Genomic DNA, 55,838 nt, shown 5'->3' with positions numbered 1-55,838 from the left:
ACATCGATTGGGTGGCCGGGTTTTCGACCGGCTCGCCGAGGAGTTGCGCACCTCACTCGCGTACGCCCATCGGAAAGCGAACGAGGTCGACGCGGGAATCGTGATGATCGGCATTCTGCCGACGCTCGCACGCGACGACCTGATCTCCGCGAACCTCTCCGACGTGGAGCGCTACACCCTGCTCAACGACCAGATCGTGGCGGCACGCGGCGAGGACTTCGTCCTGGACATCGACGGCGTCGAACGGCTGAGCTGTACGTCGGCGTCCATCGCTCCGGAAGCCGCCTGCACCTCCGTGCAACTGCACCTCCAGGTCACGCCCGGCCGCTTCGCCGACGTGTGGAACGCCGCGCAGTCCATCGCCGCCGCACAGATCGCGGTCGGCGCCAACTCGCCGTTCCTGTTCGGCCGTGAGCTCTGGAGAGAGTCGCGGCCGCCGCTGTTCCTGCAGTCCACCGACACCCGTCCGCCCGAGCTGCAGGCCCAGGGCGTCCGCCCGCGCACCTGGTTCGGGGAGCGGTGGATCTCGTCTGCGTACGACCTCTTCGAGGAGAATCTGCGGTACTTCCCCGCGCTGCTGCCGATCTGCGACGACGAGGATCCGCTCCCCGTCCTGGACGACGGCGGCACACCCCGGCTCGGCGAGCTCGTGCTGCACAACGGCACCATTTACCGCTGGAACCGCCCCGTGTACGGCATCGACGACGGCGTCCCGCATCTGCGGGTCGAGAACCGCGTGCTGCCCGCCGGCCCCACCATCACGGACGTCATCGCCAACGCTGCCTTCTACTACGGACTCGTGCGCGCCCTCTCCGAGGAGGCCCGTCCCGTGTGGACTCGGCTGCCCTTCGAGGCCGCCGCCGCCAACTTCGACCACGCGTGCCGGTACGGCATCGACGCGCAACTGGAGTGGCCCCGACGCGGCCGGTACGGCGGGACGACTCGGGTGCCCGCGGTGCAACTGGTGCGGGACGAGCTGCTGCCGCTCGCGGCGGCGGGCCTGGAGGCGTGGGGCGTCGAGCCGGCCGACCGGGACCTCTACCTCGGCGTGATCGAGGAGCGGTGCAAACGGCGGATCAACGGGGCGGCCTGGCAGTCCCGAACGTTCCACCGGGCGCTGGACAAGGGTATGGAACGGGATGCCGCGCTGGCCGCCACGACCAAGCGTTACTGCGAGCTGATGCACCTCGGTGAGCCGGTGCACACCTGGCCGGTGGGGTTACCGGAGCCGGCGACCGCTGGGCTGATCACCTCTTGATCGCCTCTTGATCGCCTCTGGGTCAACTCTGCCGGGCCGCCTGCACGATGGCCTTGAGGATCACCGAGTGGATCTGGGCGGGGTCGCTGATCTGGTGCCCAGAGCCGCCCGTCGCCTTCGCGATCTGGTCGACCTCGTCCTTGTCGGCGTCCGGACCCACGGCGATCGCGATCAGCGGCACCGGGCGGTCCGGGTCGGTGAGCTTCCGGAGCTCGGTGATGAGGCGGGACCGCGAGATGCTGCCGGGGTCCTCGTTCACCCCGTCGGTCAGGATCACCAGTGCGTTGAACTTCCCCTTCCCGTACGAGGCGACGGCCTCCCGGTACGCCGCCAGCGTCGTGTCGTAGAGGCCGGTGGGGCCGCCGGGGACCGGTTCCAGGTCCCTGACAGCCGCCGACAGCTTGTCCCGCTGGGTGCCATCGCCCTTGCGGTCACCGAGCTGCTCGGTCGGCACGAGGACACGGTAGTCGCGGTTTCCGTCGAGCCTCGTGGAGAACTTCCACAGGCCTATCTCGTCGTCCGCGGTGAAGGTGGCCAAGGCCTGCACCAGTGATGCCTTGGTCACGTCCATCCGGGACCGGTCGGTGCCCGGCACCGGTTTCGCCATGGAGGCGGAGGCATCGACGACCGTGGTGATCCGGTCGCTCTGCACCGTGATCGTCCACAGGCCGAGGGCTTCCTGGACATCCTTCTCCCGGGCCGGCGCGGCCGCCGTCTCGCCGTACGGTTGCGGGGAACGGCCGCCCGCCTGGGTGACCAGCGCCTCCGGTGTCTCGTCCCACGCCGTGCGGAAGCCGTGTCCACCGAGGATCTCGCGTCCGTCGGCCTCGCCGAGCAGGGTCATGAAGCGCAGCGCTGCCCGGCTCTGGTCCGTGGTCAGCCTGTTCTCGTCGATGAGTGCGAACGGGTAGTCGAGCCGTGGCGAACCGTCCTCGGGATAGAAGAGGTCCAGGTCGTCGCCGCTGTCCGCCTCCGCGTTGTACGCGAACGCCGCCTGCTCGGAGAGGAACAGTGCCTGATTGCGCTGCGGGTCGCCCTGTTCGGTGTCGGACAGATCGCGGGGCAGGGTGGCCAGGAGCCGGCGGTCGGTCTCGGCCGTGCGCTGCGAGAGGGCCCTCGTCATCGCGGCCACCCGGGTGTCGCCGTCCTTCGCGCGCTCGGCGGCGTCGGTCAGACGGGTCAGGGCGAGCAGACCGGTCGCACTGCGCGCGGGGTCGCCCGCGCCGAGCCTCAGGCGATCGCTCGTCATCGCGGTGTCGGCCAGCTCGGTCCAGGTGTACGTCTTGCTCGGCCACCCCAGCGACTTCGCGGCCGAGGGGATCACGGCGACGCCGACCGGCGTGGAGGCGATGTTGCCCACCTGCGTCACCGGCTCGGCCCTGGCGTCCGCCGTTATCTGGTGCACCCACAGGTCGGAGTCGGGCACCCACACCTCGAAGTCGGTGCCGCTCGTCGCCTTCGACCGCAGGGCGTCCGCGACCTGGTACGCCTCACGCGCGGTCACGCGGACATCGAGGCAGCGGCCGTCGGATGTCACTTCGTGGCGGTGCGCGTGGTCGGCCGCGGACACGAGGGCCGGGGCGATGGCCGGGGCGGCCGCGATCCTGACCCGTACCTCGCCGCCCTGGCAGGAGGATCCGAAGGACAGCAGTCCGCCCTGGACGGCCGCCACCGTGCTCGCGGCCACCGCGAGCACGGTGGCCGTCACGATCGCCGCGTTGCGGCGCCGCGCGCGTGGACGGGGGGCGAGTGCACTCCGCCGAGGCCGGTCGGGCAAGCTGTGACGTCCCATGGCGGTGGTGCCCCTCCCTGGTTGAGCCTTGAGCCTTGAGATGGCCGTATGCCATGGCAGGAAAGGGAGGTACGCCGCGTACGGCGTCCGTCCCCACAACGGCCTGTCGCGCACGATCTTCGTAACTGCTTTCGAGACCCTAGCGGGGCGGAGATGGGAACGAGGCGGGATTACTCAACTGGAGGCAGGTGTGAAGGCGGAGGAGGGGCCGGTGGCTGATTCTTTTCCTACGGAGCAGTCGGCGCGGCGAATTTTCCGCGATGAGACGCTGCTCGTTCTGGGGCTTTCGCTCGGGGCGAGCGGCGTATCCGCGCTGATCAGCTTTGTGGGATCGGTCACGAAGCCCGGGGGTCTGAAGGATCAGGCGGCCACGCTGAACGCCTCGGAGGCACCGGGCCGTCCGTGGCTCGATCTGGCCTGGCAGCTGTTCGGGATCACGACGGCGCTGGTACCGGTCGCGCTCGTCGCGCACTTTCTGCTGCGTGAGGGGCGGGGGCTACGCACGCTCGGTTTCGACCGCACTCGCCCGGGGCTGGATCTGGGGCGCGGCGCGGTGATCGCCGCGGTGATCGGCAGTACGGGGATCGCCTTCTATCTGGCGGCCCGCGGACTCGGCTTCAACCTCACCGTCGTGCCGGAAGCGCTGCCCGACGTGTGGTGGAAGTACCCGGTGCTGATCCTCTCCGCCATCCAGAACGCCGTGCTGGAAGAAGTGATCGTCGTCGGGTATCTGCTGCGCCGCCTGGGCCAGTTGGGCTGGACGCCGGGCACCGCGCTGATGGCCAGCTCCGTGCTGCGCGGTTCGTACCACCTCTACCAGGGCATCGGCGGATTCATCGGCAACATGGCGATGGGCGTCGTCTTCGTCTTCCTGTACCGCCGGTGGGGCCGCGTCGGGCCCTTGGTGGTCGCCCACTCGCTGCTCGACATAGGTGCTTTCGTCGGGTACGCGCTGCTGGCGGGCAAGGTGGGGTGGCTGCCTACGGCGTGAGCTGACGGGAGGGGGCGTACGGCATTCTCGTACGCCCCCTCTGTGCTGTTCACGTGTGCGGTTCACGTGCGCTGCCCACGCGCGCGTTCACGCGTGCAGTTCGCCCTCGAGGACGGTGACCGCGTGGCCCGTGAGCAACGTGCGCTCGCCGCGGAAGCTGGTGTGGACACGACCCGAGCGGGGGGAAGCCTGTAGGCCGGTGAGGTCGGGGCGGCCGAGGCGCTCGGACCAGAAGGGGGCAAGGGCCGTGTGGGCGCTGCCGGTGACCGGGTCCTCGTCGATGCCCACGCCCGGGAAGAAGCAGCGCGACACGAAGTCGTAGCCCCGGGAGGGGTCCTCGGCACGGGCGGTGGCGATGATGCCGCGCTCGGAGTACCGGACGAGGGCCCTGTGGTCAGGGGTGAGGCCCAGGACGGTCTTCTCGTCGGCGAGTTCGATCAGCAGGTCGCCGACGTTCGGGCCGGTGTCATGGGTGGTGAGCGGCACGGCGCCCAGGGCCTCGGCCACCCCCTCCGGGGTCTCGACCCGAGTGAGCGGCGCGGTCGGGAAGTCCAGCGTGATGGACCCGTCGTCGTTCGCGACGGCGATGAGCACGCCACTCCTGGTCGCGAACCGGACGGGGCCGGTGGCGGCGCCCGTGGAGGCCAGCACGTGCGCGGTGGCGAGTGTCGCGTGGCCGCACATCGAGACCTCGGTGGCGGGGGTGAACCAGCGCAGCGCCCAGTCGGCCTCGCCGCCTTCCGGGAGGCGATGGGCGAACGCCGTCTCTGCGTGGTTCATCTCCAGGGCCACGTTCTGCAGCCAGTCGTCGTCGGGAAAGGCGTCGAGGAGGAGGACTCCGGCCGGATTGCCGGAGAAGGGGCGGTCGGTGAAGGCGTCGACGATTCGAATCCGCATGGTGCAGACGCTAGGCACTGACCGACCGCGCAGACCAAGGCCAATTCGAGGTGGGTGGCCCTGGGGGCGCGGCACGGGCTTTCCCGCCCTGCTCGTCGCTCACTGAGAGCACAGACCCGCAGATGGCCGCCGAGCGGGTGCATCAGTGGGCGCGCCAGCGTCCCGAGCCCGAGGAGTTTGAACAGCAGTCCACGAGCTCGCCGACTACCTGGGCCGGTCCCTGCAATATCTCCCAGCTCAGGGCAGGTGACACCGCCGTGTTGCGGCACCCGGAATCCGTCGCGTGCCGCCCGGCGGTCATGTGCGCTCCGTGCCTCGGATTACGGCAACGGGGCAGTGCGCATGGTGCAGCAGGGCCTGGCTTACCGAGCCGAGCAGTAGGCCTGTGAAGCCGCCGCGGCCGCGGGCACCGGCCACGACCAGCTGCGCGTCGCGGCTGGCCTCGATCAGAGCCGGGCGAACCCGGGAACGCACCAGACGGCGCTCTACGGCGATTCGGGGATGGCGCTCCTGCCACGGGGCCAGACTCTCGTCCAGCGACCGCTGTTCCTCGTCTCGGAGCCGCTCGATGTCCACCACCACGTTCAGAGGATCACCAGTACCCTCGTAGGCCCGCTCGCTCCACGTGTTCCACACGTGCAGCGCCACCAGGTCCACGCCGCGCAGCGACGCCTCGGCGAAAGCGAACTCGACGGCTCCCTCGCCCGCCGGTGCGCCGTCGACCGCCAGCAGTACAGGACCGCTCGGGTCCGGCCGGCCCCGCACCACCAGCACCGGGCAGCGGCCGTGCGCGGCCAGGTGCACGGCGGTGGAACCGAGCAGCAGGCTGCCGAAAGCGCCCAGCCCGCGGCTGCCGACCACGACGAGCGAGGCGGTCCGCGACTCGATCTCCAGCACCATCAGCGGCTCACCGACGGTGACCTCTCGCGTTGTCTCCACCTGCGGCACGGCTCTGCGGGCCCGCTGCTCGGCCTTGATCAGTGTGCCGTCCACCAGCTCACGCAGCCCCGCCACGGCCGGATTCCACGGGGCTCCGCCGGGCGGTACGTGCATCGACGGCCACCCGAAGGCGTGCACCAGCCGCAGCCCCACGCCGCGCAGGCCGGCCTCGTGTGCCGCGACCTCCACGGCGTCCAGGCTCGACGGCGAGCCGTCCACTCCCACAACGACCGGGTTCGCCATGGCACACCTCCTCCTCACCAGCTGCGGGCCGATCCGGCCTACCGCTCGGGCGGCTGGCGCCTTTTGCCCGCCTCCCTACTTCCACCCTCCACCAGCGTGCAACGCGCCGTATCCAGTGGACGGACGGCGGCGGGGAGACCTCCTGGAGGTGCCATGACTGGTGTGTACGGGCGTCGGCCGATCGTGGTGGGTGTCGGCCCCGATCCTTCGAAGCGGCCGCCGCCGGCCTGGGCCACCGACGAGGCGGGTCGGCGCGGCGCGCCGCTGCGGCTCGTCCACGCCGAGGGCGTGCCGACTCGCGGAGACGGGTCGGGGATGCGCGGCCGTCCTGGGAGGGGTGGACCGGGCGCTGCACGGCCTGGGTAATCAGTGCTCAAGGAGGCGGTCGCCTTCGTCGAGTCCCGGCAGCCGTTCCGCGAGCCATGTACGTGTGGCATCCGCCGCTCCTCGGTGTGCTGGACGAGGACGCTGCGGTGCGGGAGTGCAGCCGTGTGCTGTCCGAGACGGTCGCCGGCCGCACCACGACGCACCCTGAGGTGGAGCTCGGCCGTGGTGGTGCCGGCCGGCCCGTCACACGATGAGAAGGCGCCGCCGATTCGAGGGCGGCGAACCGGCGAAACGTCCGCCGAGTTCCCTGGAGTCCGTGATGGCAGCCACAACTCGCCGCCAGTGAGGCCGTCACCGCGCTCCCCGGCGAATGCCGTTCCTGGACGTGGCCCACACACTCACCCGGGAGCAAGTGAGCGCCGTACCGGTGGTCGACGCCGACGACCACGTGATCGGCGTCGTCTCGGAGTCGGATCTGCTGGCCAAGGGCTCCCCGTGACCGACCATCGCGGTCGGCTGGTCGGTGTGGTGAGCCGGCGCGATCAGGCCGGACCGCCCGTTCCGACCGAGGGACCGGCCGGCCCTTCGGGCTCCTGCCGGCTGGGCGGTCACTCGCGGTGCAGCACGACTTTGAGGGCACCTGTGGCGGTGCCGCGTGCGAATACCTCGTAGGCGTCCTCCATCCGGTCGAGGCCGAAGGTATGGGTGACCAGCTGGGAAACGGGCAGGCGTCCGTACCTCACCAGCTCCAGCAGCCACGGCGTGGAGGAGGTGTCCACCTGGCCGGTGCTGATCGTCACGTTCTTGCGCCACAGTGCTTCGAGATGAAGTGTGGCCGGCTTGCCGTGCGTGCCGATGTTGGCGATGTGTCCACCCGGACGTACGACCCGTGTGCACAGGGCGAAGCCCTCCGGGTCTCCGGCGGCCTCGATGACCACATCGGCGCCGGGTCCATCGGCGAGATCGGCGATCAGCCGTCCGGGCACTTCGGCGGAGTCGGCACCCAGTCGGTGGGCGGCTTCCAGTCGGGGGGAGGACAAGTCCACCGCGATGATTCTCCGCGGTGAGTAGATCCGGGCGATGATGACCGCGGCGAGTCCGACAGGACCGGCGCCCACGACCACGACGGTGTCTCCCGGGCCCACGTGTCCGTTCCGCACCCCGACCTCGTAGGCGGTGGGGAGGACTTCGGCGAGCAGGACGGAGTCCTCGAGCGCCAGAGCGCCGGGCCGTCGGCGCGTGGAGTAGTCGGCGAACGGAACCCGTACGAACTCGGCCTGTGTTCCGTTGATGAGGTTCCCGAGGATCCAGCCCCCGCCGCCCCCACACTGTCCGAACATGCTGTCCCGGCAGAACTGACAGCGGCCGCAGGCCGAGACGGACGACACGATCACCTGATCGCCGGGAGTGATGGAGTGGACCTCGCGGCCGACGTTCAGCACCTCTCCGACCGCCTCGTGGCCGAGGACTGTTCCCGGCTTCACCTCGGGCAGGTCTCCGCGCAGGATGTGCAGATCGGTGCCGCAGACGGTGGTGGCGTCGACGCGTACGACGGCGTCGGCAGGGTCCTCGATCGCCGGATCCGTGACCGTGTCCCAGGAAATCTGTCCGGGCCCGTGGTAGACGAGGGCTCGCATGGGCACCCACTCCCTGGCTGACTCGGCCGGCTCTCTCCACCGTCGCCCTGGAAGGACGTCCGGGCAACCGGGCCCATCAGTGCGTTGGACAGCTCAGGACCGTCGGGCTTCGTCGCTTGGTGTTCATGGCCGGATGGATGGAGATGGCGCTGCGCCGATCAGTGAGAGCCAGCCGGTCAGCCCGGCCGGGTCGGCGGTCCCGCACCGGAAGCCGACATGCCCGTCCGGGCGGACGGCCACCAGACCGCGACCGGGGCTGTTCGTCAGCCGTAGGACGGTGACCCGGGGACCGGGTACCGCGTCCGGCGGCGGGTCGGCGTCGCGCTGCAGCAGCAGGTGCACGCCCGGACGGGCCAGTAGTTGGTGCAGCCGCTCAGGAGGTCCTCCGACGCTGACAGTCGCGTCCGGCAGGCGGTCTCCTGGACGAGGAGCACCACGCAGGCGCGGTGTTCCCTCCACCGACAGGGGGCTGCGCCGGTAGTTCACCCGCAGCTGGGAGATGAGACGGATGGCCTCGGCGACCAGCCGTCGCCGGTCCAGGAGGGCGGGTATGGCCGGGGCTGCGCGCGGAGCGGCCACCGCGCGCAGCCATGAGGGGATCCGGCCGGTCGACGCCTCTGCCCAGAACGCCGTGTGCGTGAGGATCAGCCGTCGGTGGGCAGCCGGCCTGCGCTCCCTGTCGTAGGAGTCGAGCAGCACGTCGGCACCGAGCGCGTCCGCGGACTCCTCTCTGGAGCGGCCCGCCGCGAAGCCGATCTTCCAGCCGAGGTTCACCGCGTCCTGGATGCCGGCGTTCATGCCCTGGCCGGTTGCCGGTGAGTAGTTGTGGGCCGCGTCCCCGGCGAGGAAGAGCCGCCCCCGGCGGAACGGCCGGGCGAGGCTGCACTGCAGCGGTACGCGCGCGGACCACGCGAGACGCTCGATCCGTGCGTGAAGCCCGGCGTCGTTCAGGAGGCGCTGGAGCTCGGCTCGTGGGACGGCGGATCCGGGCTGGCCGAAGTTCTGCTCGGCATCGTCGGCGGACGCCCGCGTGGCCAGCAGCCGCCAGGTGGCCTGTTCTCCGAGCGGGAAGAGGAACAACAGCCCTTGGCGCCCCGCGAACACCTGGGCACCGGAAGAACTGGAGATGCCGCCGAGGTCGAGGTCGGCGAGGACCACCTCGGCGGCGTAGGGCCTGCCATGCCATCCGATGCCGGCACAGGTCCGCACGGTACTGGCCGGGCCGTCGCAGCCGACGACGAAGGGGCAGCGGATCTCCTCGATGCCGTGCCGCGATCGCAGCACGGCCCGCGCGTTGTGTCCGTCGTCGCGGGCCGTGATCAGTTCGATGCCCCGTTCCACCGTCACCCCGCGGTCGGCGAGCGCCTGCGTCAGCACTCTTTCGACGTCCATCTGCCGCAGGAGCGACAGATGTGGGAACGCGGTGTCGGGCAGCGCGAGGTCCGCGAGCCTGGTTTCGACGATGCGGGAGCCGAGACGAAGGCCGACTGTCGGGGCGGTGTCCGCCAACTCCAGCAGGGCGTCCGTGACGCCGAGTGGGCGCAGGACTTCCAGGGTGCGTGGGTGCAGGATGAGCGCGCGGGAGGGCCGGAACGGCTCGGGACGCCGCTCGGCGACCCGGATCCGTGCTCCGTGGTCATGGGCCTGTAGCGCCAGAGTGAGGCCGGTCGTACCGGCCCCGACGACCAGGATGTCCACCGCTGTCGTCACGTCACGTCCTGGCCTGTATGCGCCACCATGCTGCGGCATCGTGCGACGCATGGGCCTCGATCAGCCCGGGGTCTACGATCACGTCGTCACGGCGCACCCCGGGTACAACGGCATAGCGGATCGCACCAGGCACGCTCACCAGCGCCAGAACCCGCCACAGAGAACGCGCGTAACGTTCGGCGCGCTGCGGACCGTCCCACTCGTACACGCCGCGGTAGCGGTCGCGCTCGTCGTGGGCCAGCCACAGCTTCGAGGTGAAGCCGGGGAAGCCCGCGAACAGCGGGGTGTTCAGCAGGCTCTCCATGCGGAACAGCGCGTGCGCGGGCCCGCGTACCAGGCGCAGCCGGAACGTGACCACCAGCGTGCAGGGGTCCTTCGCCAAGCCGCTGCCGAGGCTGGTCTCCCGGTACACCCGGGCCGAGGTGCCGTCGGTGAAACGCAGCCGCATTCCCACGCGTTCTTTCGGCAGATGGATCCGGTGCCGCGCGAGCAGCGGGAAAGTGGTGAGGAAGCATGCCGCCACGGCCCGCCATGCCTCGCCATGGGCGAGCGGTTGCTGTTCACCCATAGTGGCCTCCTCCCGCAGAGCCGCAACGGGCGTACGATGCCCGGCTCCGCCGCGCTCGGGTTCCCCGTACAACCCACCATGAGGGACTGCGCCACATCTCGCGAAACCTGAAAGGCGCGGCCCGCCAACCAGCGGTGAACGCCCGGACACCTGCTGGCACGACCGCTCATCCAGGGGGTGGCGTTTGGATCACCCCGGGTCCGCGGCACCCCCTAGTCCGGCTCCATGTAGGGGCGGCGGAAGACCGGGGCCGGGCCGGTGCCCCACGGACGTACGGCTGCCAGCCCCCGAGCGACCGCGGATTCCAGCGGGCCGCTGGTGTCGACCGACAGGGCCTCGGGCCACGGCGCTTCCCTGGCCGCCATGGCGGTGGCGATGTCGAGGGCGGCGTCGGATACACCGGGGCCGCGCGCGCTCAGGCGGGCCGCTGACACCTCGCCCGGAACGTGGCAGTGCAGGGCCACCAGGTCGGCGCTGGTGCGTTCGGCCACGCGCAGTGCCGCTTCACGCTGTCCCGCATCGGACCAGGTGGCGTCCAGGACGACGGACTCGCCGGAGGACAGCAGGGCGGCCGCGCGGTCGAGCAGGGTGGCGTAGGTCCTGGCCGTCCACTCGGGTGTGTACAGGCCCTCGCCGTAGCCGGCTGCCGCGGACTGCTCCGCGGGGATGCCCGCCAGTTCCTTGCGGAGGCGGTCGCTGCTGAGCAGCGTGACGCCCAGCCGGTCGGCCAGTGCACCGGAGAGGGTGGACTTCCCGCTGCCCGGCAGTCCGCCGACGAGCGTCAGGCAGACGGCGGCGGTGCGCAGGTGGCGCAGCGTCGCCGAGACCAGCCGCCGCGACGCCGTATCCGCCCCCGGCGCGCCCTGTCGGGCCTGGATCACGGACACCTTGGCGCGGACGAACGCCCGGTAGGCGACGTAGTGATGCCACAAGGAAGGGGGTGCCGGGTCGCCGGAGTACTCGCTGTACTGGGCGAGGAAGTACGCCGCGGCGGCCGGGTTGCCGAGCTGTTCCAGGTCCATGGCGAGGAAGGCGGCGTCGTCGAGACCGTCGACATAGCGCAGGTGGTCGTCGAACTCCAGGCAGTCCAGGACACGAGGGCCGTCGTCGAGGCAGAAGACGTCCTCGGCGAGCAGGTCGCCGTGGCCGTCGACCATCCGCCTCTGTTCGATGCGGGAGTCGAACAACCGCTTGCGGCCGACGAGATAGCGGCGCACCAGCCGCTCCACCTCCGCCACCCCGTCGGGCACGAAGCCGTCGCCGGCCAGCGCGTGGACCTGCGCGAAGCTGGCCTCCCAACGTGATGACAGCGCGTCCCGCGTGCCTTGTTCGTCCACGTCGCGGCCGCGGGGCGCGTTCGCGTGCCAGGCGGCGAGGTGCCGGGCCACGGCCCGGAGGACATCGTCGACGGCCGCCCCTTCTCGTACCAGCCGGGAGAGGCGCCGGTCCGTCGGCATGCGGCGCATCACCACGATCGGTTCCGCTTCTGACGAATCGGGGCTGCGGATCTCGCCCAGGCCCAGGTAGACGTCGGGGGCGAAGCGGCTGTTGAGAGCGACTTCGCGTTCGCACGCGGCCCGGCGAGCCGTCACCGTGGTGTAGTCCAGGAACCCCAGATCCACCGGCTTCTTGAGCTTGTAGGCGCGGTCACCGGTGAAGAACACGATCGCGGTGTGGGTCTCGCACACCTCCGCGCGCGACAGCGGCTCGCCGTCATGCCGGCCACTGGACCGGAGCACGGACGCGTCGGCCCGGGGCACCGACCGGACCGATGTCCCGCGGACGTCAGGCTCAGCCATGAGGAACGACAGCGACGGGGCAGCGCTCGTGATGAATGGCGGCCTGCGCCACGGGACCCAGGTGCGGCGCCAGACCCGGACGGTGTTGGCGTCGGCCGACGACCAGCAGCGCGGCGCCTTCGGCGGCCTGGACGACTGCCTTGGCGGGGCTTGCGAGACGGATGCTGTCGGCCACCTCCACCTGCGGGAACTTCTCGCGCCACGGGCGGAGCGCCTTGCTCAGCCGCTGCTGCGCGTCCCTCGTCATCTCCTCGGTGACGTCATGATCCACACCCCAGGGGACGCGTGCATGGAGCGGAACGCTTCGGCCGTGGACGGCCAGGAGAGGAAAGCCTCTGGCCGCAGCGGTGTGGAAGGCGAAGTCGAGCAGGTCGTCGGGGGATCCGCGCAGCTTCAAAGCCACGACCACGCGGCTCGCGGGTGCCGGGGATGGCCCCTCCTCCCGGGATTCGGCGCGGACCAGTACGACGGGCCGCTCGGCCCGTGCCACGACGGGCATGCTGACGTCGCCCAGGAAGTAGCTCGCGACGGGCTCGAGCCCCCGCGAACCGAGCACGAGCATCTCGGACTCCGACGCCGCTTGGAGCAGGGCGTTCTGGACGTCGTCGGCGACCAGGTTCCCGATGACGGACAGGCCCGGGTGACGTGTTTGGAGCTCCGCCCGCGCGGTGTGGACGAGACGCTTCGCCCAGTAGTTCTGATCGACTTCCGGCGGGACGCGGGTCGGTTCCGGCACCAGCAGCGGCCATGCGTGCAGCAGGCGCAGGGTGAGCTTGCGCTTCTCCGCCTCGTCGGCGGCCCAGCGGGCAGCGGCAAGACTCTCGGGTGAGCCGTCGAGGCCCACGGTGAGGGCTGGTTGCATGGCGGCGGCCTCCGTCCCGTAAGAAGCTGGAAACGACGGTGGATGACGGTGAACGAGTCCGATGGCGTGGATGGTCCGGACGTCGCCGACATGCCGAGTGGTGCGTTCTCTCATTCGAGAAGTACCCCAATCCCCTCCTCAGCGCATGTGGACCAGTGGAGGAGAGGGCCGCAGGCGCGGAATCCGACACGAGAGGAGACAGGGGCGGTGACGATTCCCCTGGTGGTCGGCGTCGACGGGTCCGAGGCGAGCCTGGATGCGGTGCACTGGGCCGCCGACGAGGCGGTCCGACACGGCGTGCCGCTCCACCTCCTGCACGCGGCGGCTGGGGACCGCGAGGCGTCCGACGTGATCGGCGGGGCCTCGGAACGTGCCAGGCAAGGCGCTCCCACAGTGCCCCTGTCGAGCGAGGTGCTGCATGAGGAAGCGGCCTCCGCCCTGGTCGAAAAGGGGCGCAACGCCTTCGCGCTGGTGCTCGGGTCCAAGGGGCTCGGAGACCTCGCAGGGATGCTCCTGGGCTCGGTCAGCCTGGCCGTGGCCGCCCACGCCGACTGCCCGGTCGTCGTCGTGCGCGGTGGGGTGGAACACCGAGACAGCCGGTTCGGGAACATCGTCGTCGGTGTCGAGGACGGGGAGGGCAGCGGTACGGCCCTGCAGTTCGCGTTCCGCGAGGCCCATGTGCGGCGCTGCAGACTGGTGGCGGTACACGCCTGGAGTGCCACGATCGGGAGCCCCGCGCCTGCGGGCCTGTCCGGATTCGCCCTCCAAGCCGTGCGGCGCCCGCCGGCGCAAGTGCTCGCCGAGGCGCTGCGCGACCCTGCGGAGCGGCATCCGGACGTGCCGGTGAGAAGGGTGGTGGTGGAGGGCCCGGCACGACGGGCGCTCCTGGAAAGCGCGTCCAGCGCTGATCTGCTCGTCGTCGGGGCTCGCAGGAGGCATGGGCACATCGGTCTACAGCTGGGCCTGGTCAACCACGCGCTGCTGCATCACGCGCCGTGTCCGATCGCGGTCGTTCCGCAGATATGACCGGTGACGGGCGGGGTGGGCCGAATGCTGGTCAGCAGGGACCTTCGGCCCCGTGACCGGATCCTGCCGCCCTTGGAAGGTGGTGAGGAAGGCAGACGCGGTGGGGGACGCACCAGCGACAGCTGGAGGTCAGACCATGAGCACACAGGATTCTCCGCACGCGTCCGGTCCTCACCGACCACACCAGGAGCAACACCCGCCCAAGGGCGCGAACCCGCTGAGGCGTACGTCCGACCGTGTCGAAGCCTGGTGCTCCGGACTGCTGCTCCTGGTGCTCGCCCTCGGACTGCCGGTGGCTTCGGTGAGCGCGGGGCTGGCTGCCTACGCGTCCACGATGCGCACCGTCGAGGCCCAGTCCGCGGAACGGCACCTGACCACCGCACGGGTGACCTCGGCCCCCGAGGCAGCACCGGGCAGCGCCGCGGACGAGAAGCAGACGGTGCGGGTGAGCTGGACCGGGAAGGACGGCCGGCAGCGGACCGGAACCGCCCGCGTACCGCTGGACAAGATCGCGGGCCCGAGCGTGCGGATCTGGGTGGATGGGGATGGAACCGTTCAGAATCCGCCGATGTCCGCGAGCAACGCGACGGCCACCGGCTGGCTGACGGGCGTCCTGACAGCGGTTGGCTTGTGCGCCGGCTTCGTCGCTGGGCGAAAAGGTGTGCGTCTGGCGCTGAACCGCAGAAGGTACGCGCAGTGGGACGCCGAATGGGACCTGGTGGAGCCCCTGTGGTCCGCGCGGTTCCACGGGTGACAGCCCGGGGCCCTGGGGTGGCGTCCAGGAGGTGACGCTGATGTCCGATGCGACGACCACTGATGTGTACGAGGTCACGATGGCGATGTCGTACCTGAAGAAGAGGTTGACCGGCCCGGCGACGTTCAGTCTCTTCGTCCGTGCCATGCCACCCGACCGGGGGTTTCTGGTGGCTGCCGGCCTGGAGTCGTCGCTTGACTTCCTCTCCGGCTATCGGATCACCCCTGAGGACGTCGACACCTTCGCCTCGGCGCTGCACCGGCCTCCCCGCGATCTGGAGCCGCTGCTCGGCATGGAGTTCACCGGCCAGGTCCGGGCGGTGCCGGAAGGGCGGATCGTCCTGGCGGGAGAGCCGCTGCTGGAGGTGACCGCTCCGCTTCCACAGGCACAGCTGGTCGAAACGTACGTACTCAACCAGGTCAGCCACCAGACGACGATCGCCTCGAAGGCCGCCCGATGCGTCCTTGCCGCGGCGGGACACCCGGTCGTGGACTTCTCCCTGCGACGCACCCACGGCCCCCAGGCCGGTTTCCAGGCCGCACGACTGAGCGGCATGGTCGGCTTCGCCGGAACGAGCAACGTCGCCGCGGCCACCGCCGAGGGGTTGCCCGCCATCGGCACGATGGCCCACTCCTACATCGAGGCGTTCGCGGCGGAGGAGGAAGCGTTCCGTGCCTTCGCCGGCTCGCACCCCGGCCCGGTGACGCTCCTGGTGGACACCTACGACACCGAGGAGGGCGTCCGTGTCGCGGCGCGGGTGCTGCGAGACCTCGACCCCGCGGCCCGTGGGCCCGGCTCGGCCGTACGGCTGGACAGCGGCGACCTCGGCGCCCTCGCCGTACGGGCGCGCGCCGTCCTTGACTCGGCAGGGCTGCCGGACGTACGGGTAGTCGCCAGCGGCGGTCTCGACGAGTACTCCGTGGACGAACTGGTCAGCTCCGGAGCGCCGATCGACATCTACGCTGTCGGCACCCGCGTCGGCGTCTCGGCCGACGCACCGTTCCTGGACTCCGCCTACAAGCTGGTCGAGTACGACGGACGGCCGGTGATGAAGCTCTCCTCGGCCAAGGTGACCGCTCCTGGGCAGAAGCAGGTGTTCCGTTGCCCCGGATACGGCGATGTGATCGGGCTGCGTGATGAGCAGCCTCCCAGGCAGGGCGTGCCGCTGCTGGTGACGGTGATGGAGAGGGGGAGGCGCACCGTCGAGCGCCCCGCTTTGAGGGAGAGCGGGGAGAGGTTCGCCGCTGACCTGGCCGGGCTTCCGCCGGCGGCGCGTAGGATCCGGGCGCCCGTCGCGCCACGGGCGGTGACCTCCGGGCGACTGACCTCGCTCACCGAACAGGTCCGGCGCCGTATCGAAGAGGAGGTCCTGGCCTCGGCCGCGGACCTGCGAAGCCGTCAGCGGAGCGCATCCGGATCACAGCGATCCGTACCGGGATGAGGAGGAACGTGATGCCGCATACCGTGGAATGGAAGGTCTCCCTCTACCTCTTCGAGGAAGAGGGAACGACCAAGGCACGTGTGGTGCTGAACACCGGAACCACGGAGCTCACGGGGCACGGTGCCGCGCGCCGGAACCCCACAGACATGGATGTGCCGGAGATCGGTGACGAGCTGGCGGCGGGCAGAGCGATGCAGGACCTCGGTCGGCAGCTGGTGGATGTCGCGGAGCGTGACATTCAGGGCGTGGCCGCGCCTCCGACTGGGCGGAGCGCTCGCCCGGAGACCGGTTGGCCGCTGCCGGATGAGACACAAGGAGGATGACCGATGACGCTGCCTGTCCGTCGTAGCAGGGGTGCTCTCCCGGTATGGGACCCCTTCCACGAACTCGAGGAACTGCACACCCGCATGGACCGCCTGATGCAGTCCGCCTTCCCCGGTGGCGGCGAACCGGGTACGGCCGGGGCGTGGGCGCCGCTGGCCGACATCGAGGACACCGAGGACGCGTACGTGGTGGAGCTGGAGCTTCCCGGCGTGGACAAGGACCAGATCACCGTCGAGGTCACGGAGTCCGAGCTCGACGTCCACGGCGAGACCAAGGAGAAGGAACACACCGGCGTGGTGCGGCGGCAGACCCGCCGCATCGGGCAGTTCGACTACCGCACGAGTCTGCCGCCCAACTCGGACACCGAACACGTCAGCGCCGAGCTGACCAACGGAGTGCTCAGCGTGCGCGTCCCGAAGGCCGAGAAGGCCAAACCGCATCGCATCGAGATCTCTGACTGAGCAACACGGGGGTCATGTGCCGCCGCGGGAACCACGGGAGTCGTCTGCCCGGTGCGCGATGTGCTCGGAGACCGAGACCACGCCGTCCACACTCCGGCACAGCCTCTCGATCACCGGGATCAGGATCTTGACCTCGACGGTTCCACCCAGCGTGACCTGCCCCTCGCGCACCTCGACCGTCACCTCCGAGGCAGCAGGGCCCAGCGTCCCGCGCAGTACGTCTCCGGTGATCTCGTCTCGGATGGCGTCGTCACGGCGCAAGAAGATCCTCAACAGGTCACCGCGGCTCACGATGCCCTGCAGCCGGTCCGCCTCGTCCACCACGGGCAGCCGCTTGACGTTGTGGGCCGCCATGAGGCGAGCCGCCTCGATCACGGTCCACTCGGGACGCGCGCACACGGCGGGGGCCGACATCAGCTCCTCGGCTCTGGAACCTTCGGCCTTGGCACGCTCCCATGCCTCAAGATGGGGGATCGGTGGCAGGCCGGACGGGTCGGCCTGGGCGGAGGACTTGCGCAGCAGGTCGGCCTCGGACACCACACCCATGGGGCGGTCGAGTTCGTCGACCACGGGCACGGCGGTGACATCGTTCTCCGCGAGCAGCTTGACGATCTCCTTGAACGGCATGTCGCGCCGCGCCCGCACGACGTCTCGGGTCATGAGCTCTGCGACCGTACGGTGGTGCATGTCGCCTCTCCGTTTCTGGTGGAGACAACCAGTGGTGTCCGTCCGGCTGTCCGGACCACCGGATGTCTCATCCCATGCGTCGGCACGCCGTGCGTGGCACGTTGGGATACAGCAGCATTCTCAGAAAACGGTGGCGATCATGCGAGCTCAACTCGGCGATCAACTCGTTGTCGAAAGCCCTGCCACCGGCGCCACCAGGCGCGATGGCGAGATTGTGGGACTCCACCATGCGGATGGCACGCCGCCCTACGACGTGCGCTGGTCGGACACGGACGAGGTGACGCTCGTCTTCCCCGGGCCCGACGCGCACATCCGTCACATCGAGCACAGGCCCGGGAGCCCGCAGGCCCCTTCCCGGCCGACGACGCACGGGACTGGCGGGCAGCGGCGTGCCGGGTCTGGAGGGACTCGGTCGGGAAGGGTGCCCAACCCCGGTGACATCGGCCGCCGCGTCGCTGCCGAGCGTGCACGCCAGGGACTTACCCGGGCCGAGACGGCCCGCCGCGCCGGAATGGCCCCGGAGTACCTGGCGTACCTCGAAGAACAACCGGCCGACCCGACCGTCGCCAGTCTCATCAACCTGGCCGGCGTACTGGGAACCAGCGTCGCAGCCCTGCGCGGGGGCGGCATCGATCTTCCGCCTGGCCGGGGCCAGGCGCTCCTGCGCCCTCGGCTGCGGGACCTCGGCCCGGACGAATGCCGCGCCCTGCTCTCCACGCACGGCGTGGGGCGCGTCGCGGTATCGACACCGGACGGCCCGGCGGTGGTTCCGGTCAACTACGAGGTCGTCGACGACGCGATCGCGTTCCGGACCGCGCCGGACTCGGTTCCGGCGAGGGCCGTGGGATCGGAAGTCGCCTTCGAGGTCGACCATGTGGACGAGGCCATGAGCCAGGGATGGAGTGTGCTCGTCGTCGGACCCGCGCGGGTGGTCACCGAGCCTGACGCGGTGCGGAGGCTGGTCGATCGCGCCCACACCACGCCATGGCCGGGGGGTGCACGCGAGATGTGGGTGTCGATTGAGTCAACGCGCCTGACGGGACGCCGCATCAGTCCGGCCGAGAAGTAAGCGAGAGGCCTGGACACGTTGCCCTCTGGGGCAAGGTGGTCCCGTGGCTCACGGCGGGTCCTCCGGTCGGGCCGGAGTGGCGGACTCGCCGGTGAGCTGCGGCTCGACGTCCACGACACCCTCCACGGCGCGCACCAGGCGCACCGCGACCGAGATGAGTGAGGTGTCGCGGATGTGCCCGCGGAGAGTGACGACTCCTTCGTGCACGTTCACGTGGACGGCGTGGCTGAAGGCCGGGAAGAGGTAGGACACCACGGTGCGGCGGACCTCTTCTTCTATCTCCTCGTCCGACCGTAGGAAGACCTTCAGTAGATCGGCGCGGCTGACGATGCCCTGGAGCATGCCCTCGTAGTCGACCACGGGCAGCCGCTTGACCCGCCGGACGGCCATGATCCTGGCTGCATGGGCCAAGGTCACGTCAGGGTGGACCGTGATGGCGGGGGTACTCATGAGCTCCTCCGCCGTCACAGCCCCGGCCTTGGCGACGTCGGAGAGCCGTCGGTGTTGCTCGTGGAGACTCGGGTCGGTGTCGCGGAACTCCTCCTTGGGCAGCAGGTCGGCTTCGGAGACGACGCCGATGACGCGCCCTTCACCTTCCAGGACCGGCATGGCGCTGACTTTCCACTGCTCCATGGTCCGGACGATCTCCTTGAAGGGCGCGTCGCGTCCGACCGCCACGACCGTGTGGGTCATCACATCGCCCACGATGTGTGGGGTATCGGGCATTTCCAACCACCTCGTCTCGCCTCGTCAGGGCACCTCGCCCGCGCCGTGGGGCGCGTACAGGTCGAGCAGGCGCACCCGTGCGGACCTGAGCCGGCGCGCGAGCACGCCGGCGACGTAGGTGCACAGCTCGTGGTCCAGCCCGGGGTCCTTCGCGCACATCTCACGGACCGCCGCCGCGTCGAACTCGTAGGCTCGCACCGGGCTGTCGGCCTCGGCCCCCAGATGCCAGTGATGGGGAGGGACCAGCCAGGACCAGCCCAGCAGTCTTCCGGCACCGAGGGTCTCGATGACCGCTGCTTGTCGGCCGGGCACGTGAAGGTCGAGAGCGACCGTGCCCGTATGGATGATCCAGAATCGGTCGGCCTTTCCGCCCTCGTTGAAGATGCGCTCGCCCGTCGCGAACGACACCTCACGCGCGAGCGACATCAGCCGCTCGCGATGCTCCTCGTTCAGGGCGCCGAAAACGCCGGGCCTCGTCACCACTATGGCCTTCCCTTCTCCATGGCCTCGAAGGTGGAGGGCGGGTTTCGTGTTCGGTCACGGACGTCTCACCGTGCGGGGCCGTGGTCGTCGTGCTCTTGTCGGCGACGGGGTCACACCTCGCGCTGTGCTCGTCCCGGCCGTATGACTCCACGATCGCCGCAAACAGGCGCGGTGCAACCGGGACCGAGGTCCGCTCCCCGGCCGATCCGCGTGTCACGAAGGCGGTCCACGTGTCGCGACGGGCCCGCGGCGGTGCGACGGTATGCACAGGAGGTCTCGCGGTTGCCGGTCAGGAAGGCGGTGGCAATTGATGGAGCTCCCGCTCGTCGTGGGTGTCGACGGATCGGATTCCAGCCTGCAGGCCGTGGACTGGGCGGCGGACGAGGCGGCACGCCACGGGGTGCCGTTGCGGCTCGTCCACGCCTCCCTGTGGGAGCGGTACGAGGGAGGCCGCCCGTCCTTCACCACTGACCGTCCGTCCGAAGAGATCATGGCGGAGCACATCGCCGCGTCCTGCGCGGAACGCGCCCAGCTCCGCAACCCGGATCTGAAGGTGTCGATTGAGGCGCTGCCCGACGACCCCGTGTCCGCATTGCTGAACACGGGCCATGAGGCCTTTGCCCTGGTCACGGGCTCTCGCGGCCGCAGCGAACTCGCCGGGATGCTGCTGGGGTCGGTCAGTCTCGCCGTGGCCGCCCGTGCCGTGTGCCCGGTCATCGTGGTCCGTGGCGGGGAACGGAACCGGCAGGGCTCCTTCGGCCGGGTGGTGCTCGGAGTCGGCGATTCCACCGAGGGCTCGACCGCCGTACGGTTCGCCTTTCACGAGGCCGAGGTGCGCGGCTGCGCTCTGGATGCCGTACGGGCCTGGCGCTACCCCGCCCATGAGTACGTGGACCAACCGCTGCTCGAGGTCGCCGCAAGTGTCCACGAGGAACGGGCCTCCACCCTCCTCACTGACCAACTGGGCGACGCCGCCCGGGATCACCCCCAGGTCGACGTACGCCGCCGATCGGTCGAGGGTCCCGCTCACAAGGTCCTCCTGAATGCGTCGGGCGACGCCGACCTGATCGTTGTGGGTGCACTGCGGCGGCACGGCCACTTCGGTCTGCAACTCGGCAGGGTCGCCCATGCGCTGCTGCATCACGCCGAGTGCCCGGTGGCCGTTGTCCCGCAGCGAGCCTGAACTCCCGCACGTGTGGTGATGGGAGGGAGAGGGGGAGGCCGACAGATGTCGGAGTGGACTTGGGAGTACGACGGGTACGACCCCGCTGCCGAGCGGTTGCGTGAATCGTTGTGCACGCTCGGCAACGGCTACTTCGCCACCCGCGGCGCGGTGCCCGAGTGCAGAGCGGGCCTGGTGCACTACCCGGCCACCTACGCGGCCGGGGTGTACAACCGCCTGGAGTCGACCGTGGCGGGGCACCAGGTGGTGAACGAGGACCTGGTGAACCTCCCGAACTGGCTGCTCCTGCGGTTCCGTATCCGCTCCGCCGATGGATCGGCGGGTCCGTGGTTCACTCCCGACGTGCGGCAGCCGTTCGACCACCGACACACCTTGGACCTGCGCCGTGCCACGCTGACCCGCACGTTCTGGTTCCGGGACGGCGAGGCCGGCGTGGTGAAGGTGGAACAGGTCCGCCTGGTGCACATGGCGGATCCTCACCTGGCCGCGTTGCGGACCGTGTTCACCACCGAGGGTTGGTCGGGAGAGATCGAGGTCGAGTCCGTCCTGGACGGCGACGTGACCAACAGCAACGTGCACCGCTACCGGTCCCTCAGCCGCAACCACCTGGCCCATGTGCGTACCGGGACGGCGGGGGACGACACTACGTGGCTGCAGTGCCGCACCAGCGCCTCCCACGTCGGTGTCGGTATGGCGGCCCGTACAGTGGCCATGGGACAGCCGCCGACATCGTCGGACCTGCGTCCCTCTCGCCGCCGCGCCGCGCATCGGCTGGTGATACCGATCGCTCCGCGCCGGGCCGCCGCCGTCGAGAAAACCGTGGCCCTGCACACCTCACGTGACGTGGCGATCAGCGACCCGCTCGGGGCGGCGCTCGACCGGGTGTCCGCGGCTCCCGGATTCTCGGCGCTGCTGGACTCCCACGTGGCGGCGTGGGCGCGGTTGTGGCGGCGCGCGGACGTGCAGGTGCCCGGGGAGGCGGGCCGCGTTCTGCGCCTACATCTGTTCCATGTGCTGCAGACGTTGTCGCCTCACACCACGGAGCTGGATGTAGGGGTGCCGGCCCGTGGGCTGCACGGTGAGGCGTACCGGGGCCATGTCTTCTGGGACGAGCTGTTCGTGCTGCCGTATCTCAACCTGCACTTCCCGGAGGTCTCGCGCGCGTTGCTGAACTACCGCCACCGGCGCCTGCCGCAGGCGTGCCGCGCGGCCCACGCGGCGGGCAGGGCAGGGGCCATGTACCCGTGGCAGTCCGGCAGTGACGGGCGGGAGGAGACCCAGCAGTTGCATCTCAACCCCCGCTCGGGCCGCTGGCTGCCGGACAATTCCCGGCTCCAGCACCACGTCGGCTCCGCCATCGCCTACAACGTGTGGCAGTACTGCGAAGCGAGCGGCGACACCGAGTACCTGCACACCAAGGGCGCGGAGATGCTGCTGCAGATCGCCCGCTTCTGGGCGGACACCGCGGAGTTCGCCGCTGACCTCGGCCGCTACCGCATCCGCGGTGTGGTCGGCCCCGACGAGTACCACGACAGCTATCCGGACGCCGCCCGGCCCGGCCTCGACGACAACGCGTACACCAACGTGACCGCCGCATGGGTGCTCACTCGCGCCCTGGACCTGGTGCGGCGTCTGCCCGTGTGGCGCCGGCAGGAGCTGTTCGAGCGCATCGAGCTGGACAGTGGCGAACTCCCGAAGTGGGAGGAGATCTCCCGGCGGCTGTTGGTGCCCTTCCACCGGGGTGTCATCAGCCAGTTCGACGGCTACGGCGACCTCGCCGAACTGGACTGGGACAGCTACCGCGCTCGCTACGACAGCATCCGGCGGCTCGACCGGATCCTCGAGGCGGAGGGCGACACGGTCAACCGCTACCAAGCCTCCAAGCAGGCGGACGTACTGATGCTCGGCTACCTCTTCTCACCTGCCGAGCTGCGGGATCTCTTCCACCGCCTCGGTTATGACATGGACGACGAGATCTGGCGCCGAACCGTCGACTACTACCTGAAGCGCACCAGCCACGGCTCCACCCTCAGCGGCCTCGTCCACGCCTGGGTCCTCGCGCGGGTCAGACAGGCTGAGGCGTGGGCGTACTGCCAGGAATCCCTGAAAGCGGATGTCGCCGACCTCCAGGGCGGCACGACCGGTGAAGGCATCCACCTCGGCGCGATGGCCGGGACTCTGGACCTGGTGCAACGGGGGCTGACCGGCCTGGAGACCCGCGAGGACGCCCTCCGGCTGGACCCGGTGCCGCTTCCGGCACTGTCCGCATACGGATTCTCACTGCGCTACCGCGGACACTGGGGCGTCAGCGTAGGGCTGCAGAGCGGACAGCTTCGGATCGGTGTACCCGACTCGGAGGAGTCACCGATCCGTGTGATCCTGCCCGACCGGGCCGTCACCGTCGTGCCCGGAGAGACCTGCACGCTCCTGCTGCCGGAGAACTGACCTCCGGCAAGTGCACCGTCGGTCATCCAGAGCCGGCCTCGGCGGTGGCACTCTGAGGAGTGAGGCCGGTTCTCCGGGGTGGTTCCGTAGCTGACGGGAGCGGTCGATGGCACGCAGCGAACAAGCCGGCTCCGAGGCCGCGACGGCATGGGCGCACGGAAATCGGCAGGGCATGTGAGCCCGCAGCGGGACGGCCGGGGAGCCGACGCGGCCCCCGGCGAACTCCGGACGAGGCCACGCTCCGAGACGGGCCTCTCGCCGGCCGAGGCAGCCCGCCGACTGGCGCGCTACGGGCCCAACGAGATCCCCTCGGAGCCGCGGACCCCGGTGTGGCGCCGGGCGCTGCAACAACTGCGCGATCCGCTGATCCTCGTCCTGCTCGTGGCGGCCGCCCTGACGATCGCCACCGGCGATCTTTCCGACGCCGCAGTGATCCTGCTCGTGATCACCGTGAACACCGTCGTCGGCGTTGTGCAGGAGGTGCGGGCGGAACAGGCGGTGATGGCCCTGTCCGCCATGAGTGCGCCCGCCGCCAGGGTGGTGCGGGACGGGGAGGAGCGCTCCGTCGCGGCAGCCGAGGTGGTTCCGGGCGATGTGGTCCTCGTGGCCGAGGGGGACATCGTCCCTGCGGACGGAGATGTGCTTGCCGCGGCCTTGCTGCTGGCGGACGAGTCTTCCCTGACGGGTGAGTCCGTTCCGGTGGAGAAGGCCCCCGACAGTGACGATGCCCGCAGGGCGGTGTCGGCGGGCACGGTCATCGTCCGCGGCCACGGACGGGTCGTGGTGACCGCCACCGGTGCCGACAGCGCGCTCGGCCGGATCGCTTCCCTGATGGGCGCCGCTCCCGGCCTGACTCCGCTGCAACACCGCCTGGCGAGGTTCGGCCGGACGCTGGCGGCTGTCACCGTGGCGCTGTGCGCGGTGGTGCTCGCTCTCGGGCTGGTACGCGGACAGCCCGTGGAGCTGATGATCGTGGCGGCGATCAGCCTCGCCGTCGCCGCCGTTCCGGAGTCCCTTCCCGCCGTGGTGACGCTCGCTCTCGCTCTGGGAGCACGGCGCATGGCGGACCGCCACGCCATCGTCCGCAGACTGCCCGCAGTGGAGACCCTGGGCTCGGTGACCGTGATCGCCACCGACAAGACCGGCACCCTGACCGAGGGCCGGATGGCCGCCGAGCAACTGTGGACGTCACTCGGCGAGGCAGCGGTCGTGGGGACCGGCTACGACCCCGAGGGCCGGGTCGGCCGCGACGGCGAAACGGTGACCCCGGGCACCGCACCCGACCTGGCGGCGCTCCTGCGGGCCGCGATGCTGTGCAACGACGCGGCGCTGGAGCCCCCGTCGGACCACTCCCCGGACTGGAGCGCTCTCGGCGATCCCACCGAGGCCGCCCTGCTGGTGGCCGGAGTCCGCCTCGGGCTGGACCGGGCGGCGCTGGACCGCGAACTGCCGCGCCTGGAGGAGATCCCGTTCGACAGCGACCGCAAGCGCATGACCACGGTGCACCGCCGCCCGGAGGGCGGAGTGCGGGTCGCGTGCAAAGGAGCGCCGGAATCCATGCTCCGGCCGGAGGTCCTGTCCGACGGTCCTGAGCTACTCGCCCGAGCGGCCGCACAGGCGGAGGCGTTGGCACGCCGTGGGTACCGGGTGCTCGCCGTCGCCTCGGCCGACCACGAGGACACGGCGCAACGGCCCCAGATCTGGGAGTCGGGCCTGTCGCTCCTCGGCCTCGTCGGCATCCTGGACCCGCCCCGCAGCGCGTCCGAGCCGACGATCACCGCCTGCAAACGGGCCGGCATCGTCCCCGTACTCATCACCGGCGACCACCCGCTGACCGCACGGGTCATGGCCGACCGCCTCGGCATCGCCTCCAGCGACGAGGAGGTCACCACCGGCGATCGGATCAGGGAAGGCACAGCGGGTGACCTGACGGGCGTACGGGTCTACGCCCGGACCACCCCGGAGCAGAAGCTGGACATCGTCCAGGCGTGGCGTGGGGCCAGGCACGTGGTGGCGATGACGGGTGACGGCGTCAACGACGGCCCGGCTCTGCGTCAGGCCGACATCGGCGTCGCCATGGGCCGGCGCGGCACCGAGGTCGCGCGCCAGGCGGCCGATCTGGTGCTCGCCGACGACGACCCGGCCACCATCGTGTCCGCCGTCGAGGAGGGACGCCGGGTCTACGCGAACGTACGCCGGTTCCTGCTCTACGCGCTCGCCGGGGGCGCCGCGGAGATCCTGGTCATGCTCCTCGGCCCCTTCCTGGGGATGCCGCTGCCGCTGCTGCCCGCGCAGATCCTGTGGATCAACCTGCTCACGCACGGCCTGCCAGGCGTCGCTCTCGGCGCGGAACCCGTTGACCCGAACAGCATGCGCAACCCGCCCCGGCCTCCCGAGGAGAGCGTGCTGGGCGCCGGCCTGTGGCCGCGGATCCTGCTCATGGGTGCCTTCGTCGCCACCGTGACCCTCGTGGTCGGCGTCTGGGCCCGGGAGACCGGGCGCCCCTGGCAGTCCATGATCTTCCTGGTGCTCGGGGCGACCCAACTCGGCGTGGCCCTCGGCTCCCGGGCCCGCCCGGGCAGCCTGGCCAACCCGTTCCTGCTGGTCGCCGTGGGAGTGGCACTGAGCCTCCAGGCCGCCGGCGTCTATCTGCCGCCCCTGCGGGACCTGTTGGGTACCGAGCCGCTCCCGCCCACGGATCTGGCGATCGCCGCAGTGCTGTCCGGCCTCGGCCATGTCGCCATGCGTCTCCAGGCGCGGCTGAGACCGGAACGACCGCCGAAGGCGGCCTACCACCGGCAGCCCAGGGACGTCGAGTGACGTGGGGGCCTGTTCCCCGCATGCGCACGGGAGGTGAGGAATCCACACTGGTCTGGAGGAGAGCCGGCCTGCGTGGGCCAGGCCCTATGGGCCCTACCCGCGTGGACAGCGACGCTCGAAGGAGACGACTATGACCACTGCCCGGGAGATCATGCACACCGGCGCCACCTGCATCCAGGAGAACGAGACGCTTCAGGACGCGGCGCGCAGGATGAAGGAACTGGACGTCGGAGCCCTCCCGATCTGTGGCGAGGATGACCGGCTCCACGGGATCATCACGGACCGAGACATCGTGGTGAAGTGTCTCGCCAAGGGCAAGGACCCCAGGACCGTGACCGCGGGCCAGCTGGAGCAGGGCAAGCCGATCACGATCGACGCCCAAGCTGATGCCGGCCAAGTCCTTCAGGCCATGGAAGAGCACAAGATCCGCCGGCTGCCGGTCATCGACAACCAGCGCCTCGTCGGCATGATCAGCGAGGCGGACCTCGCCCGTCACCTGCCCGAGGACCAGGTGGGCCATTTCGTCGAGGCCATTTGCGCGGCCCCCTGACCGACCCGTCGGCCGCCGACCTGCGGCCCTTGAATCCGAACATGTCATGCCGTCATGCCGTCCCGTCGAGTCGGTCGCGGTCGATGCTCTTACGGATCTTCGTCGAGGCATTGGTTCAGGAGGTCATGATGGGACGTCTCAACGGGCGGGTGGTGATCGTCACCGGTGGAGCCAGAGGGATCGGCGCCGCTGTGGCACGTCTGTTCGCGGCCGAGGGCGCGGCCGTGGTGGTCGCCGACGTCCTCGATGCCGAGGGGAGAAGCTGGCGGCGGAACTCGGTGGCCCGGCCCACTACGCGCACCTGGACGTCAGCACCGAGGACGGCTGGCAGACGGTGGTGGCAGAGACGGAGCGGGATCTGGGCCCTGTCTCGGTGCTGGTCAACAACGCCGGCATCCTTGCGTGGGGAACCATCGAGGAACAGACCCTCGAATCCTTCCGGCGGGTCATCGACGTCAACCTCCAAGGCGCCTGGCTGGGTACGCGTACGGCGGCACCCTCTCTTCGCCGGGCCGGCGGAGGCGTGATCGTGAACATCTCCTCCATCGCCGGCATCACCGGTTATGCCGGCATCGGATCGTATGTGGCCAGCAAGTGGGGACTGCGCGGGCTGACCAAGGCCGCGGCCCTGGAATTGGCCCCGGACGGGATCCGTGTCTGTTCGGTCCACCCCGGTGCGGTGCGCACCGCGATGACGGCCGACTTCGACGACTCGTTCACAGCCGGACAGCCCCTCCCGCGGTTCGGTGAGCCCGAGGAGGTCGCCCGTATGGTGCTCTTCATCGTCGCCGACGCCACCTTCTCGACCGGCGTGGAGTTCGTCTTGGACGGTGGTGTCACCGCAGGCCCACCGACCGTCCTGACCCCGGCCCGGTGACCGGGCACCTGGCGAGGTGTGCGTCCCCATGACTCCCGCGTCCAAGGCCCGGGCCGTCGCTTCCGCAGCGGTCGCTCTGGTGCTGCACGGCCTGGTCCTGCGGCCGAGGGTGCTGACCTGGGGCGCGACTCACGAAGAGGCTGCGCGTTCCTTTCCCGGGGATGAGCTCATCCCGGATGCCGGCAGTAGCTCGACCATGGCCACCACCCTGCCCGCGCCGCCGTCGGAGGTCTGGCCGTGGCTGGCGCAGATGGGCTGTGACCGCGGCGGCTGGTACAGCTGGGACCGGCTGGACAACGGTGGGCGGCCGAGCGCTGATCGCATCGTCCCCCAGTGGCAGGGCCTGGAGCCGGGACAGCGGCTTGCCTCGGTGCCCAGCGGCCGCGCCTGGTTCACCGTCGCGGTACTCGTACCGGAACGGACCCTGGTGCTGCGGGCCGACACGCGACTGCCGTCCGGCAGCCCGTTCGACGCGTTCCATGGCCCGCCGCCTGTCGCGTTCGTCAGTTCGGTCTGGGGCTTCCACCTCGAACCGGCCGGCGCGGACACCCGCCTTGTTCCGCACGCACGGTCGAAGCCGCCCGCGCGTGCTCACGAGGCCGATTGATTTGTTGTTCTGGGAACCCGCCCACCTCATCATGCAGACCCGCCAGTTCCACAACCTGCGCGCGCGGCTCGCCCGGGCCGCGTGACCACGTGCTCCCGGGAGGCTCCGATGAATGCCGACTCGACCGTCGATCTCGCCGGGGAACCGCTGCTGCTGGACGGTGCGCTGCCCGAGTTCGGGTTCTCCCGCCTCGAATGCGTGGCGCTCGCCGCAGCACCGCCCGTCGCCTACGAGGCCGCGCGCGGGCTGGACCTGCTCACCATCCACGCCCCGCTTCTCAACGCGGCAGTGTGGGCGCGCGGACTGCCTGAACGGCTCCGCGGCCGGTCCATGCCGACCCCGCCGTCCCTGCGGGTGGCCGACCTGTTCGACACCGCCGGTGAAGCCTGGGAACGTCAGCCCTGGGTGGCGCTGGGCGAGAATCCCGGACGCGAGCTCGTCTTCGGTGCGGTCGGGAAGCCGTGGCGGGCCTCCATCGAGTGGCGGAGGGTCGAACCGGAGCATTTCACGTCGTTCGACGAGGCCGGCTGGGCGAAGATGGCGGCCGCCTTCGTGGTCCATCCGTACGGCAACCGGCGATCCCTGCTCACCTACGAGGCGCGTACCGCCTGCACGGACCCGGCATCCGCCGCCCGCTTCGGCCGCTACTGGACGCTCGTCTCCCCCGGTATCGGCGTCGTTCTGCGAGGGGCGCTCCGAGCCGTCAGCGCGGCTGCGGAGCAGGTGTCCAGGCACCCCTAGGTGCGCGGGGACGGTGACGCGCGTCATCTCGGCCCTGGGCGGACTGCGTGAAGGACGAGACGGTGAACACCGTGGTCCTGTGGGAGCGGGAACGCGATGGGAGACCACGGCCCGCTGCGCCAGTCACCAACGAAGCGCCGCCCGATCGGCCCGCGGACCGCGGCGCGGTAGGCGTACACCTTGGCATCACGAGGGACGGCCGATATGCGCGCCTCAGCTGAAGAGCTGGAAGAATTCCGGGAAGGTGCCAAGTACCCCCAGGGCGATGAGTACCGAGCTGATGACGAGGGCACGCACGGTCTCGTACGGCTTGTTGCGCAGCACCATGTGCAGCACCGCCCACGCCAGCAGCCAGACCACCACAGCCAACGTGGTCTTGCCGGAGAGCGGACCGACCGAGGCACTCCACTCCAGAGCGTCGTGCACACCCGTGCTGGCCTCGGCAAGCGTGGTCAGCAGACCGAGCGCGGTGGCGCCGATGCCCGCCGCGATGATCGCCGCCGAGATCGGTCCCTCCACCTTTTCACTGAGGGGAAATTCGTCCTGCCCTCTCCCTGCGGAGGGGTTTGCCTCGTTCCTGGGTTCCATTGCGTCTTCGGCCTCCCTTCGTACCTGGTGTTACTGGACCGGCGCGACCTTGGTGATGAACGCGCCGAGTGCCCCCGCGATCGCGGCGAAGACGAAGGCGAGGACGAACAAGCCGATGGTGGTGTGCCGAACCCGGTTGTGCCGGATCAGGCCCGGGCCGTAGTACCAGACGATGAAGACGACAGCCGTGGCCAGAATCGGGCTGAGCCAGGCGATGTGCTCCTTCCACTCCATGCCGAACTCGTGCCAGTCCGCCGTGTCGGGGTCGGCGAGCAACTGCGACCTGGCGCTGGTCGGGATCTTCTCCCGGTACCAGGGGTAGACGACCCAGGTCCCGGTGATCACCGTCGCCCACGCCGCCACCGCCATGGCGGTGACGCCGATCCTGACCCGCCGCATCCGCTTCACCACGCCTTCGCGTGTCATCAACGCAGGTTTGAGGCTGTACAACTCGGCAAGCCCGCCGGCGAAGGCGAGCAGGAACATGGCGCCGAGCCCCATGCCGTGGATGACGGTCCACCATTCTCGGTCGGTGAAGCTCAGGGCAATCGCCTGTTCACTGCCCGGGACCAGTGCTGCCATGGGCCTGCCTTCCGAAGACGACCGCGCTGCGATGAAGCGGTAATAAAGGTGCGAAAAGGATCAAAGTGACTCTATCGGTACCGGGACGCACACCCATGCAGTTTCCGCTCTCCCGCGCGTCAGGACCGGGGCTGGACGGACGGCCGTCGGCGGGCTGAGCGGCGGCAGTTGTGTGCTGGGGCTATCGTGAGAGGCAGACCGCCGGCGCAGGAGGTGCAGGGGGTCTGTCGGGTCCACCAGGAGGGTGGCCGTGGCGGAAGAAGCGCTCGATGCGAACACCGTGACGGGGCTCGTCCGAGACGCCACCGCCGCTCCGTCCATGCACAACGCGCAGCCGTGGAAGTTCCGCTTCGTCCGGGACAGCGGCATCGTCCAAGTACGCTCCGACCTCGAGCGCGCCATGCCGCGTGCCGACCCCACCACCCGTGCCCTCCACCTGGGTTGTGCCGCCGCCCTGTTCAATCTGCGCGTCGCCGCGGCTCATGCGGGCTGGGAGCCGGCCACCGAACTGCTACCCCATGCCGCGGACCCGCAGCTGCTCGCAATGGTCCGGTTGACCACTCCCGTGTCCCCCGAGAGCGACCTAGCCCCGCTGTACCCGGCGATCCACCGGCGCCGCACCAGTCGTCACCCGTTCACGGACGAGGAGATACCTCAAGCCATCAAGGACGCCCTGAGTGCCGCCGCCCTCCTGGAGGGGGCCCGGCTCATCTTCCCTGGCGCATGGCATGTGCAGACGCTGCTGGACCTGGTCTACGACGCGGAGGGGCGCGACGCACTGGACCCCACCGCCTCCGAGGAGCTCAGGCACTGGACCCGTGTCGGCGCCGATGTCACGGAGACGGCGACCGAGGGGATCCCGGACTACGCCTTCGGCCCACGCAAGCGCGACGGCAAGGCTCCAGTGCGCGACTTCGCCGGCAGGCGCCGCGTGCCCGGTCGCGACGCTGCCACGTTTGAGAACGCGCCCCAGCTCGCCCTCCTCGGCACCGCCGATGACCGGCCGAGGGACTGGCTGCAGGCGGGCCAGGCACTGGAGCGTGTCCTGCTCCAGGCCACCCTGGACGGGCTGTCCACCTCACTCACCTCCCACGCCCTGGAATGGCCGGAACTCCGCTGGGCCGTCCGCGACCCGCAGTCGGCCATGGGATTCGTACAGATCGTGCTCAGGTTCGGCTACGGGCCCTCGGGCCCCGAGACGCCGCGTCGGCCCGTGCGTGAGGTGCTCGACATCGAATAAGGCGGAGCCAGGAGGTCGGGTCACACTTGCTGACTGCTTGGGCAGCACTCCGTCGAGTGGGCTGTGGTTCTCCAGGGCCGTCGTCCATGAGCCCATGTGCGGTCCCGCGCCGTCACCGGCCGCGGGGGAAGGACCGGGAAGCCACGAGCGAGGTTGCGGCCCGGACCACGCCGCCGGAGCCTGGAGATGTCCCGCGGACGAGGCATGGCCTGGCTGATTCCTCACCCCTGTCGAGAGGAGGCAGGCCACTATGACCAGCATCACCCATCGCATAGCCACCCTGTTCCGGACCAAGGCGAACAAGGCCCTGGACCGGGCGGAAGACCCGCGAGAAGTCCTGGACTACTCCTATACCCAGCAGCAGGAGATGCTGCAGAAGGTACGACGTGGTGTGGCGGACGTGGCCACCAGCCGCAAGCGCGTCGACCTGCAGATCAACCAGTTGCGCCAGTCCAGCGGCAAGCTGGAGGGACAGGCCCAGAAGGCGCTTGCCGCCGGACGCGAGGACCTCGCCCGCGAAGCCCTGAGCCGGCGCACCGCCGTGGCCTCCCAGCTCACGGACCTCCAGACCCAGCAGGCATCGCTGCAGGCCGAGGAGGAGAAACTCACCGTCGCCTCGCAACGCCTGCAAGCGAAGGTGGACACCTTCCGCACCAGCAAGGAAACCATCAAGGCCCGCTACACCGCGGCCGAGGCCCAGACCCGCATCACCGAGGCCGTCACCGGCATCGGCGAGGAGATGGGCGATGTCGGCCTGGCCATGCAGCGCGCCGAGGACAAGACCGAACAACTGCAGGCCCGCGCCGGAGCACTGGACGAACTGCTCGCCTCCGGCGCCCTGGAGGACGCCACCCTCCCCGCAGGCCGCGACGACATCCAGGCCGAACTCGAGCGTGTCACCGAGGGCCAGGACGTGGACAGGGAACTGGCCCGGATGAAGGCCCAGCTCCCGGCGTCCGATACCCCGCCGGCCGTCGAAGCCAAGGGCGCCGAGCGGGGCCCGACGGACGAGGAGACGACATCATGATCATGCGGATTCTCGGCGAGGGCCAGTACAAGATCACCGACGAACACCTCGACCGGCTCAACGAGCTGGATGCCGCCCTTCAGTCGGCAGCCGACGCGGGCGAGGAGACGGCGTTCGCCACCGCCCTGGCGGCCCTGCTGGACGCGGTGCGCAGTCTGGGCACGCCCCTGCCGGATGAGACGATCACGCCGTCCGACCTGGTCCTGCCCGACGAGGACACCAGCCTCACGCAGGTTCGGGAGCTGCTCTCCGACGAGGGCCTGATCCCGGGGTGATGGCGATGCGCAGCCGCTTCGAGCCCGACCGGCAGCTCACCAACCGGATGCTGGTCACCATGTTCCAGCTCCGACTGCTGTACGTGGGTTCGTCGCGGCGCTGATCGTGCTGCTCAAGTCTGTCGTCCGTCGTCGGCCGCGGCGGGCTGGGCCTTGTCCCGGTTGGCTGGGGACTCCACCCGGGGTGTGACGGATTCCGGTGTGCCCGGCGGCAGCGGGCTGGTGTGCCAGCGGCGCAGGCGGGAGGCGTTGGCCACCACAGACAGGGAAGAAAGGGCCATCGCGGCGGCGGCGATGATCGGGCTGAGGCGGATGCCCCACAGCGGGTACAGGGCGCCGGCGGCGAGAGGGACGCCGACGGCGTTGTAGACCAGGGCGAAGAACAGGTTCTGCCGGATGTTGCGCATCGTGGCCCGCGACAGCCGGATGGCGGTGACGACGCCGGTCAGGGAGCCGGAGATGAGGGTGATGTCGGCGGCCTCGATGGCTACATCGGTGCCGGTGCCGATCGCCAGGCCGACATCGGCGGCGGCCAGGGCGGGGGCGTCGTTGATGCCGTCGCCGACCATGCCCACGGTGCGGCCCTCGTCCTGCAGGCGGCGGATCTCGTCCGCCTTGTGTTCCGGGAGCACCTCGGCCAGTACCCGGGTGACGCCGACCTGGGCGGCGATCGCGGCGGCGGTACGGGCGTTGTCGCCGGTGATGATGACGACTTGGATGCCCAGGCGCTTGAGTGCGGCGATGGCGGCGGCGGAATCGTCCTTGACGGTGTCGGCGACAGCCAGCACCCCGGCAGGGCGTCCGTCGACGGCGGCGAGGACGGGGGTCTTGCCCTGGGCCGACAGGTCGGAGGCGACGAGCTCCAGGGTTGTGGTGTCGATGACGACGTCTCCCAACAGCCGGGCGGTGCCGACCAGGACGGCGTGCCCGTCCGCGGTGGCCTGGACGCCTTTGCCGGTGACCGAGTTGAAGCCGGTCGCGGCCGGCCACGACAGACCATGGTCGCGGGTGCCCGTAACGATGGCCTGTGCCAAGGGGTGCTCGCTGTCGGCCTCGGCTGCCGCCACCAGCCGCAGCAGCTGCGCTTCGTCGATGCCGTCGGCCGGGTGGACGTCGGTCAGGACGGGTTTGCCCTCGGTGACGGTGCCGGTCTTGTCCAGCACCACGGTGTCCAGTTTCTGCGCGGTCTCCAGGGCCTCGGCGGAGCGGATCAGGATGCCGGCCTGGGCGCCCTTGCCGGTGCCGACCATCACCGACAGTGGGGTGGCCAGACCGAGGGCGCACGGGCAGGCGATGATCAGGACCGCGACCGCGGAGACCAGGGCCAGCGTCAGCGCGGGGGAGGGACCGAGGGTGAACCAGATGGCGAAGGTGCCCATCGCGATGGCGATCACCGCGGGCGCGAGCCGCTGGATGGGTGCTTTGGACGCCTGGGCCTGCTGCACGAGGCGGATGATCTGGGCCAGCATGGTGTCGGCGCCGACCTTGGCCGCCCGTACCCGCAAGGATCCGGTGCCGTTGACGGTGGCGCCGATGACCGTGTCCCCGGTGTGCTTGGTGACCGGCATGGGTTCGCCGGTCACCATGGACTCGTCCACCGCGGAGGAGCCGGAGAGGACTTCGGCGTCGACGGGGACCTTCTCGCCGGGCCGGATGACCACCTCATCGCCGACAGCCACGTCTTCGACGGGGATCTCGGTCTCGGTGCCGTCACGCACGACGCGGGCGGTGCGGGCCTGCAGGCCCAGCAGGGCGCGGATGGCCTCGCCGGTGCCGGCCTTGGCGCGGGCCTCCAGCAGCCGCCCGAGCAGGATGAGGGTGAGGATGACACCGACGGCTTCGTAGTAGACCTCGCGCACGTCTTCCGGCAGCAGGGCGGGGGCGAGGGTGACCAGGAGGCTGTAGCCGTAGGCGGCGGTGGTGCCGAGGGTGATGAGGCTGTTCATGTCCGCGGCGCGGCGGCGCAGGGTCAGCCAGCCCGTCACATGGATGGGCCTGCCGGTGTAGAGCATCACCGGGGTGATGAGCGCCAGTTGCAGCCAGTGGTTGAGCATCCACCCCGGGACCCAGTCGGCGCCGAAGAGTTCGTGCGCCATCACGGCGAACAGCACCGGGGCGGTGAGTACCGTGCCCACGGCTACCCGGCGGGTCAGGTCCTTGATCTCCGCCAGCCGCTCGGCGGCATCCGCGGCCTCCGCCTCGGCAGACCCCGTCTCCTCCCCGCCCGCCGGAGCCGCCGGAGCCGCCGGAGCCGCCGGCGCGGCGGCGGTGCCATGGCCGTCGGGGGAAGCGGGAGGGACCGATGAGCGGCCGTCGGCGGGTTCGACGAGGAGTGTGCCGTGGATCATGTTCATGCCGCAGGCGAAGCCGAAGGACCCCGGCCGGTCCGGGGAGAGCCGCACCGTCGTACGCGTGTGGGCGGGCAGTCCCGCGCCGACCTTGAGTTCGGGGAAGACCACCCGGGACGCGCACTCCCCGGACTCCTGCCGGTCGAAGACCAGCTCCACCGGCGTGCCCTGGCGGACCTTGATGAGGCTGGGGTTGTAGCCGCCCCGCACTGTCACCTCCACCTGCTGCACTCCGCCTTCCAGCCGGGCGGCACCCGCCCGGCGAGGGCCGAAGAAGAACCAGCCCAGCGCGGTGATCAGTCCTGCGGCGGCCAGGACAACGACGACCTCGACGGCACCCATCGCAGCGCGCCCCCTTCCGGCTCGCTCCTTCAAGCCTCCGCCCGGCTACCACTACCTGGTAGGGGCTGAACGTCCCACTCGGTCGGGACCATCCGGCCCCAGCGCGTCGCTCCCCGGGAGAGGCACGATGCATATGAGGACACAGGCTCCTTAGGGGCGCCGGACTTCCGGGTCCGCACCCGATCGCCGGACCGATGCAAGGCAGGTGAATGGCGATGTTCTGGTACGGCCACGACGTCAGTGGATGGGGCTGGTTCGCGATGTCCGCCAGCATGATCGTGTTCTGGGCGCTGATCATCACTGCGGCTGTCCTGCTTTTCCGCGCCCTCAACCGCCCCCACGAGCACACCCACACCCCCGGCGCGCCGCAGACACCCGAGCAGGTCCTCGGGGAGCGGTTCGCCCGCGGGGAGATCGACGAAGAGGAGTACCGGCGCCGCCTGAACGCCCTGCACGCCGACCCTCTCACCAAGCCCTGACGGCCGCGCCTGGCTGCGGCCTCTGTCCTCCGCTGAAGGAGGCTCGCGATGAACCAGCGCAACTACGGGATGTACGCGCTCGCCGCCGCGATCGTCGTCGGAGCCCTGATAGTCGGCGCCTCGCTCGAGAGCTTCGTCTGGCTCGCGCTCGTGGCTGCCTGCCCGCTGATGATGTTCTTCATGATGAAGAGCATGCACGGTCAGGACATGCACGGCGGTCACAGCCGCGACGACCGGGACGACGACCCGCTGCACAAGCACGACCAGCACCAGCATCCCGGATCCGGTCGGGCCTGACCGGCCGGATACCGGCCGTCCACGGCACGGCGAGGAGAACGCCATGAGCGCCGCCGTAGCCATCGGGATCGGCGTACTGATCCTGGCTCCGCCATGGCTGCGTCGGCGGAACTCACCCTTGCCGCAGCCATTGTCTTCCGCCGCACCGCCACCGCTTTCAAGCAACCCGCCACCCGGACACACGACCCCACGTCCACTCGGGTGAGCCGGCGAAGCAGACGGCGGTACGACCCGTCCAAGCACTGCCAGTGAGAGCGAACCTGAATGCAACCGCCGACCACCGACAGTGCCTGGCCACGCAGTCCCCGCCTTGCACGATCCACTCGGACATGAAGGGCCGCTCACCGTGGGCTGACACCCGGGCGGCGAACCCGCGTGCTGAGCCAGGCCATGCCCCACGACGCTGTGGGCCCCGTAGAGAAGAGTTGGTGACAAGCGATGCCCCAGCAGATGAGGCCACCAGTCCGGTCGCGTCCGGTCTTCGCCCGCTTTTACAGCAAGGTCGCCGGTCCAGCTCTGGAGAGGGCGGGCGTCACGGAACACCGCAAGCGACTGCTGGCGGGCCTGTCCGGCGAGATCATCGAGATCGGTGCGGGCAACGGGCTGAACTTTCCTCACTACCCGGGCACAGTGACCCGGCTCCTTGCGGTGGAACCCGAGCCCCACCTGCGCGAGTTGGCCGCGCAGAGCGCCCGCTCCGTTGCCGTTCCCGTGGAGGTGGTGGACGGCCGGGCCGAGCAACTGCCTGCCGAGGACGCCTCGTTTGACGCTGCCGTCGTCTGCCTGACCCTGTGCTCGGTCGCCGACCCGCATGCCTCACTCGGCGAGGTCCACCGGGTGCTTCGGCCGGGCGGACAACTCCGCTTCTTCGAGCACGTACGCGCCGACTCGCCCGCGATGCGGCGCGTGCAGCGGGTCCTGGACGCGACCGTCTGGCCCCTGCTGATGGGCGGGTGCCACGTCGGCCGCGACACCCGGGCCGCGATCGCCGCAGCCGGGTTCCGCCTCACCGAGGTGGAGCAGTTCGCCTTCCCCGACATCCGCTTGCCCTCGCCCACCGCCACCCACATCCTCGGCACAGCCCAGCCCGAACAAGTCGGAGGCACTTCGTGACCCCGCTTCCCGCGCTCGGCTGAGGCACGGGATCGCGGGTCACGCCTCCGTCACCCTGATGTGGACCGGCTGCTGTGAAGGCGCACGCACTGGACCGCGTCATGGCCATCCCGTACTCGGCGCTGCCGAGCACCGTCGAGCTCTCCGGGCGCCGGAGCATGCGAAGTGCCCGGCCGTAGCCAATCGCCGGAGCCGGTCCGATCAGGTCGTGGGCGGTGACGCCGACGATGGCTTCGTGCAGCACCGGCCGGCGCGTGCTGTAGGGACAGTCACTCACGTGCTCGCTGGGGGCTTGTCAGTCGAACAGTTCCGATATATCGTTGACGCATCGCGACAGATCAACGATCGAATGGAGTGATTGCGATGCGTTCCCATGGAGAGGAATTCGGACCGGGCTTCGGACCTGGTCCTGGACGTCGCCACGGCGGACCCGGCCCTCGCGGGCAGGGTGGTTTCGAGGGGCGGCGTGCCGCCTTCGGTCCCTTCGGGCCGGGCTTCGGCCCGGGGCCCTGGGGTGGACGCGGAGGCCGGGGCGGGCCACGAGGCAGGGCGCGGCGCGGCGACGTGCGCGCGTCGATCCTGGCTCTGCTGAAGGACCGGCCCATGCACGGCTACGAGATGATCCAGGAGATCGCCGAGCGCAGCGGCGGGGCGTGGAAGCCCAGTCCCGGCTCGGTGTACCCCACCCTTCAGATGCTGGAGGACGAAGGTCTGATCAGCAGCGCGACCGAGGGGGGGAAGAAGCTGTTCTCGCTCACCGAGCCTGGCCGCGCCGCGGCCGACGAGGGCCCCGACGCGCCCTGGGAAGAGGCAGGGCGTGGGGTCGACTGGGAGGCGCTGAACGACATCCGGCAGGCCGGCTTCGGTCTGATGGAGGCGTTCGGGCAGGTCTGGAAGACCGGCAGCAAGGAGCAGCGCGAGAAGGCGCTGTCCGTCATCAACGAAGCCCGGAAGAAGATGTACCTGATCCTCGCCGACGAGGACTGACGGTATGACGGCTGGGGGTCTGGTGGTCGCATGGCCCGACGGCCCGCGCCAGGGGGTACTTCGCCATCGAAGTACCCCCTCAAGCATGCGAGGAGGTGCCTCTATGTCACCAAGCCGGCCAGCTTGCGCAGGGATTCACTGAGGGCCGCCGTCGCCGAGTCCATCAGCTTGCCCGCCATCAGCGAGACGGCGGCGCCCGTGAACTCCCCGTCGATGCGAACCGTCGTGCCCTCGCCGTCAGGGGTGAGCGTGTAGCGGGTGGCGACCGTCACGGCCATGGGACCCTTGCCGCGGATCGCCAGGGTGCGAGCGGGCTCCAGTTCCTCGATGGTCCACTCGACTTCAGCGGGGAAGCCCATGAGCTTCATGTGCTCCTCGAAGGTGCCACCGACCTCCAGGGTCTCTGGGCCGCCCTTGGGGAAGCTGGTGTGGGTGGAGTTCCACTCCCCGTAGGAGGAGAAGTCCGTGAGCTGCGCCCAGACCTTCTCGGCAGGCGCCTCGATGCGTGCTTCCGCGCTGACTTCGGCCATGCGACCACCTCTTCGCGTCGGGCGCTGCGCCGGGCGCAGCTACGGTGTCGCGGAACGTAGCCGCAGGGTCTGGAACATTCAATACTGATGAACCGTCAGAAAAGGTCGAGGTGTCCTTCTGGGCCCGCCGTCGCCCATGGGTGGCCCGTGGGCGCCCACGGAGCGCAAGGCAAGGCGGCGCGCGCCGCGCGGGGAACAAGGGCGTGATGTCATCCGTAAGGAGGAGATTCCGCTCACGGTTGCCCACCCTGTGTTGGACGCGAAAATGCTGCCAGCCGAGGATGCCCCCACGCGCAGAGGCTGATGAGGTAGGGATGTGCAACCCCCCATTCCGCAGCAACAGGCCGCCGAGCGTGGCCTGAACCGTACGAGCATCGAGGCCAGGATCAGTGAGGCGCTGGCGGTGGTGGTCACCGGTGCGCGCAGAAGGGCCCTTCGCGACGGGGACCGGCAGATCGACACGGCCCATCTGCTGCATGCGCTTCTGGAGTCCGACCCCGAGGTGCGCGCGGCCTTCGACAGCGGTCAGCAGGTCGCACGGCTGCTCGGATATCTCGTACAGCGCAGCATCGGCTACGGACTGCGCTGGCAGGGCGGCGTCGAGGACTCCGGCGCCCTGCGGACCGTAAGGGAGGACGGCTGGTCGCCGGTGGCGGCCGGCGCCATGGAGAAGGCATGCGCGCTCGCCGAGCGACGAGGCCGTGAACTCCCGGACGGTATCGACCTGCTCGCGGCCGTCATCACCGATTCCCAGTCCAGGGCCGTGGAGGTGCTCGGGAGGGCGGGGGTCGACGTTCAGGCGCTGCGGGTGCGACTGGAAGCCGCGGTGGAGCGGGGCGTCGAAGCCTGAGCCGAGGGGGCTCTCGGGGCGGGCCGGCTCCCCATGCGACGCGTATGGCCGCTCTGGTTGTTCCGGTCGTTCCGGTCCTTGAGACAGGTGCCATTGAGGGTGACGCTCATGTCATCGCCTGTCATCATGTGCCGGTGCATACGTCCGATAGCAGTGAGAGCAACCGGGGGAGGGGCGTCGGACTGGGCCTCGCGCTCGTGTCGGCGGTCGCCTTCGGGGGATCCGGCGTCGCGGCCAAGCCGTTGATCGAGGCGGGCCTGGACCCGCTCCATGTGGTGTGGTTGCGTGTCGCGGGCGCCGCCCTGGTGATGCTCCCGCTGGCCGTACGCCACCGTGGGCTGCTGCTCAAGCGCCCCGCGCTGCTCGCCGGGTTCGGCCTGCTCGCCGTGGCCGGCGTGCAGGCCTGCTACTTCGCGGCGATCTCCCGTATCCCCGTCGGCGTCGCGCTGCTCGTCGAGTACCTCGCGCCGGCCCTGGTCCTCGGCTGGGTGCGTTTCGTTCAGCGGCGGCCGGTGACGCGCGCGGCCGCCCTCGGAGTCGTACTGGCCGTCGGCGGGCTCGCCTGCGTCGTCGAGGTGTGGTCGGGGCTGGGCTTCGACGTCCTCGGCCTGCTGCTCGCGCTCGGCGCGGCCTGTTGCCAGGTCGGCTACTTCGTCCTGTCCGACCAGGGCAGCGACGCGGGCGAGGAGGCGCCGGACCCGCTCGGTGTCATCGCGTACGGCCTCCTCGTCGGCGCGCTCGTGCTGACGGTCGTGGCACGCCCGTGGGGCATGGACTGGTCGGTCCTCGGTGACGCCGCGGACCTGAACGGTACGTCGGTCGCCGCCGGGTTCCTGCTGGCCTGGATCGTGCTCGTCGCCACCGTCGCCGCGTACGTCACCGGTGTGCTGGCCGTGCGCCGGCTCTCCCCGCAGGTCGCCGGTGTCGTGGCCTGCCTCGAAGCAGTCATCGCGACCGTCCTCGCCTGGGTCCTGCTCGGCGAACACCTTTCGGCGCCCCAGATCGTCGGCGGCGTGGTGGTGCTGCTCGGCGCCCTCATCGCCCAGTCGTCGACGCCCGCCAAGGTCCCGGACGGGCCGGTGGCGGGTGGTGGAGACGACGCGGAAAGGGAGTTGTCGGCGCGGGGCAGCGCGGCCTAGGCTGCGGATCATGCATCCGACGGCACTCGTTCTTCCCCCTCCCGCCGCCTGAGGCGGGCCCTCCGGAATCCACGCCCGACCGCCGGTCGGGCTGAACGGTGCTGCCCGCGGACGAAGTCCGAGGATCCTCCGCGCTGACGTGCCCCCATGTGCTCTGACGTGTTCTGACCTGCTCTGACGTGTCCTGATGTACTCCGTGCACGACACGCGACGCGGATCCTTCCCGAACTTCTGCGTATCTGCGGAGAGAACACGTGTCGAATGCTGCTTCCGGCCTGCCCATCGGGCGAGGCCTTCTCTATCTGACCGTCGCCGGTGCCGCCTGGGGCACCGCGGGCGCGGCCGCCTCGCTCATCTACCGGACGAGCGACATGGGCCCCGTCGCCCTGTCCTTCTGGCGCTGCGCGGGCGGACTCGTCCTGCTGCTCGCCGCCCGGTTGGTGCGGACCCGGACCCGGCCCGGGCCGCGGCCGCGCACCGTCCAACCGCTGCGTCGTCGTACGACGCTGCTGCGGATCGGCGTCACAGGTGTCGGGCTCGCCGTCTTCCAGACCGCGTACTTCGCCGCCGTTGAGGCGACCGGGCTCGCCGTGGCCACCGTCGTCACGCTCGGTGCCGGTCCCGTGCTCATCGCGCTGGGGGCGCGACTGACCATGGGCGAGCGACTCGGACTCGGTGGCGCCGCCGCCGTCGCCGGGGCGCTCGCCGGGCTCGCGGTGCTGGTGCTGGGCGGCGAGGGCGCGACGGTGCGGCCCGAGGGCGTCGTGCTCGCGCTCGCGTCCGCCGCCGGGTACAGCGTGATGACGCTGTTGACCCGGTGGTGGGGGCGTGACGGCGGTTCCGACGTGTCCGCCACCACCGTGGGGGCGTTCGCCGTCACGACCCTGTGCCTGCTGCCACTCGGCCTCACCGAGGGGCTGGTGCCGCACACCACCGAACCCCTCCTGGTCGTCGGCCTGTTGGCGTTCGTCGCGGCGATCCCCACCGCCCTCGCTTACGCCCTGTACTTCGCGGGAGCGGCCGTCGTCCGCTCGGCCACCGTCTCCGTGATCATGCTGCTGGAGCCAGTGAGCGCTGCGGTCCTCGCGGTAGGACTGCTCGGCGAACGACTGAGCGAGGCAACGCTCGTGGGCACACTGTTGATGCTCGGATCGGTCGCCGGGCTCGCGTTCGCGGAGGCGCGGGGAGGCGGGGGAAGCGCTCGGCAGGCGCCCGAGGCGGAACGGGTGCCGGCCTGAGGGACGCGTGGCGCCGGGGCGGGCCGGATTGCGAGCCCGCCCTGGCATCGTGCGCCCGATTGCCGCCATGCGTCCGATCCCGGCACCCCGTGACCGGCGTCGGGCCCCCGCGCTCGGCCCGGCGTCACGCTCCGCGTCGGCGCAGCAGATGCTCGCGTGCCGCCGCGTCACGGGGACCGCCCCTGGTGGTCAGCCCTGCCACGATGCGGTCCTGGATCTCTTCGGGCCTGTGGTTCGCGTACTTGAACTTCGCCCGTACGTTGGTCACTTGGAGGCGCAGGCCACGGAGCCCGGAGAGGAGGCGGCCGTACGGAGTCTCACCGACCGCCGCCCGGGCGGAGCCGCCCTCCGGCTGGAAGTGGCCGAGCTGGCGGTTGAGTAGGTCGGCCTTCTGGGCCGGATCGTTCACCACCTGGGCGGTGCAGCGAAGTTGGACCGCCGCGTAGAAGCTCGTCGGTTCGCCGTGCTCAGGCGGGGCGTCCGGCGGGGCCTGCCAAGGACCGGGCACGTACACGTAGTCGTCGACCACGCTCAGCGTGACGACCGGGTCCGCGTCGAGGGCGGGCCACAGCGGGTTCGGGCGGGCGAGGTGTGCGATCACCTCGCCACGCCCCGAGTCGTACACGAAGTGCAGGGGCTGGACGTGCGGCGGATCGCCCGGCAGGCCGTTCACCGCGAGCTGCCCGAAGTCATGGGCGGTGAGCCACTGTTGCCACTCGGTGTCGTCGTGGGGCGCGTCCCACGGGTGGATGAGCATCACAGAGTCGCCAGGTAGTCGGGGAGTTCGATGCCGGGGGCCAGGTCGTCGGCGGGGACCGGGGTGGCGTATCCCTTGCGGAGCGGGACGACCCCGGTCCAGTGCGGCAGGCCGAGGTCCTCGGGCTCGTCGTTCGGGCCGCCGGTGCGCGACTTGGCGGAGACCTCGCCGAGGTCGAGGCGGAGTACGGCGGTGGCGGCCAGCTCCTTGGCGTTGGCGGGCCGGGAGTCGTACGAGCGGCCGGGGACCACGTGGTCGACGAGTGCGTCCAGGGCTTCGCGCCTCTCTTCGGGGTCGGTCACCTGGTGCGCCGTGCCGTGCACCACCACGGAGCGGTAGTTGATCGAGTGGTGGAAGGCCGAGCGGGCCAGCACCAGGCCGTCGACGTGCGTGACGGTGAGACAGACCGGGAGCCCGGGATCGGCCTGGCCGGCCATCCGCAGGGGGCGCGAACCGGTCGAGCCGTGTACATAGAGGCGCTCGCCGACCCGGCCGTACAGCGTGGGCAGTACGACCGGCGCCCCGTCGCGGACGAAGCCCAGATGGCACATGTATCCCTCGTCGAGGATCGACTGCACCGTCTCGCGGTCGTACGCGGCGCGCTCACGTGAGCGGGTGGGGATGGTGCGGTCGGTCGGGGTGTAGGCGGCGGGCCGCGGGGCCGTCTCCGTCATGGTGCTCTCCAGCTCTCCGTTGTCGTCGCGTGTCGCTGTGCTCGTCGTGCCAGTTGTGCTCGTTGTGCCGCTCGTGATCGCCGTGCGGGGCTTGGGTTTCTTGACCGCGCTTGCCTCTCGCTATTGCACTAGTGCATAATCTGCTTTGTGCTAGGAGAGTATCGGATCGAGGGAAAGCGCGCAGCCGAGATTGCGGCGAGCGTCGAGCGCGCGGTGGGCTCCGGAGGGCTGGAGCCCGGTCAACTTCTGCCGCCCATGCGGGAGTTGGCGGTGCAGCTGGGGGTGAATCCCAATACCGTCGCGGCCGCGTATCGCACGCTGCGCGAGCGCGGGGTCATCGAGACCGCGGGCCGGCGCGGCAGCCGCGTACGCCCCAAGCCGGCCACGACGGCCCGTGAGGTCTCGCGTCTGGACGTGCCGCCCGGGGTCCGGAACCTGTCCGACGGCAACCCGGATCCGGCACTGCTGCCCGCGCTCGCCGAGGCGTTCGCGGCGGCAGCCGCGCACACGGACCGTGAACCGGTGCTCTACGGCGAGGCCGCCGTGGAACCGGAGTTGGCGCGGCTGGCGCGCGCGGACCTGGACGCGGACGGAGTGCCGGACGGGCCGGTCACCGTCACCTCCGGTTCCCTCGACGCCATCGAGCGCGTGCTGGCAGCCCACCTGCGGCCCGGGGACGCGATCGCCGTCGAGGATCCCGGCTGGCGCAGCCTGCTCGACCTGGCCCCGGCGCTCGGGCTGCGGACGGTCCCGGTGGGTGTCGACGACGAGGGGCCACTGCCCGACGACGTACGGCGCGCGCTGCGGGCGGGGGCCCGTGCGTTGATCGTCACCGACCGCGCGCAGAACCCGACCGGCGCAGCCGTGAGCGCCACGCGCGCGCGTGCCCTGCGCTCCGTACTGAAGGAGCACCCGCAGACCCTGCTCATCGAGGACGACCACGGCCACCGCATCGTCGATCTGCCATTGCATCCGCTCGCCGGTGTCACCCGGCACTGGGCCTTCGTACGCTCGGTCGCCAAGGCGTACGGGCCCGACCTGCGGCTCGCCGTGTTCACCGGCGATCCCGTCACCGCCGACCGTGTCCAGGGGCGGCAGCGACTGGGGCCGGGGTGGGTGAGCCGGCTGCTGCAGCGGGCCGTTGTGCGGTTGTGGGCGAGCGGTGCGGTGGACGTTCGGGTGGTGGCGGCGGCGTACGGGCGGCGGCGTGACGCACTGATCGGCGCGCTCGCCGAGCGCGGTGTCCCGGCGTACGGGCGCAGCGGGATGAATGTGTGGGTGCCCGTCCCGGACGAGACCGGGGCCGTCGCGCGGCTGCTGCACTCCGGCTGGGCCGTCGCTCCGGGGGCCGTCTTCAGGGTGAGCGCGCCGCCCGGCCTGCGGATCACCGTCTCGACGCTCGCACCGCCGGACATCGCGCCGCTGGCGGACGCGGTCGCGTCCGCCGTGGGTCCGGTGCCCGCGCGTCGTTATATGTGAGCGGAGCCGCCCGAGGTGTCGGCCTCGGAAACCATGGTCCCGGAAGAAGCCTTGGTCTCTGCGGACTTGGTCTCTGCGGCCCTGGTCTCGGCGGCCTCGGTCTCGGAAGTCTTGGCCGTGGACGCCTTGGGCCTGGACTGGGTGAGTGCCGCACCCGCCAGGACGATGATCGCGCCCACCGGCGTCGACCAGGTCAGGGACTCACCGAGGATCGCGACGCCCGCGGCGGTGGCGATGACCGGGATGAAGTACGTGACCATCTGCGCTGTCGTCGGACCGACCTCGGCGACCAGGCCGTACTGGAGGAGGACGGCGAGACCGGTGCCGAGCGTGCCCAGCGCGACGATCGCGAGGAGCGGTCCCACCGGGAGGCTCCCCGGCAGTGCGGTGAACAGCGGGGTGACGAAGGCCAGTTGGACCGTGGCGAGGAGTAACTGGGCGCCCGTCAGTGAGAGGTTGGAGTAGCTGGAGCCGGCCAGCGTGCGGCGGACGTATATCCAGCCGATCGGGTAGCTGAGCGAGGCCAGCAGGGCCATCGCCGTTCCCTTGGCGTCAAGGCCGTCGAATCCCTGCCACGCTCCGAGCACCGTCAGCACTCCGAGGAAGCCGATGCCGAGGCCGGCGACCCGGCGCCGGGTGGGCCGGTCCTCGGAGAGCGCGACCAGCGACAGGGCCATGCCCCACAGCGGCGAGGTCGCGTTGCATATCCCTGCCAGCGTCGAGGGGATCGTCAGCTCGGAGTACGCGAACAGTGAGAACGGCAGGGCATTGAGGAGGAAAGCCGCGACCGTCAGATGCCCCCAGGCCCGAGCCCCGCGCGGCAGTCGCTCCCGCTTCCAGGCCATCGCGCCCGCGAGCACCAAGGTGCCGAACAGGAGGCGGCCCAGGGTGACTTGGAAGGGTGCGTACCCCTGTGTGCCGACCTTGATGAGCAGGAAGCTGAAGCCCCAGATCAGGGAGAGAACGCCGAAGCGGACGCGCCAGTCGAGGACGAGGGGTCGATCGGGGACGCGCCGGTCGGGGACGTGCCGGCCGGAGGTACGAGGGGGCTTCGCTGCGGGGATGCCGGGCGGGGCCTGAGGAGTGCGGTGGCTGGCGGCGGCGCTCATGGTGATCACGATGACGCAGACATTCTCGTAGCACAAGCGAGATTTTCCGTCCGTCATCTCGTAGCATTGCTTACATGTTGAACCTGGAGCGCCTGCGTACCCTCGACGCCCTCGCCCGGCATGGCTCGGTGAGCGGGGCGGCCGAGGGGTTGCACGTCACGACCTCGGCCGTCTCCCAGCAGATGTCCAAGCTGGAGCGGGAAGTGGGGCAGCGGCTCGTCGCCAGGAACGGGCGGGGTGTACGGCTCACCGACGCGGGGCGATTGCTTGCCGACCATGCCGCGCGCATCCTGTCGCAGGTCGAGCTGGCTCAGTCCGATCTGGAGGCGCAGCGCGGGCAGGTGGTGGGGGAGTTGCGGCTCGCCGCGTTTCCGACCGCCGCGCGCGGGCTGTTCCCCGCGGCGCTCCCCGCGCTGTGCGCCGACCACCCGGCCCTGCGGGTCCGCTCACGGGAGCTGGAGCCCGCGGAGTCCGTTGCCGGGGTGATCCGCGGCGACCTGGACCTGGCCGTCGTGCTCGACTGGTACAACAAGCCGCTGCCCGTGCCCGAGGGGCTCGTCAAGGCCTCGCTCCTCGACGACGCCGCGGATGTGGCGATGCCCGCCGGGCATCCGCTCGCCGGCCGGGCCGAGGTGGATCTGGAGGAGTTCGCGGACGACGAGTGGATCACCTGGGGCGAGGGTGAGTTCTGCCACGAGTGGCTGCTCTTCACTCTGCGCGCCAAGGGCTTCGAGCCGGTCGTCGCACATCGCGCCGAGGAGCATCACACCCAGCTCGCGCTGGTCGCGGCCGGGTTGGGCGTGTGTGTCGCGCCCCGACTCGGACGCGATCCACTGCCGGCCGGCGTACGGACCGTCCCGGTACGCCACCGCGTCCGCCGGCATGTGTACGCAGTGTGGCGCGCGGACGCCGACCGTCGCCCGTCGATCCGGGCGGCGGTCGAGGCGCTGCGTACGGCGGGGGCGGCGGTCAAGTAGCCGCCCACCCGCCGTCAAAGGGAGGCAAGCTTGCGGAAGTCCCACGACGCCACGGCCTGCGGTGTCAGCCGGATCCACGCGTGGCGGCCGTCGTGCGGCATCTCGTCCATGTCGAAGTTCTTGCGGGCGAACAGCCGCTCCGGCGCGTCAAGTTCGGGACAGGGCTCGCCCGTGCGGGGTGCCTCGCCGACGAATTCGACGGTGCCGAAGAGTTCGGCGCCCCGAAGCTCGCCGTACTCCTCGCCCGTGTCGACGACGACGGCGATACGGGGGTCGCGCCGCAGGTCGGCCCAGCGTTTGCTGCGGGTGATCGAGTACAGCCAGAGCGAGCTGCCGTCCCAGGCGAACCAGAGGGTGCTCAGATGCGGGGCGCCGTCGGCCGATACGGTCGCGACGCGGCAGGTGCGCTGGGTGGTCAGGAACTCGTCCAGCTCGCCGGGCGTCATCATGATCTTTCGGCCCCGGCGCTGAGTGACGGTCATACGTCGCCTCTTTCCGACTCGGCGTCAGACTTTTCTGACTCGGCGTCAGAAAGAGCATGGGCCAGCCTTCCACCCCCGCGCAATGGTGGCTACGCTCGCCGGCCATCGCCGACCAGGTGCGCAGCACACCCGCGACAGGGGGAGCCATGCCGTCGTACGAAGAGCTCAGCGAACTGCTCGACCCCGCGACCACGGTCCTGCTGACCGTCGAGTGTCAGCAGGGCGTCGTAGGCCCGGACAGCGCACTGCCCGAACTCGCCGAGGAGGCAAGGGCGTCGGGTGCGCTCGCCCGAGTGGCCCGGCTGGTCGCCGCGGCCCACGAGAGTGGAGTCCAGGTGATCCACGCCGTCGCCGAGCGGCGCCTCGACGGGCGGGGTGCCAACCACAATGCCCGGCTGTTCCGCGCGGCCGAACGGCTGCCGGTGCAGCAACTGTCGGGGACCTCGGCGGTGCGCGTCGCACCGCCCATCGAGGTCGCGGACGAGGATCTCGTGGTGCGCCGCCTGCACGGCCTGTCGCCGATCGCCGGCACCGACGTCGACGCGCTGCTGCGCAACCTGCGTTGCCGCACACTGATCGTGACCGGCGTCTCGGCCAACGTGGCCATCCCCAATGCCGTCTTCGACGCCGTCAACCGCGGTTACACCGCCGTCGTACCCAGGGACGCCATCGCGGGGGTGCCCTCCGACTACACCCCCGCGATGGTCCGTAACACGCTCGCCCTGGTGGCCACCGTCACGACGACCGACGAGGTGCTGGCCTGTTTCAAGCGTCCGCGCGGGATCACATGAGCATGATCGAGTCCCCGTCGACCATGATCTTCTCCTCGGTCAGCCCACTGGTCGCGGGCCCCTTCTTGACGCCGCCGTCCGTGGCGCTGAACTGGCTGCCGTGGGCGGGGCAGGTGATGACGCCGTTGTCGACCTTGTTCACGCGCTGCTTCGCGTGCGGGCACACCGTCGAGTAGGCCTTGAACTCGCCGGCCGTCGGCTGCGTGACGACCACGCCCTTGTCGGCGAAGACCTTGCCGCCACCCTCTGGAATGTCGCTGGTCTTGGCCAGCGCTTCGCCGCTGGAGCCGCCGGAGGAGCCGGATGAGCTCGACGAGCCCGATGAACCGGACGAGCCGGACGAGCCGGAGGAACTGTCGTCGGAGCTCCCGCATGCGGTCAGCGTGGCGGCGACACCGGCCGCGCCGAGCGCCGCCAAGAGGGAGCGACGACAGAGCGTCGGTTCAGGCTGAAGCGATTCGCTGGACATAGTGGCGGTCCCTTCCACAGATGTGCAGATGCGCGTAGGTGCGAACGTGCGTGCGTTGATCCAGTTGATCCGACAGGGGGTACGGGTTCTTCGTTCGCGTGGTTCAGGTCGTTCGGTAGTTCAGTGACTTCTTGACGAAAACGAGATCCAGCCGGAGCAGGTGTCTATCACGCCATCCTGTGTGATCAGGTGGTTCGCCGCTCGGTGCGGCGGGTGATCGGGGAACCAACGGGGAACGTCCCAGTAACCTGGGGCGATGCTCAAGGAAGTCAGCGCGACCCGCTACATCTCGCCTTTGCGTGAGGGCGGCTCGCTGCCGGGGCTCGTCGAAGCGGACGATCTCGGAATGTACGTCATGAAGTTCAGCGGCGCCGGCCAGGGGCGGAAGACCCTCATCGCGGAGGTCGTCTGCGGTGAACTCGCCCGCCGCCTGGGCCTGCGCGTCCCCGGACTGGTCACGATCGGGCTCGATCCGGTCATCGGACTCGGCGAACCGGACCAGGAAGTGCAGGAGCTGCTCAAGTCGAGCGGTGGGCTGAACTTCGGAATGGACTTCCTCTCACGGGCGATCGGCTTCGACGCCCTCGCGCATCGGGTGAGCCCGGAAGAAGCCGGGAAGATCGTCTGGTTCGACGCGCTGGTCAACAATGTCGACCGATCGTGGCGGAACCCCAACATGCTTGTCCGGCAAGGCGATCTATGGCTCATCGACCACGGCGCCACCATGATCTGGCACCACAACTGGCCCGGCGCGCAGGCCTCCGCCGCCAGGCCCTACGACGCCTCCGACCACGCCCTCGCGCCCTTCGGCCCGGACGTCGACTCCGCCGCCGCGGAGCTGGCGCCCCTGGTCACCGAGGAACTGCTCGCCGAGGTGACCGCCGAGATCCCCGAACCGTGGCTGGCGGACGAGCCGGGATTCGACTCGGCCGACGAACTCCGGCGCGCGTATGTGCGGCCGCTGTTGGCGCGTGCCGCCACCATTCACGAGCGCATCGAACTCAGCGAGATCAGCGAGATTCACCAGACCCGCGAGATCCAAGGGACCCGCGAGATCCGCGAGGAGGGGGCGGAGTGAGCGGGCGTGACGTCTATGAGTACGCGCTGCTGCGCGTGGTGCCGCGCGTCGAACGGGGGGAGTGCTTCAACGCGGGCGTGCTCGTGTACTGCCGCGCGCAGTCCTTCGTGGCCGCGCGTACGCATCTCGACGAGGTCAAACTCCGGGCGCTCGACCCGGAGGCGGACGTGTCCGGTGTGCTGGCCGCGCTGCGTGCCGTCGAGGGCGTCTGCATCGGCGGCGCGGCGGCGGGTCAGGCGGCGCGCGACGATGCCGGACGGCGCTTCCGCTGGCTGATCGCGCCCCGCTCGACGGTCGTCCAGCCGGGTCCTGTGCACACTGGACTCACCGCGGATCCCGCGGCCGAGGTTGAGCGGCTTCTGGACCTGCTGGTGCGGTGATGGATCACACCTGTGCGTTGTGCCGTTGACACCGCGTGCCAGGGCTTCTAGCGTCACGTCTGCTGAGGGTACTAAGCGGTCGCTCACCTGAAGGGCGTACCGTGGGCCGCAGGCTTTTCAAGGGCGAGGAGAACCAGCAATGTCCACCACAGAGCAGCGCGTCGCCGTAGTCACGGGTGCCGCGCGTGGCATCGGCGCCGCGACCGCCGTACGACTGGCCGCCGAGGGGCGGGCCGTCGCGGTGATCGATCTCGACGAGGCCGCGTGCAAGGACACCGTGGAGAAGATCACCTCCGCCGGCGGCAAGGCGATCGCGGTCGGCTGCGACGTGTCCGACGAGGCCCAGGTCGAGGCCGCCGTGACGCGGATCGCCGAGGAGCTCGGAGCGCCGACGATCCTGGTGAACAACGCGGGCGTGCTCCGCGACAACCTCCTCTTCAAGATGAGCGCCTCCGACTGGGACACGGTCATGAACGTGCATCTGCGCGGCGCCTTCCTGATGACGCGCGCCGTCCAGAAGTACATGGTGGACGCCAAGTTCGGCCGGGTCGTCAACCTCTCCTCGTCCTCGGCGCTCGGCAACCGCGGCCAGGTCAACTACTCCGCCGCCAAGGCCGGTCTGCAGGGCTTCACCAAGACGCTCGCCCACGAGCTCGGCAAGTTCGGCGTCACCGCGAACGCCGTCGCGCCCGGCTTCATCGTCACCGAGATGACCAAGGCCACCGCGGACCGGGTCGGCATGGGCTTCGAGGAGTTCCAGGCCGCGGCCGCGACCCAGATCCCGGTGCAGCGTGTCGGCAGGCCGGACGACGTCGCGGGCGCGATCGCCTTCTTCACGGGCGACGACGCCGGATTCGTCTCCGGCCAGGTGCTGTACGTTGCCGGTGGACCCCTCAACTAGGCCGGGGGAAAGAGACATGACCGCTGTGGAACTCTCGGGCAAGGTCGCGCTCATCACCGGCGCGAGCCGCGGTATCGGCTACGGGGCCGCCGAGGCGCTCGTCGCCCGCGGTGACCGTGTGTGCATCACCGGCCGCAACGAGGAAGCGCTGAAGGAAGCCGTCGAGAAGCTCGGCGCCGACCGCGTCATCGGTGTCGCGGGCAAGGCTCACGACGAGGCCCACCAGGCCGCCGCCGTCGAGCGCACGATGGAGGCGTTCGGCCGCGTCGACTTCCTGGTCAACAACGCCGGTACGAACCCGGTCTTCGGGCCGATCGCCGAGCTGGACCTCAATGTCGCGCGCAAGGTGTTCGAGACCAACGTCATCTCGGCGCTCGGCTTCGCCCAGCAGACGTGGAAGGCCTGGCAGAGCGAGAACGGCGGTGCGATCGTCAACATCTCCTCCGTCGCCGGCGTCTCGGCCTCGCCCTTCATCGCCGCGTACGGCATCAGCAAGGCCGCCATGATCAACCTGACCGTGCAGCTGGCGCACGAGTTCGCGCCCAAGGTGCGGGTCAACGCGATCGCCCCGGCCGTGGTCAAGACCCAGTTCGCCAAGGCTCTGTACGAGGGCCGCGAGGAGGAGGCGGCCGCGGCCTACCCGCTCGGCCGGCTCGGTGTGCCGTCGGACATCGGGGGCGCCGCCGCGTTCCTCACCTCGGAGCAGTCGGACTGGATCACCGGGCAGACGCTTGTCGTCGACGGCGGGATTTTTCTCAACGCCGGGGTCGGCTGAGCGGAGTCCGTGTCATCGGGCTTCGACTGACGAAAATTCGCATTCTTCGGGAAAAGTTCCGCACAGTTTCCCAATAAAGAACCCGTAAACGAAAAATTTCTCACAGAAGACATCGCTGCATGTCAAGTGCCCCGCCGGCCTTTCTGGTTCGACCGGCGGGGCACTGCGGTATCGTCTGGCCACCCTTGTGGTATGGCCGATCGAGGAGCGTGCGCGTGTTCAAGCGGGACAGATACCTGCGTCAGCTGGGGGCGATCACGTCCATAGCCCTGGTCGCCGGATGCGGTCTCTTCTCCGGCTCCTCCGACGACGGGGCACCGATCGTCGTGGGAACGACCAGCGCGCCCAGCACACTGGATCCGGCGGCCTCCTGGGACAGCTCGTGGGAGTTGTTCCGCAATGTCCACCAGACCCTGCTGAACTTCCCCGCCGGCGCGTCCGTGCCCGAGCCCGACGCCGCCGAGAGCTGCGAGTTCACGGACAGCACGAGCGAGGTGTACAGCTGCAAGCTGCGCGAGGGCCTGCAGTTCTCCGACGGACACACGCTGGACGCGCAGGCCGTCAAGTACTCCATCGACCGGATCAAGAAGATCAACGTCAACGGCGGCCCCGCGGGTCTGCTGGGCAGTCTCTCCCGGGTGCAGGTGAAGAACGACCGTGAGATCGTCTTCCACCTCAACCAGCCCGACGCCACCTTCCCCTTTGTCCTGTCCACCCCCGCCATGTCGATCGTGGACCCCGAGGAGTACCCCGCGGACGCGCTCCGCACGGACGGCAAGATCAGCGGCTCGGGGCCGTACAACCTGGAGTCCTACGAGGACGGCAAACAGGCGAAGCTCGTCCGCAACAGCAAGTACAAGGGCCTCGCGGACCGCAAGAACAGCGCGGTCACCATCCGCTACTTCCATGACTCGTCCAAGCTGGTCAAGGCCCTCAGGGACAAGCAGATCGACGTCATCTACCGCGGTCTCAGCGCCTCGGACGTCGTGGACATCCAGGGCCACGAAGAAGAGCAGAAGCTCCAGCTCGTCGAGAGCCCCACCACCGAGATCAGCTACCTGGTGTTCAATCCCAAGTACTCGTGGTCCAGGAACCCCGCGGTCCGCAGGGCGGTCGCCCAGGTCATCGACCGCGGGGCACTCGCCCACAACGTCTACAAGGACACCGTCGAGCCGCTGTACTCCATGATCCCCAAGGGGCTCGTCGGCCACACCACGGGCTTCTTCGACACCTTCGGACAGCCCAGCGCGGGCAAGGCCAAGGAGATCCTCGAGAAAGCGGGCATCACCGAACGCGTCCCGCTCACCCTCTGGTACACCACCGACCGCTACGGCTCCCAGACCAAGCCGGCCTTCGAGGAGCTGAAGCGCCAGCTCGAGGCCTCCGACCTGTTCACCGTCAAGCTCAAGAGCCGCCCCTGGAAGAAGTACGCGCCGGGCTACCAGAAGGGCGAGTACCCGGTGTTCGGGCGCGGCTGGAACCCCGACTTCCCCGACGCCGACAACTTCATCGCACCCTTCGTGGGCAAGCAGAACGCGCTCGGCACCCCGTACGACGCACCCGAGATCACGGACAAGCTGCTGCCCGACTCGCGCCAGCAGAGCGACCGCGGGGCTGTGTCCAAGGATTTCGAGGAGGCTCAGCAGATCTTCGTGGACGACGCCCGGCTGCTGCCGCTGTGGCAGGGCAAGTCGCACGTGGCCGCGAACGAGGAGATCGCCGGTGCCGAGAACTCCATCGACCCGGCGACGATGATGACAATGTGGGAGCTGTACTGGAAGACCAGCTGGTAACCCTGCCCTCGGGCCGGTCTGTCAGTGGTCGCCTGTAGGTTCTGTGCCCTGACGGCGGCCGCGCCTAGCGCGGCCGCCCATGGCCGCGCGCTCTGCGGCCGTGAAGTGAGCGCACACCGGAGGAAGTTCACGTGACCGACACCGCCATGCTGCCCGAGTCCTGGCGCGGCGTTCTGGGCGAAGAGCTGCAGAAGCCCTACTTCAAGGAGCTCACCGAGTTCGTCGAGCAGGAGCGAGAGCAGGGTCCCGTATACCCTCCGCGCGAGGAGGTCTTCGCCGCGCTCGACGCGACGCCGTACGAGCGGGTGAAGGTCCTGATCCTCGGGCAGGACCCGTACCACGGCGAAGGCCAGGGCCATGGCCTGTGCTTCTCGGTCCGCCCAGGTGTGAAGACCCCGCCGTCGCTGCGCAACATCTACAAGGAGATGCAGGACGAGCTCGGCCACCCCGTGCCGGACAACGGCTATCTGATGCCGTGGGCCGAACAGGGCGTCCTGCTGCTCAACGCGGTGCTGACGGTCCGGGCCGGTGAGGCCAACTCGCACAAGGGCAAGGGCTGGGAGAAGGTGACGGACGCGGTGATCCGGGCGGTGGCCGCCCGGCCCGACCCGGCGGTGTTCGTGCTGTGGGGCAACTACGCCCAGAAGAAGCTCCCGCTGATCGACGAGGGACGGCACGCCGTGGTCAAGGGCGCACACCCCTCACCGCTCTCCGCCAAGAAGTTCTTCGGCTCGCGTCCGTTCACGCAGATCAACGAGGCGATCGCCCGGCAGGGCCACGCCCCGATCGACTGGCGGATCCCGAATCTGGGCTGACGCGAGCGCGAAGGCGAGCGTGGACGCGTCCGCGAAAGCGACCGTGAACGCGAGCGTGGACACGTCCCCGCCCGGCTCGGTGGTTCCGGGCCGGGTGGCCCGTCACCGGCCTGGCCCAGCGGTGTACGGAGCCGCCTGACCGGGATTGTCAGTGCCTGCCGTTAGCGTCGAGAACGGGTGGGAACGGTCGGCGGGACGAGCGCGGAGGACTCGGTGGCGGAGCGACAGGAACAGGCGGCGGACGCCGTGATGACCAGGATCGGTCAGGCCGTCATGCTCCTCCACGGCGGTGACCGCGAGGAGGCCCGGGGCCGCTTCCTGGACCTGTGGTCGGAGATCGGCGACGACGGCGCCCCGCTGCACCGGTGCACGCTCGCGCACTACATGGCCGACACGCAGGACGACCCCTCGGACGAACTCGCGTGGGACCTGCGCGCTCTGTCGGCAGCCGAGGAACGCACCGAGCTCCACCAGGGCCAGTCGCTCGCGCTCCGCGCCTTGTACCCGTCGCTGCATCTGAACCTCGCCGCCGACTACGACAAACTCGGCCGCACCGACGCCGCCCGCAACCACCTGCTCCAGGCCCGCGGCGCGGTGGGCGCCCTGACCGACGACGGCTACGGCGACGGGGTCCGGGCGGCGATCGGGCGGCTGGAGCTGAGACTGAACGAAGCACCGCCGAGCGAGTCGACGGGCTCCGCCCCGGACCGGTGAAGAGGCCGGCCACGGCCCGCGGGCCCGCACGAGAGTCCCACGGCCCGTGGCCGGCCCGTGGGTGGCTGCACGGGGAGCCGCATGGCCCGGAGGTCCTGTACGGGTCCCGGCCCGTGGACCCGCGCGGAAGGGACCACGGGCCGGGGTGGCGAACCCGGCCGTGGGGATCAACGGCTCTGGGCGTCCTCGCAGATGAGCGCCTCAGGGCTGTCCGGCCTCCAGCCGCCGTACTTTCGGCCCAGGGCACATACGTCCGTGGACGTGGGGCCGGTGTGGGGCGGGGGGCCCGGGATCGTGCGCGGCCCAGGGCGTTGGGGCTTCTGGGACTGCGGTGGGGCTGCGGGAGTGCGGCGCTGGGGGGTGGCCGGGGGCGGGGACGTCGCCGGGCGGGG

General features: G+C 70.2%; 55 protein-coding genes and 1 pseudogene (1 of these 56 running past the window's edge). 36 read left to right on the top strand and 20 right to left on the bottom strand.

The genetic code is table 11. The features are described 5' to 3' along the window. On the top strand, positions 1-1,258 hold the 3' portion of the coding sequence (locus FGD71_RS45720) for a glutamate-cysteine ligase family protein (RefSeq protein WP_119106535.1). The gene continues 272 nt to the left of window position 1, outside the view; only the last 1,258 of its 1,530 coding nucleotides appear in the window; the start codon falls outside the window, past its left edge; the stop codon is at positions 1,256-1,258. Positions 1,259-1,280: 22 nt separating this feature from the next. On the opposite strand, the gene FGD71_RS45715 is transcribed toward FGD71_RS45720, so the two are convergent. Then, positions 1,281-3,050 (bottom strand): substrate-binding and VWA domain-containing protein, encoded by a 1,770-nt coding sequence (locus FGD71_RS45715; RefSeq protein WP_119106534.1) that lies wholly within the window; start codon positions 3,048-3,050, stop codon positions 1,281-1,283. 190 nt (positions 3,051-3,240) lie between these two features. Between FGD71_RS45715 and FGD71_RS45710 the strand changes: the two genes are divergently transcribed. Continuing rightward, complete coding sequence (locus tag FGD71_RS45710; RefSeq protein WP_119106533.1) at positions 3,241-4,041, top strand: CPBP family intramembrane glutamic endopeptidase; 801 nt, start codon at positions 3,241-3,243, stop codon at positions 4,039-4,041. Between the two features lie 87 nt (positions 4,042-4,128). Here the strand turns inward: FGD71_RS45710 and FGD71_RS45705 are convergent, their stop codons facing one another. Both FGD71_RS45705 and FGD71_RS45700 read right to left on the bottom strand, forming a co-directional pair. Next, a complete protein-coding gene (locus FGD71_RS45705) occupies positions 4,129-4,938 on the bottom strand; it encodes a PhzF family phenazine biosynthesis protein (protein ID WP_119106532.1) in 810 nt (269 codons plus the stop codon). A gap of 297 nt (positions 4,939-5,235) precedes the next feature. After that, positions 5,236-6,120 carry a universal stress protein gene (locus FGD71_RS45700; RefSeq protein WP_119106531.1) on the bottom strand — a complete coding sequence of 295 codons (885 nt, stop codon included), beginning with the start codon at positions 6,118-6,120 and terminating at the stop codon, positions 5,236-5,238. A gap of 697 nt (positions 6,121-6,817) precedes the next feature. Here FGD71_RS45700 and FGD71_RS45690 point away from each other — a divergent pair. Further along, positions 6,818-6,946, top strand: a complete 129-nt coding sequence (locus FGD71_RS45690) for a CBS domain-containing protein (RefSeq protein ID WP_119106530.1) — start codon at positions 6,818-6,820, stop codon at positions 6,944-6,946. A gap of 109 nt (positions 6,947-7,055) precedes the next feature. Here the strand turns inward: FGD71_RS45690 and FGD71_RS45685 are convergent, their stop codons facing one another. The 5 genes from FGD71_RS45685 to FGD71_RS45665 all read right to left on the bottom strand — a co-directional run bounded on the left by FGD71_RS45685 (position 7,056) and on the right by FGD71_RS45665 (position 13,023). Next, positions 7,056-8,084 carry an alcohol dehydrogenase catalytic domain-containing protein gene (locus FGD71_RS45685; protein WP_119106529.1) on the bottom strand — a complete coding sequence of 343 codons (1,029 nt, stop codon included), beginning with the start codon at positions 8,082-8,084 and terminating at the stop codon, positions 7,056-7,058. Between the two features lie 123 nt (positions 8,085-8,207). Beyond that, complete coding sequence (locus FGD71_RS45680; RefSeq protein WP_240437083.1) at positions 8,208-9,794, bottom strand: FAD-dependent monooxygenase; 1,587 nt, start codon at positions 9,792-9,794, stop codon at positions 8,208-8,210. 1 nt (position 9,795) lies between these two features. Further along, a complete protein-coding gene (locus FGD71_RS45675) occupies positions 9,796-10,362 on the bottom strand; it encodes a hypothetical protein (protein ID WP_119106527.1) in 567 nt (188 codons plus the stop codon). Positions 10,363-10,574: 212 nt separating this feature from the next. Beyond that, positions 10,575-12,050 carry a bifunctional aminoglycoside phosphotransferase/ATP-binding protein gene (locus FGD71_RS45670; protein ID WP_119106543.1) on the bottom strand — a complete coding sequence of 492 codons (1,476 nt, stop codon included), beginning with the start codon at positions 12,048-12,050 and terminating at the stop codon, positions 10,575-10,577. Positions 12,051-12,153: 103 nt separating this feature from the next. Continuing rightward, positions 12,154-13,023: a universal stress protein gene (locus FGD71_RS45665; RefSeq protein WP_119106526.1), complete on the bottom strand. Its 870-nt coding sequence runs from the start codon at positions 13,021-13,023 to the stop codon at positions 12,154-12,156. Positions 13,024-13,230: 207 nt separating this feature from the next. On the opposite strand from FGD71_RS45665, the gene FGD71_RS45660 reads away from it, so the two are divergent. The 5 genes from FGD71_RS45660 (at position 13,231) to FGD71_RS45640 (ending at position 17,029) form a co-directional block, all read left to right on the top strand. Further along, positions 13,231-14,049 carry a universal stress protein gene (locus FGD71_RS45660; protein ID WP_119106525.1) on the top strand — a complete coding sequence of 273 codons (819 nt, stop codon included), beginning with the start codon at positions 13,231-13,233 and terminating at the stop codon, positions 14,047-14,049. Positions 14,050-14,185: 136 nt separating this feature from the next. After that, positions 14,186-14,803, top strand: coding sequence for an Rv1733c family protein (locus tag FGD71_RS45655; protein WP_119106524.1), 618 nt, complete (start codon positions 14,186-14,188; stop codon positions 14,801-14,803). A gap of 40 nt (positions 14,804-14,843) precedes the next feature. Further along, the gene (locus FGD71_RS45650; RefSeq protein WP_119106523.1) at positions 14,844-16,244 is read left to right on the top strand and encodes a nicotinate phosphoribosyltransferase; all 1,401 of its coding nucleotides are present in this window, start codon (positions 14,844-14,846) and stop codon (positions 16,242-16,244) included. An 11-nt stretch (positions 16,245-16,255) separates the two neighbouring features. Continuing rightward, a complete protein-coding gene (locus tag FGD71_RS45645; RefSeq protein WP_119106522.1) occupies positions 16,256-16,567 on the top strand; it encodes a DUF1876 domain-containing protein in 312 nt (103 codons plus the stop codon). 3 nt (positions 16,568-16,570) lie between these two features. Then, the gene (locus FGD71_RS45640) at positions 16,571-17,029 is read left to right on the top strand and encodes an Hsp20/alpha crystallin family protein (protein ID WP_119106521.1); all 459 of its coding nucleotides are present in this window, start codon (positions 16,571-16,573) and stop codon (positions 17,027-17,029) included. Positions 17,030-17,041: 12 nt separating this feature from the next. Here the strand turns inward: FGD71_RS45640 and FGD71_RS45635 are convergent, their stop codons facing one another. After that, on the bottom strand, positions 17,042-17,716 hold the full coding sequence (locus FGD71_RS45635; RefSeq protein WP_119106520.1) for a CBS domain-containing protein: 675 nt from the start codon (positions 17,714-17,716) through the stop codon (positions 17,042-17,044). Positions 17,717-17,855: 139 nt separating this feature from the next. On the opposite strand from FGD71_RS45635, the gene FGD71_RS45630 reads away from it, so the two are divergent. Beyond that, the gene (locus FGD71_RS45630) at positions 17,856-18,785 is read left to right on the top strand and encodes a pyridoxamine 5'-phosphate oxidase family protein (RefSeq protein WP_119106542.1); all 930 of its coding nucleotides are present in this window, start codon (positions 17,856-17,858) and stop codon (positions 18,783-18,785) included. A 48-nt stretch (positions 18,786-18,833) separates the two neighbouring features. Here FGD71_RS45630 and FGD71_RS45625 read toward each other — a convergent pair whose 3' ends face one another. Both FGD71_RS45625 and FGD71_RS45620 read right to left on the bottom strand, forming a co-directional pair. Beyond that, on the bottom strand, positions 18,834-19,511 hold the full coding sequence (locus FGD71_RS45625) for a CBS domain-containing protein (RefSeq protein WP_119106519.1): 678 nt from the start codon (positions 19,509-19,511) through the stop codon (positions 18,834-18,836). 24 nt (positions 19,512-19,535) lie between these two features. After that, entirely contained in the window at positions 19,536-19,991 is a 456-nt protein-coding gene (locus FGD71_RS45620; protein WP_119106541.1) for a Crp/Fnr family transcriptional regulator, read from the bottom strand. Positions 19,992-20,304: 313 nt separating this feature from the next. Here FGD71_RS45620 and FGD71_RS45615 point away from each other — a divergent pair, with 313 nt between their 5' ends. The 7 genes and pseudogenes from FGD71_RS45615 to FGD71_RS45585 all read left to right on the top strand — a co-directional run bounded on the left by FGD71_RS45615 (position 20,305) and on the right by FGD71_RS45585 (position 29,217). Then, complete coding sequence (locus FGD71_RS45615) at positions 20,305-21,177, top strand: universal stress protein (RefSeq protein ID WP_119106518.1); 873 nt, start codon at positions 20,305-20,307, stop codon at positions 21,175-21,177. A 45-nt stretch (positions 21,178-21,222) separates the two neighbouring features. Then, entirely contained in the window at positions 21,223-23,622 is a 2,400-nt protein-coding gene (locus tag FGD71_RS45610; protein ID WP_119106517.1) for a glycoside hydrolase family 65 protein, read from the top strand. Positions 23,623-23,769: 147 nt separating this feature from the next. Continuing rightward, positions 23,770-26,442, top strand: a complete 2,673-nt coding sequence (locus FGD71_RS45605) for a cation-translocating P-type ATPase (RefSeq protein WP_119106516.1) — start codon at positions 23,770-23,772, stop codon at positions 26,440-26,442. A gap of 130 nt (positions 26,443-26,572) precedes the next feature. Further along, entirely contained in the window at positions 26,573-26,992 is a 420-nt protein-coding gene (locus tag FGD71_RS45600) for a CBS domain-containing protein (RefSeq protein ID WP_119106515.1), read from the top strand. 128 nt (positions 26,993-27,120) lie between these two features. Then, positions 27,121-27,869: pseudogene (locus FGD71_RS45595) on the top strand (glucose 1-dehydrogenase). Positions 27,870-27,897: 28 nt separating this feature from the next. Next, complete coding sequence (locus FGD71_RS45590; protein ID WP_240437082.1) at positions 27,898-28,476, top strand: hypothetical protein; 579 nt, start codon at positions 27,898-27,900, stop codon at positions 28,474-28,476. A 108-nt stretch (positions 28,477-28,584) separates the two neighbouring features. After that, positions 28,585-29,217: a hypothetical protein gene (locus FGD71_RS45585; RefSeq protein ID WP_119106514.1), complete on the top strand. Its 633-nt coding sequence runs from the start codon at positions 28,585-28,587 to the stop codon at positions 29,215-29,217. A 213-nt stretch (positions 29,218-29,430) separates the two neighbouring features. On the opposite strand, the gene FGD71_RS45580 is transcribed toward FGD71_RS45585, so the two are convergent. Together FGD71_RS45580 and FGD71_RS45575 are read right to left on the bottom strand one after the other, a co-directional pair. Next, the gene (locus FGD71_RS45580) at positions 29,431-29,736 is read right to left on the bottom strand and encodes a hypothetical protein (RefSeq protein ID WP_119106513.1); all 306 of its coding nucleotides are present in this window, start codon (positions 29,734-29,736) and stop codon (positions 29,431-29,433) included. A 99-nt stretch (positions 29,737-29,835) separates the two neighbouring features. Continuing rightward, positions 29,836-30,387 (bottom strand): hypothetical protein, encoded by a 552-nt coding sequence (locus FGD71_RS45575; protein WP_119106512.1) that lies wholly within the window; start codon positions 30,385-30,387, stop codon positions 29,836-29,838. Positions 30,388-30,637: 250 nt separating this feature from the next. On the opposite strand from FGD71_RS45575, the gene FGD71_RS45570 reads away from it, so the two are divergent. The 3 genes from FGD71_RS45570 to pspAA all read left to right on the top strand — a co-directional run bounded on the left by FGD71_RS45570 (position 30,638) and on the right by pspAA (position 32,929). Continuing rightward, positions 30,638-31,627 (top strand): Acg family FMN-binding oxidoreductase, encoded by a 990-nt coding sequence (locus FGD71_RS45570; RefSeq protein ID WP_119106511.1) that lies wholly within the window; start codon positions 30,638-30,640, stop codon positions 31,625-31,627. 250 nt (positions 31,628-31,877) lie between these two features. Next, positions 31,878-32,654, top strand: a complete 777-nt coding sequence (locus FGD71_RS45565) for a PspA/IM30 family protein (RefSeq protein ID WP_119106510.1) — start codon at positions 31,878-31,880, stop codon at positions 32,652-32,654. Beyond that, a complete protein-coding gene (gene pspAA / locus FGD71_RS45560) occupies positions 32,651-32,929 on the top strand; it encodes a PspA-associated protein PspAA (RefSeq protein WP_119106509.1) in 279 nt (92 codons plus the stop codon). Before FGD71_RS45565 ends, pspAA begins: the two co-directional genes overlap by 4 nt. 113 nt (positions 32,930-33,042) lie before the next feature. On the opposite strand, the gene FGD71_RS45550 is transcribed toward pspAA, so the two are convergent. Further along, complete coding sequence (locus FGD71_RS45550) at positions 33,043-35,619, bottom strand: heavy metal translocating P-type ATPase (protein WP_119106508.1); 2,577 nt, start codon at positions 35,617-35,619, stop codon at positions 33,043-33,045. Between the two features lie 215 nt (positions 35,620-35,834). Here FGD71_RS45550 and FGD71_RS45545 point away from each other — a divergent pair, with 215 nt between their 5' ends. From FGD71_RS45545 to FGD71_RS45525, 4 genes are all read left to right on the top strand, one after another. Beyond that, positions 35,835-36,098, top strand: a complete 264-nt coding sequence (locus FGD71_RS45545; RefSeq protein WP_119106507.1) for an SHOCT domain-containing protein — start codon at positions 35,835-35,837, stop codon at positions 36,096-36,098. Between the two features lie 48 nt (positions 36,099-36,146). Then, a complete protein-coding gene (locus FGD71_RS45540; RefSeq protein ID WP_119106506.1) occupies positions 36,147-36,395 on the top strand; it encodes a DUF2933 domain-containing protein in 249 nt (82 codons plus the stop codon). A 450-nt stretch (positions 36,396-36,845) separates the two neighbouring features. Then, on the top strand, positions 36,846-37,508 hold the full coding sequence (locus FGD71_RS45535) for a class I SAM-dependent methyltransferase (protein WP_119106540.1): 663 nt from the start codon (positions 36,846-36,848) through the stop codon (positions 37,506-37,508). 363 nt (positions 37,509-37,871) lie between these two features. Continuing rightward, positions 37,872-38,495, top strand: coding sequence for a PadR family transcriptional regulator (locus FGD71_RS45525; protein ID WP_119106505.1), 624 nt, complete (start codon positions 37,872-37,874; stop codon positions 38,493-38,495). 101 nt (positions 38,496-38,596) lie between these two features. Here the strand turns inward: FGD71_RS45525 and FGD71_RS45520 are convergent, their stop codons facing one another. Beyond that, positions 38,597-39,025 (bottom strand): type II toxin-antitoxin system Rv0910 family toxin, encoded by a 429-nt coding sequence (locus FGD71_RS45520; protein ID WP_119106504.1) that lies wholly within the window; start codon positions 39,023-39,025, stop codon positions 38,597-38,599. Between the two features lie 316 nt (positions 39,026-39,341). On the opposite strand from FGD71_RS45520, the gene FGD71_RS45515 reads away from it, so the two are divergent. From FGD71_RS45515 to FGD71_RS45505, 3 genes are all read left to right on the top strand, one after another. Beyond that, complete coding sequence (locus FGD71_RS45515) at positions 39,342-39,875, top strand: Clp protease N-terminal domain-containing protein (protein WP_119106503.1); 534 nt, start codon at positions 39,342-39,344, stop codon at positions 39,873-39,875. Between the two features lie 128 nt (positions 39,876-40,003). Further along, positions 40,004-41,014 carry an EamA family transporter gene (locus FGD71_RS45510; RefSeq protein WP_119106502.1) on the top strand — a complete coding sequence of 337 codons (1,011 nt, stop codon included), beginning with the start codon at positions 40,004-40,006 and terminating at the stop codon, positions 41,012-41,014. Between the two features lie 254 nt (positions 41,015-41,268). Further along, positions 41,269-42,252, top strand: coding sequence for a DMT family transporter (locus FGD71_RS45505; RefSeq protein WP_119106501.1), 984 nt, complete (start codon positions 41,269-41,271; stop codon positions 42,250-42,252). A 124-nt stretch (positions 42,253-42,376) separates the two neighbouring features. Here FGD71_RS45505 and FGD71_RS45500 read toward each other — a convergent pair whose 3' ends face one another. Both FGD71_RS45500 and FGD71_RS45495 read right to left on the bottom strand, forming a co-directional pair. Beyond that, the gene (locus tag FGD71_RS45500; RefSeq protein WP_119106500.1) at positions 42,377-43,009 is read right to left on the bottom strand and encodes an FMN-binding negative transcriptional regulator; all 633 of its coding nucleotides are present in this window, start codon (positions 43,007-43,009) and stop codon (positions 42,377-42,379) included. Continuing rightward, the gene (locus FGD71_RS45495) at positions 43,009-43,683 is read right to left on the bottom strand and encodes a pyridoxamine 5'-phosphate oxidase family protein (protein WP_181359406.1); all 675 of its coding nucleotides are present in this window, start codon (positions 43,681-43,683) and stop codon (positions 43,009-43,011) included. The genes FGD71_RS45500 and FGD71_RS45495 overlap by 1 nt, the downstream gene beginning before the upstream one ends. 147 nt (positions 43,684-43,830) lie before the next feature. Between FGD71_RS45495 and FGD71_RS45490 the strand changes: the two genes are divergently transcribed. Beyond that, a complete protein-coding gene (locus tag FGD71_RS45490; protein ID WP_119106498.1) occupies positions 43,831-45,162 on the top strand; it encodes an aminotransferase class I/II-fold pyridoxal phosphate-dependent enzyme in 1,332 nt (443 codons plus the stop codon). Here FGD71_RS45490 and FGD71_RS45485 read toward each other — a convergent pair. Beyond that, positions 45,153-46,307: a DMT family transporter gene (locus FGD71_RS45485; RefSeq protein WP_119106497.1), complete on the bottom strand. Its 1,155-nt coding sequence runs from the start codon at positions 46,305-46,307 to the stop codon at positions 45,153-45,155. The genes FGD71_RS45490 and FGD71_RS45485 overlap by 10 nt on opposite strands. A gap of 38 nt (positions 46,308-46,345) precedes the next feature. On the opposite strand from FGD71_RS45485, the gene FGD71_RS45480 reads away from it, so the two are divergent. After that, complete coding sequence (locus FGD71_RS45480) at positions 46,346-47,248, top strand: LysR family transcriptional regulator (protein WP_119106496.1); 903 nt, start codon at positions 46,346-46,348, stop codon at positions 47,246-47,248. Between the two features lie 14 nt (positions 47,249-47,262). Here FGD71_RS45480 and FGD71_RS45475 read toward each other — a convergent pair whose 3' ends face one another. Continuing rightward, the gene (locus FGD71_RS45475) at positions 47,263-47,730 is read right to left on the bottom strand and encodes a pyridoxamine 5'-phosphate oxidase family protein (RefSeq protein ID WP_119106495.1); all 468 of its coding nucleotides are present in this window, start codon (positions 47,728-47,730) and stop codon (positions 47,263-47,265) included. A gap of 146 nt (positions 47,731-47,876) precedes the next feature. On the opposite strand from FGD71_RS45475, the gene FGD71_RS45470 reads away from it, so the two are divergent. Beyond that, the gene (locus FGD71_RS45470) at positions 47,877-48,521 is read left to right on the top strand and encodes an isochorismatase family protein (protein ID WP_119106494.1); all 645 of its coding nucleotides are present in this window, start codon (positions 47,877-47,879) and stop codon (positions 48,519-48,521) included. Here the strand turns inward: FGD71_RS45470 and FGD71_RS45465 are convergent. Next, positions 48,514-48,990, bottom strand: a complete 477-nt coding sequence (locus tag FGD71_RS45465) for a Rieske (2Fe-2S) protein (protein ID WP_119106493.1) — start codon at positions 48,988-48,990, stop codon at positions 48,514-48,516. The two genes, FGD71_RS45470 and FGD71_RS45465, sit on opposite strands and share 8 nt — an antisense overlap. Positions 48,991-49,246: 256 nt before the next feature. On the opposite strand from FGD71_RS45465, the gene FGD71_RS45460 reads away from it, so the two are divergent. The 7 genes from FGD71_RS45460 (at position 49,247) to FGD71_RS45430 (ending at position 55,446) form a co-directional block, all read left to right on the top strand. Further along, positions 49,247-50,068, top strand: a complete 822-nt coding sequence (locus FGD71_RS45460) for a HipA family kinase (protein WP_119106492.1) — start codon at positions 49,247-49,249, stop codon at positions 50,066-50,068. Continuing rightward, positions 50,065-50,448 (top strand): DUF3037 domain-containing protein, encoded by a 384-nt coding sequence (locus FGD71_RS45455; protein WP_119106491.1) that lies wholly within the window; start codon positions 50,065-50,067, stop codon positions 50,446-50,448. Before FGD71_RS45460 ends, FGD71_RS45455 begins: the two co-directional genes overlap by 4 nt. 139 nt (positions 50,449-50,587) lie before the next feature. Continuing rightward, a complete protein-coding gene (gene fabG, locus FGD71_RS45450; protein WP_119106490.1) occupies positions 50,588-51,349 on the top strand; it encodes a 3-oxoacyl-ACP reductase FabG in 762 nt (253 codons plus the stop codon). 16 nt (positions 51,350-51,365) lie between these two features. Continuing rightward, a complete protein-coding gene (locus tag FGD71_RS45445; protein WP_119106489.1) occupies positions 51,366-52,124 on the top strand; it encodes an SDR family oxidoreductase in 759 nt (252 codons plus the stop codon). A gap of 215 nt (positions 52,125-52,339) precedes the next feature. After that, positions 52,340-53,917, top strand: a complete 1,578-nt coding sequence (locus FGD71_RS45440; RefSeq protein ID WP_119106488.1) for an ABC transporter substrate-binding protein — start codon at positions 52,340-52,342, stop codon at positions 53,915-53,917. Positions 53,918-54,048: 131 nt separating this feature from the next. After that, positions 54,049-54,732 carry a uracil-DNA glycosylase gene (locus FGD71_RS45435; RefSeq protein WP_119106487.1) on the top strand — a complete coding sequence of 228 codons (684 nt, stop codon included), beginning with the start codon at positions 54,049-54,051 and terminating at the stop codon, positions 54,730-54,732. A gap of 213 nt (positions 54,733-54,945) precedes the next feature. Continuing rightward, positions 54,946-55,446: a tetratricopeptide repeat protein gene (locus tag FGD71_RS45430; RefSeq protein ID WP_119106539.1), complete on the top strand. Its 501-nt coding sequence runs from the start codon at positions 54,946-54,948 to the stop codon at positions 55,444-55,446. The last annotated feature ends 392 nt before the right edge of the window (positions 55,447-55,838 follow it).

Source organism: Streptomyces sporangiiformans, assembly GCF_005768555.2.
In the GTDB taxonomy this organism is placed as follows: domain Bacteria; phylum Actinomycetota; class Actinomycetes; order Streptomycetales; family Streptomycetaceae; genus Streptomyces; species Streptomyces sporangiiformans.
The sequence above is the reverse complement of the archived record's forward strand: the minus strand, read 5'-3'. Positions and strand labels throughout refer to the sequence as shown.

Excerpts from the sequence above, each read along its gene's own strand:
- FGD71_RS45495 (WP_181359406.1), bottom strand. The coding sequence starts at position 43,683 with ATGACGGAGACGGCCCCGCGGCCCGCCGCCTACACCCCGACCGACCGC.
- FGD71_RS45675 (WP_119106527.1), bottom strand. The coding sequence starts at position 10,362 with ATGGGTGAACAGCAACCGCTCGCCCATGGCGAGGCATGGCGGGCCGTG.
- FGD71_RS45480 (WP_119106496.1), top strand. The coding sequence starts at position 46,346 with ATGTTGAACCTGGAGCGCCTGCGTACCCTCGACGCCCTCGCCCGGCAT.
- FGD71_RS45550 (WP_119106508.1), bottom strand. The coding sequence starts at position 35,619 with ATGGGTGCCGTCGAGGTCGTCGTTGTCCTGGCCGCCGCAGGACTGATC.
- FGD71_RS45475 (WP_119106495.1), bottom strand. The coding sequence starts at position 47,730 with ATGACCGTCACTCAGCGCCGGGGCCGAAAGATCATGATGACGCCCGGC.
- FGD71_RS45460 (WP_119106492.1), top strand. The coding sequence starts at position 49,247 with ATGCTCAAGGAAGTCAGCGCGACCCGCTACATCTCGCCTTTGCGTGAG.
- FGD71_RS45655 (WP_119106524.1), top strand. The coding sequence starts at position 14,186 with ATGAGCACACAGGATTCTCCGCACGCGTCCGGTCCTCACCGACCACAC.
- FGD71_RS45575 (WP_119106512.1), bottom strand. The coding sequence starts at position 30,387 with ATGGCAGCACTGGTCCCGGGCAGTGAACAGGCGATTGCCCTGAGCTTC.
- FGD71_RS45520 (WP_119106504.1), bottom strand. The coding sequence starts at position 39,025 with ATGGCCGAAGTCAGCGCGGAAGCACGCATCGAGGCGCCTGCCGAGAAG.
- FGD71_RS45690 (WP_119106530.1), top strand. The coding sequence starts at position 6,818 with ATGCCGTTCCTGGACGTGGCCCACACACTCACCCGGGAGCAAGTGAGC.
- FGD71_RS45635 (WP_119106520.1), bottom strand. The coding sequence starts at position 17,716 with ATGCACCACCGTACGGTCGCAGAGCTCATGACCCGAGACGTCGTGCGG.
- FGD71_RS45535 (WP_119106540.1), top strand. The coding sequence starts at position 36,846 with ATGAGGCCACCAGTCCGGTCGCGTCCGGTCTTCGCCCGCTTTTACAGC.
- FGD71_RS45590 (WP_240437082.1), top strand. The coding sequence starts at position 27,898 with ATGACTCCCGCGTCCAAGGCCCGGGCCGTCGCTTCCGCAGCGGTCGCT.
- FGD71_RS45525 (WP_119106505.1), top strand. The coding sequence starts at position 37,872 with ATGCGTTCCCATGGAGAGGAATTCGGACCGGGCTTCGGACCTGGTCCT.
- FGD71_RS45600 (WP_119106515.1), top strand. The coding sequence starts at position 26,573 with ATGACCACTGCCCGGGAGATCATGCACACCGGCGCCACCTGCATCCAG.
- FGD71_RS45500 (WP_119106500.1), bottom strand. The coding sequence starts at position 43,009 with ATGCTCATCCACCCGTGGGACGCGCCCCACGACGACACCGAGTGGCAA.
- FGD71_RS45640 (WP_119106521.1), top strand. The coding sequence starts at position 16,571 with ATGACGCTGCCTGTCCGTCGTAGCAGGGGTGCTCTCCCGGTATGGGAC.
- pspAA (WP_119106509.1), top strand. The coding sequence starts at position 32,651 with ATGATCATGCGGATTCTCGGCGAGGGCCAGTACAAGATCACCGACGAA.
- fabG (WP_119106490.1), top strand. The coding sequence starts at position 50,588 with ATGTCCACCACAGAGCAGCGCGTCGCCGTAGTCACGGGTGCCGCGCGT.
- FGD71_RS45705 (WP_119106532.1), bottom strand. The coding sequence starts at position 4,938 with ATGCGGATTCGAATCGTCGACGCCTTCACCGACCGCCCCTTCTCCGGC.
- FGD71_RS45445 (WP_119106489.1), top strand. The coding sequence starts at position 51,366 with ATGACCGCTGTGGAACTCTCGGGCAAGGTCGCGCTCATCACCGGCGCG.
- FGD71_RS45665 (WP_119106526.1), bottom strand. The coding sequence starts at position 13,023 with ATGCAACCAGCCCTCACCGTGGGCCTCGACGGCTCACCCGAGAGTCTT.
- FGD71_RS45685 (WP_119106529.1), bottom strand. The coding sequence starts at position 8,084 with ATGCGAGCCCTCGTCTACCACGGGCCCGGACAGATTTCCTGGGACACG.
- FGD71_RS45650 (WP_119106523.1), top strand. The coding sequence starts at position 14,844 with ATGTCCGATGCGACGACCACTGATGTGTACGAGGTCACGATGGCGATG.
- FGD71_RS45545 (WP_119106507.1), top strand. The coding sequence starts at position 35,835 with ATGTTCTGGTACGGCCACGACGTCAGTGGATGGGGCTGGTTCGCGATG.
- FGD71_RS45470 (WP_119106494.1), top strand. The coding sequence starts at position 47,877 with ATGCCGTCGTACGAAGAGCTCAGCGAACTGCTCGACCCCGCGACCACG.
- FGD71_RS45625 (WP_119106519.1), bottom strand. The coding sequence starts at position 19,511 with ATGCCCGATACCCCACACATCGTGGGCGATGTGATGACCCACACGGTC.
- FGD71_RS45610 (WP_119106517.1), top strand. The coding sequence starts at position 21,223 with ATGTCGGAGTGGACTTGGGAGTACGACGGGTACGACCCCGCTGCCGAG.
- FGD71_RS45540 (WP_119106506.1), top strand. The coding sequence starts at position 36,147 with ATGAACCAGCGCAACTACGGGATGTACGCGCTCGCCGCCGCGATCGTC.
- FGD71_RS45645 (WP_119106522.1), top strand. The coding sequence starts at position 16,256 with ATGCCGCATACCGTGGAATGGAAGGTCTCCCTCTACCTCTTCGAGGAA.
- FGD71_RS45465 (WP_119106493.1), bottom strand. The coding sequence starts at position 48,990 with ATGTCCAGCGAATCGCTTCAGCCTGAACCGACGCTCTGTCGTCGCTCC.
- FGD71_RS45630 (WP_119106542.1), top strand. The coding sequence starts at position 17,856 with ATGCGAGCTCAACTCGGCGATCAACTCGTTGTCGAAAGCCCTGCCACC.
- FGD71_RS45605 (WP_119106516.1), top strand. The coding sequence starts at position 23,770 with ATGGGCGCACGGAAATCGGCAGGGCATGTGAGCCCGCAGCGGGACGGC.
- FGD71_RS45615 (WP_119106518.1), top strand. The coding sequence starts at position 20,305 with ATGGAGCTCCCGCTCGTCGTGGGTGTCGACGGATCGGATTCCAGCCTG.
- FGD71_RS45715 (WP_119106534.1), bottom strand. The coding sequence starts at position 3,050 with ATGGGACGTCACAGCTTGCCCGACCGGCCTCGGCGGAGTGCACTCGCC.
- FGD71_RS45585 (WP_119106514.1), top strand. The coding sequence starts at position 28,585 with ATGAATGCCGACTCGACCGTCGATCTCGCCGGGGAACCGCTGCTGCTG.
- FGD71_RS45565 (WP_119106510.1), top strand. The coding sequence starts at position 31,878 with ATGACCAGCATCACCCATCGCATAGCCACCCTGTTCCGGACCAAGGCG.
- FGD71_RS45700 (WP_119106531.1), bottom strand. The coding sequence starts at position 6,120 with ATGGCGAACCCGGTCGTTGTGGGAGTGGACGGCTCGCCGTCGAGCCTG.